This window comes from Phenylobacterium sp., assembly GCF_030693625.1.
In the GTDB taxonomy this organism is placed as follows: domain Bacteria; phylum Pseudomonadota; class Alphaproteobacteria; order Caulobacterales; family Caulobacteraceae; genus Phenylobacterium; species Phenylobacterium ferrooxidans.
Genome location: NZ_JAUYAF010000084.1, coordinates 53,841 through 103,520, shown reverse-complemented (window position 1 = coordinate 103,520; position 49,680 = coordinate 53,841). Strand labels below are relative to the sequence as shown.

Below are 49,680 nucleotides of genomic sequence, written 5' to 3'. Positions count from 1 at the left end.
CGATCCCGGTCATGAAGGCGGCGGGGGCCGAGGTGATCGGGGGCACGATCAACAAGACCGGCAGCTTCACCTATCGCGCCACCAAGGTCGGGGCGGACACGCTGCTCGCCCAGATCATCCGCATGGTTGAGACCGCGCAGGGCTCCAAGCTGCCGATCCAGGCCCTGGTCGACAGGGTCACCGCCTGGTTTGTGCCGGCGGTCATGGTCGCGGCTGTTCTGACCTTCGTCGTCTGGCTGGTCTTCGGGCCGCAGCCGGGCGTCGCCTTCGCACTGGTCAATGCGGTGGCGGTGCTGATCATCGCCTGCCCGTGCGCCATGGGGCTCGCCACGCCGACTTCGATCATGGTCGGCACCGGCCGGGCCGCCGAACTGGGGGTTCTGTTCCGTAACGGCGGAGCGCTGCAGTCGCTGAAGTCTGTCCAGGTGGTTGCGCTGGACAAGACCGGCACGCTCACGGCCGGCAAGCCGGTGATGACCGATCTGGAAGTCGTTGAAGGCTTTGAGCGCGCTGAAGTCCTATCGCTGGTCGCCGCCGTCGAGGGACAGTCCGAACACCCTGTGGCGGGGGCCATCGTCGCCGCGGCCCAGGCCGAAGGGCTCGCCCTCCACGAGGTCAGCGCCTTCGATGCCGTGCCCGGCTATGGCGTCAACGCCATGGTCCGCGGCCATCGCATCGCTGTCGGCGCAGACCGCCACATGGCTCAGCTGGGTATCGACGTGCGGCCGTTCGCAGAGACCGCTGTCCGCATGGGCGAGATGGCCAAGACCCCGCTCTATGCCGCCATAGACGGCCAGCTGGCCGCCGTGATCGCCGTCTCTGACCCGATCAAGCCGACCACGGCTCAGGCCATCCGCGCCCTGCATGATATGGGCCTCAAGGTGGCGATGATCACCGGCGACAACCGCCGCACGGCGGAGGCCATCGCCGCCCAACTCGGCATCGACGAGGTGGTCGCCGAGGTGCTGCCGGACGGCAAGGTCGAGGCCATCAAGCGCCTGCGCGCCGGCGGCCGCGCCGTGACCTTCGTCGGCGACGGCATCAACGATGCTCCGGCCCTGGCGGAGGCCGATGTCGGCGTCGCCATCGGCACCGGCACGGACGTGGCCATCGAGAGTGCTGACGTGGTGCTGATGTCCGGCGACTTGCTGGGGGTGAGCAACGCGATCGCCCTGTCGAAGGCGACCATCGCCAACATCCGCCAAAACCTGTTCTGGGCCTTCGCCTACAACGCCAGCCTGATTCCGGTGGCTGCGGGCGTCCTCTATCCCATCAGCGGCACGCTGCTGTCACCGATGCTGGCGGCCGGCGCCATGGCCCTCTCGAGTGTCTTTGTGCTGGGCAACGCCATGCGGCTGAAGCGCTTCAAGGCGCCGGTGCGCGCCGCCGCCGCGCCCGTCGTGGCCGCCGGCGGCTAATCCCCTCGGCTCGCCCTTGACCTTCCCCTAGCTAGAACCTTTATGCTGACCGAAGTCAGATGGAAATCGCCTCATGAACATTGGAAACGCAGCGGAAAAATCGGGCCTGTCGGCCAAGACGATCCGCTATTACGAGGACATCGGCCTGCTGCAGGCCGACCGTGCGGGCAATGGCTATCGGGACTATTCGATGTCTGACGTGCATCGCCTGCGCTTCCTCCAGCGCTCACGCAGCCTCGGCTTTTCGGTCGAGGAATGCCGCCAGCTCCTGTCGCTCTACAGCGACAAGGATCGCGAGAGCGCGAGCGTGAAGGCGATCGCCAAGGCCAAGCTGACAGAGATCGACCGCAAGCTCGCCGAGCTGACCGAACTCCGCGACACGCTGCGGGTCCTGGTGCGCAGCTGCCACGGCGACAAGCGCCCTGACTGCCCGATTATCGAAGGGCTGGGCGGCAAGGACCGTGTCGCGGCTTAGCGCCCAAGCCCAACCCTCCTGACGCAGCGGCCCAACTCGGATAACAAGGGTCAAGCTTGGAGGAGGTCACGCCGATGCGCCGTTGGATCCTGCTTGGAGTCGCCACTCTTGGGGTGCTGGCGGTCTGGACGGCGCTCGTCGGGGCGGGGACCCTGGAGGGATGGTGGCGGCGGCCCCTGGCGCCGCAGGGTGACACCGCCGCCTTCGCCGCGGCGGCCGACCGGATGATCGCCGCGGAGTCCACCGGCAACCTGGCCTTCACGCTGATCGAGCAGGGCCGGCCCGTGCACGAGCGTTTCGCCTCCAAGGGCGCGCCCGTGGACCGCGACACCCTCTTCCAGGTGGCCTCGCTCAGCAAATGGATCACCGCGCTCGGGGTCATGACCCTGGTGGACGCCGGCCACATCGATCTGGACGCCCCGGTGGACACCTATCTCAAGCGCTGGAAGCTGCCCGCGAGCGAATTCGACAATCGCCAGGTGACGGTGCGCCGCCTGCTCAGCCACACGGCGGGCCTCACCGATGGCCTGGGCTATGGAGGCTTCGCCCCCGGCCAGCCGGTCCAGCCCCTTGTGGAGTCCCTCACGCGGGCCGCCGACGCCTCGCCGCACGCCGAGGGCGCGGTCAAGGTGGGGCTCCAGCCGGGCGCCGGGTGGAAATATTCCGGCGGCGGCTACACCCTGTTGCAGCTGCTGATCGAGGACGTCACCGGCGAGCCCTTCGCCGCCTATATGCGGCGCGCGGTGCTGGACCCTCTCGGCATGACCCGGTCCACCTTCCTGCTGCCCGAGCCCTGGCCCGCCAATGTCGCCGAGATCTATGGCCCGGGCGGGACCAAGGCGATCCACTACCGGTTCACGGCCACCGGCGCGGCCTCGCTCTACACCTCCACCGCCGACCTGACCCGCCTCATCGCCGCCCAGCGACCGGGCCCGGATGGCGCTCCGGCAGGCCGGGGCGTGCTCCGGCCCGCGACGCTTGCCGAGATGCGCCGCCCCCACGCCGCACAGTACGGGGCCGACATCTGGGGCCTGGGCCTGGTGCTCTACGCGCCCAACAACGCCGGCGACTTCATCGTCGGTCATGACGGCAACAACTTCCCGGCTATCAACACCGCCGCGCGCTTTGATCCGGCCAGCGGCGACGGGGTGGTTGTGCTGGAGACCGGCGATGATCTGCTGGCGACCCGGCTGGCCGGTGAATGGGTGTTCTGGCGCACGGGCCATGTCGACGCCCTGACGGTGCTGATGGAGGTCAAGCAGACCCTGATCATCCTGGCCGTCGGCTGGGGCGTGATCCTGCTGGGCGCCGGGGTCCTCGGCTGGCGGCTGCGCAGGCGCGGCGGATGAGGCCGGGCGCCCTGCGGCGGCTCGGCCTGCTGCTTCCCGCCATTATCGGCCTGCTGGGGGCCGCCCCCGCGCCGACCCTGGCCGATCGCCTGATCCAGCTGAACCGGGCCACGGCCTGGACCCAGACCGCCGCCGTCCCTGTCCAGTTCCCCACCTTCCATCCCCAGGGGATGGTGAAGATCGGCGGCGAGTTCTTCGTCTCCTCCGTCGAGGTGAAGCAGTATCCCGCCCGCCTGGCCGGCGCGACCGGGGGGCGCAGCCCCGGCGCCGGCGTCGGCCACCTGTTCCGCATGTCGGCCGACGGCGGCCTGCTGGGCCAGGTCGTGCTGGGGGAGGGGGACGCCTATCATCCGGGCGGCATCGATTTCGATGGCGAGAGCCTGTGGGTCAGCGTGGCGCAGTACCGCCCCGACAGCGCCGCCATCGTCTACCGCGTCGATCCGCAGACCCTGAAGGCCACGGAGGTGCTGCGGGTCGCCGACCATATCGGGGCGGTGAGCTATGACCGCAGGACCCGCCTGCTGCAGGGCGTCTCCTGGGGCGGGCGGCGGTTCTATACCTGGAAGCTGACCCCCGGCGGCAGGGCCGGGACGCCCAAGGTGGCGCGCAACCCTTCCAGCTACATCGACTACCAGGACTGCCATGGCCTGGGCGGCGGGGCGATGCTGTGCTCTGGCCTGGCCGACTATCGCTCGCCCAAGGGGGGCGGCCTGACCCTCGGTGGGCTGGAGATCGTCAAGGATCACCGCCCTGTCTGGCAGGCGCCGGTTCTGCTCTGGTCGCCGTCCGGGCGGCCCATGACCCAGAACCCGACCTATGTGGAGGCCACGGCCACCGGTGTCAGGGCCTGGTTCATGCCCGACGACGACCGCTCCACCCTCTTCGCCTACGAGGCGCTGACCCCGGCCAATTGATCCAGCGCATGGCGCGTGGGCGAGCGCGGGCGCAGGGTGGCGGCATGACCCATAATCTCACCGGCCCCGACCGCGTCCTCCTCGACCGCTATATCGAGAGCGTCCTGCTGCGTTTCAGCGACGGCAAGTACAGCCTGGCCGAGGCCACCCAGGAACTGGGCCAGGCCTTCACCCAGCCCGAACGCGATGAATTCCTCGCCCACCTGCGCGGCGTGGTGGAAGCCGGGGACGACGCCTAGGGACGTCAGAGGCTCTAACTTCTAGCGCGCCATCCAGGGCTTGGACTTCGACGACGACCTGGCGGCGGCCGCGCGCTCGCGCTGGAAGCGGCCCCCGCGGGGATCCTTCGGCTTGGCGTCGAGGGCCTCCTTCTTCAGGCGCAGGGCGCGCTGGATCGGGGTTTCGGCGGGCGGGTCTTGGTCAGCCATGGTCATCGTCCTCCGGAATCTCGACCCTAGCCTGACGCGCGGGGCGGCGGACGAGAAATCGTCCCGAGCCGGCAGGAGATCGCCCGGTCCTAGTCGTTGGCCGCCCGCTCGCGGTCCTCGCTCTCGGTCCTGGCCTGAACATAGGCCTGCAGGCCCGCGATCTCGGCGTCGGCCTTCCCGCCGGGCTCGTACTCGCCCACCCCCTGCCCCTGGGCGATGGGCCGCTGGTAGGCGGCCTGGGTCTGCAACGCCAGCGGACAGACCTCCAGCCCGCCGCGCCTCAGGATGTCCATGGCGCCGCTGACCACGGCGGACTCCACCCCGTTGCGGCGGGGCGGGCGCTGGTTGAACAGCACCACCCCCTGGCGTCCCAGCCGCCGCACCAGCTCGACGGTCCGCAGGGTGGCGGCCACGTCCAGATAGGTCGGGCGCGAGACGGCGATGCAGAGGTCGGCCACCTTCACGGGCTCGATCATGCCGTTGTCGGGGTCGCCGGGGGTGTCGATGATCAGCACGTCGCAGCCGCCCTTGCCCCTGACATAGGCGAGCGCATCGCGCTTGGCCGCGGAGGTCTCCACCACCAGCGAGCTGTGGTCGGATCGTTTTCGCAGGCTGTCGGAGGCGCAGCGGGCCGGATCGGCGTCGGCCAGGTGGTGCGCCCGCCCAACACTCGCCAGGCGATGGTCAGGTTCACCGCACCGTCGTCTTTCCTGACCCACCCTTATGGGACAGCACCGCGATCGTCTTCATGGTCCTGGCCCGCCCCCGCGCCTTACCGGATGCGGGATAACAGGTTCGCGGGCCGCTGAATGTAAACCTTCGTTGTCAGTCCGCCGGCCGTGGCGCGGCGCCCACCGCGTGGGCGCCGGTCAGCGGCGCTGGCCGTGGGGCTGCATGGGGGTCTTGGCCTGCGGCTTGGTCTCGGAGGCACGGCCCGTTGAGCGGGGATCGTTGAGGCCGGCGGGGGCGCCCTGGTCGGCGGGGCGGGTGCTGGGATAGACCTTCATGGTGTGTCCTTTGGGCGCTCAGAGCGCTTGTGTCGTCGGCTCGGGCCGCGGCGCGGCGTCGAGGGGGGTAAGGCCGGAGCAGATGATCGCGATCACCGTGCCGGGATGGGCGTCGGTGATCCGTACCCCGGCGCAGAGCTGGTTGGCCAGGGCCTCGACGATGCTGGTGCCCAGGCCGGGCTTGGAGGCCTCGGCGTTCTTGGGCATGCCTACGCCCTTGTCGCGCACCGACAGCGTCCAGGCCTCGCCCTCCGACTCGTAGTTCACCAGGATCCTGCCGTGCCGGTGGCCCGGGAAGCCGTGCTTCAGAGCGTTGATCACCAGCTCAGTGACGATCAGGCCCAGGCTGACCGAGACATTGGCGTCGATGACGCTGTCGTCGCAGGTCACCGACACCGAGAGCTGGTGCGGGTCGCGGATCATTGAGGCCGCCAGGCTCTGGCAGAGCTGGATGAGGTAGGGTCGCAGGACCACGGCCTCGAGGCTGGCGGTGGCGAGTTGCTGCTGGACCATGGCGATGGACATGACCCGGTTATGGGCGTCCTTCAGATGGGTGCGTGTCTCGTCCGACTGCACTTTTCGGGCGCTCTGCAGCAGCACGCTGGCGATGATCTGCAGGCTGTTGGCGACCTGATGCTGCACCTCGCGCAGCAGGATCGCCTTCTCGCGCAGCTGGTTGTCCTTGTGCTTCAGGCTCTCGGCGTCGTGCTGGGCGGTGAGCCTGGCCTCTGTGACATCGCTCACGCTCAGCAGCAGGCGGGGATTGTCGGCGTCCCCATAGTCCAGGTTCTGGGCGTGCAGCACCAGGGCGCGGGCGCCGCCGGGGCCCCGCAGATCCATCTCGTAGGACTCGATCACCGCGCCCGACAGGGTGGCGGTCAGCAGGGAGATGAGTTGCGGCACGGCCCACTCGCCGTCGCCCAGGGCGGTGACCGGCTGGCCCACCGCACGATCCCGGTCGATTCCGAAGGCCCGCAGGAAGGAGGTGCTGACCGCGATCACCCGCAGGTCGCCGTCCAACAGCAGCAGGGGCGAGTCGGACGACGCGACCACCGCCAGGGCGAGGCTGAGACTGGAGTCGGGGCGATCAGGCAAACAATAGCTCCTTCGCGCGCGGCGGGAGCATGGGCGTGGGCCCGAGTCTCTCTGCCGCCAGAGCCAAACGTATTTCCCGACGGTAAGTAAATTATCTCACATATCTTGTCATGCGTCCGACAAAATGAGTCTCTCGCCAGATGTCGCCGCGCAAATAGACAATATCGGCAGGCCGGCCCCCTCCAGATATTCAAGTGAGCCGGCGAATTTTTAGGCGGCTTGGGATTGGGGCCGGGCGATAATCTCGGCTAGCGTCGACTTTAACGTCTCGGTGGCGGCGTCGCGGGCGCCCGGGACGCCTGCTACGCGCGTCGGATGGCGAAAGAGTAAAGCCAGCGGCGAAACGCAGCGGGGCGGGAGCGACGCGCGAACGGGTCGTTAACTCTGATTTGACAGGCTGGCCCAATGTCAGATTCTGACCTTGCCGCCCCCTCAGCGCTCCATGCGATGCTGGATGGCCTCCCTGTGGCCGCCGCGCTGCTGGATGCCGGCGGACAGATCGCCGCCGCCAATCGCGACTTCGCTCGACTGCTGGGCGCGCCGGCGGACGACTTGATCGGCCGTCACCTGGGCGCCCTGCTGGACGCCGCGGCCCCCGAAACCCGCCCCACCGCCAACGCCTACCGGCTTGAGCCCTATGGCGAGCCCCGCTGGGTGCGCGCCGACCCTAGCGCGGGTGGCCTGGTGTTGCTGATAGACGTCACCGCCGAGCACAGGATGCTGGACGCCGCCAGGGCCGGGTCCGTCGTGCGCGACCCGCTGATGTCCGACGCCGAGGTGGGGACCTGGCTCTATGACCCTGACCGGGACCTCTACTTCTTCTCCAGCGAACTCGCGTTTGGGTGGGAGGAATTCGTGGAGGGCGTGCCCACGGAAGTCCTTCAGCAGATCCAGCACAGGGACGACCAGGCCAAGGACAGTGAGATTCGCGAACGCGTGACCCGCTTGGGCGGCCAGGCCGAGACGGAGATGCGCTATCGCACCCCCGACGGCGGCTGGAAGCATCTGCGGGTGCTCTATCGCGCCGGCAAGCAGACCCCGAGCGGCCGCTACGAGATGTACGGCATCAGCCAGAACATCTCCCCCCAGGCGCAAGCCCGCGACGAGGCCACGGCCAGCACCCAGCGGCTCAAACTGGCCCTGAACGCCGCCAATGCCGGGGTCTTCGAATTCGACTACGCCAAACGGTCCTTCTGGCTTTCCCCGGAACTGCGCGCCCTGGTGGGTCAGGATCTGTTGAGTGGAGCGAAGGCTAATCCCTTCGGTATGTTCCACCCCGACGATCGGGCCAGGGCCCGCGACCTCAACGCCCGCGCCGAGCGCCAGGACCAGATCGCCCCGGTGGACGTGCGCCTGATGCGCAGCGCTGGCCCGATCTGGGTCCGGTTCTACCTGGAGGTCGAGCATGACACCGGTGGCGACCCGATCCGCTGCGTTGGCCTGATGATCGATATCGACGACCAGAAGCGCCAGGAACTCGCCCTGGCCGAGGCGACCCAGGTGGCCGAGGCCGCCACCGCCGCCAAGTCCGACTTCCTGGCCTCGGTCAGCCATGAGATCCGCACCCCGATGAACGGGGTGGTGGGCATCCTGCACCTGCTGGAACGCGAGCCGTTGACGCCGGAAGGCGCCGGCATGCTGCAGGAAGCGGTGGCCTGCAGCCAGATGCTGGCCCAGCTGATCAACGACGTGCTGGACTTCAGCAAGATGGAGGCCGGCAAGCTCGACCTGGCGCCGGTCCCCGTCGACCTGGCCGCCCTGGCCGACAGCGTCGCGGCCCTGATCCGGCCCCAGGCTGAGGACAAGGGCGTGTACCTGCACGTCGCCGCCGAAGGGCTGGGTTACGCCGCCATCGATCCGGTCCGCCTGCGCCAGTGCCTGTTCAACGTCATCGGCAACGCCGTGAAGTTCACCGGGGAGGGCGGGGTCACGGTGCGCCTGACCTATGTGGACGGAGACCCGCGCCGCCTGCGCTGTGAGGTCCAGGACACCGGCATCGGTATTCCCGCCTCGGCCCGCGCCTCGCTGTTCGACCGCTTCCAGCAGGCCGATGTCGGCACCACGCGCCGGTTCGGCGGCACCGGTCTGGGCCTGGCCATCTCCCGCAACCTGGCCCGCATGATGGGCGGCGACATGGACTTCGACAGCGTCGAGGGCGAGGGCTCCACCTTCTGGTTCGAGGTCGCGGCCCCGGTCGCCGAGGCGCCGCCCTCCACCGCCGTGAACGCCTTCGGCGACGCGCCGCTGGAAGGCCTGCGGGTGCTGGTCGTTGACGACAATCGCGTCAACCGCCTGGTGGGGGTGAAATCCCTGGAGGCCCTGGGCGCCGAGGCCCGCGAGGCCGACTGCGGCGAGGCGGCCGTCGAGGCCGTGATCGCCGACGACTATGACCTGATCCTGATGGACGTGAACATGCCGGGCATTGACGGCCTGGAGGCCACCCGCCGCATCCGGGCGCTCGGCGGCTCGGCGGCCCAGACCCCGGTGATCGCCCTGACCGCCGACGTCATGACCCACCACCAGCAGCGCTACCACGAAGCCGGCATGAACGGCTTCGTGCCCAAGCCCTTCTCGCCCCTGCAACTCCTGGCCGAGATCGCCCGCCTGGTGGCCGGCGAGGGCGAGGGGCCCGAGGCGCTCTCGGCTTAAACCCGCTCATTCCGGCGGAGGCCGGGACCCAGGACGTAGGTCATGGCCTCGGATGGGATCCTGAAGTCAGGCGCTGGATCTGGGCCCCGGCCTTCGCCAGGGTGAGCGGATGAATTTCAGTCGTCGTCGAACTCGCCGAGCATCTCGGCCTTGGTGGCTTCCCACATGGCGCGGCCCTCGTTGAGCGAGGCCTTGATGGTGGCCACGTCGACCGGGGAATAGGCCTCCTGGTGCACTCCCAGCGCCACCAGATAGGCGGTGACGAAGTCGCGGTAGTCGACCCAGGTCTTGGCCGCCAGCTCCATGGGCCAGGCCAGCAGGCTCTCGTCGGCGCCCTGCCAGCCTTCGGTCAGGCGGGTGGCGGCCACCTCGTAGGGGAAGGGGTCTCCCAGGGTCTCGAGGCCGAAATTGGTGACGATCCACTGGCGGCCGCGCCAGATGATCTCACTGGCGCGATCGCCGATTTCTTCTTTCAACATGGCAGGGAGATGAGCCCTTTGCGCGGGCGCCGCAAGGCTTAGGGCTTGCGAGGGCCCGCCGTCTCGCCGAAGAGGCTCCTCATGAACCCTTTGCTTATCTGGACCGACGGCGTCTGCACCGACAGCCGGGGCTTCGGCGGCTGGGCCTATGTCCGCCTCTGGAACGGCGAGGCCCGGGGCGTGGCCGGCGGCGAGCGCCAGGCGACGACGCCGCGCATGGAGCTGACCGCCGTGCTCCGCGCCCTGTCGGACCTCGCCGACATCCCCGCGCCGACGCCGCTCACCCTGCACTCCGACAGCGCCGTCCTGATGGTCGGCGCGGGACAGATCGGGGCCTGGCGGACCGGCGGCTGGACCGACGCCAAGGGCGACCCGGTGCCCGAGCAGGACCTCTGGCGGCAGATCGCCGCCATCACCCAGGCGCGCCCGGTCACCTTCGTCCGGGTGAGCCCCACGCCCTCTGACAAGCGACCCGAGGGTTTCGTCGCCGCCTGGTCGGATTTCGCCCGCGAGAAGTGCAAGGCGTCAGGGGCCTTCACCTGGGCGATTCCCAAGCCCAATATGGCGAAATTCCCAACCGCCTGACGCAGCCAAGGCCGAGCTTGGGCGTTCAGGAGCCTTCAGGGGGACTTCCATTGTGGCTGAGCAGGCGCCGCGCGTGAGTTCGCGCGATCTTCCCGGGACGGAGTGGCCAAGGGGCGGCGGCGAGACCGGCGCCCTGATCCGCGCCTTCGACTGGGGCGCCACCAGCCTGGGCCCTATTGCGACCTGGCCGCAGAGCCTGAAGACCGCCACCGACATCCTGCTGCAGTCCCCGGTGCCCATCGTCATGCTGTGGGGCCCTGAAGGGGTGATGATCTACAACGACGGCTATTCGGTCTTCGCCGGTGGCCGCCATCCGGCCCTGCTGGGCTCCAGGGTGCTGGAGGGCTGGCCCGAGGTCGCCGACTTCAACGCCAATGTCATGAAGGTCGGCCTGGCCGGGGGCACGCTCGCCTATCGCAAGACCAGCCTGATCCTCCACCGCCACGGGGCGCCGGAGGAGGTCTTCCTCGACCTCGACTACAGCCCGGTGCTGGATGAGAGCGGTGAGCCGGCGGGCGTCCTGGCCATTGTCTTCGACATCACCGAGCGGGTGCGCGCCGACGAGCGCCTGCAGATCGCCCAGCGGGCCGGCCGGGTGGGCGCCTTCGAGTGGTATCCCGAGACCGGCCGCCTCGACGTCTCCGATGAATACCGCCGGATCTGGGGTTTTGGCCCCGAGGTCGAGGTCACCCAGGACCTGCTGGTCAGCCTCGTGGACGCCAGCGACCGGGGGGTCACCGGCCCCGCGCGCCTGGTGGGCGGCGGCAATCCCCTGGAATATTCCGAGTATCGCATCACCCGTCCTGACACCGGCGAGGTCCGTTGGCTGGGCCGGCGTGGGGAGGTGCTGCCGGCCGAGGCCGACCGTCCGCCCCGCTATATCGGCGTCAGCTTCGACATAACCGACATGAAGCTCGCCGAGGCCGCCCTGCGCGAGAGCGAGGAGCAGTTCCGCACCCTGACCGAGACCATGCCGGGGTTCGCCTGGAGCGCCCTTCCCACCGGCGCCCTCAACTATGCGACCCAGCAGTGGCTGGCCTATTCGGGTCTCAGCCTCGAGCAGACCGTGGCCGATGGCTGGCTGAACGCCATCCATCCCGATGATCTGCAGCGGGTGGCCGGTGTCTGGACCACCTGCGTCGCCACCGGCGATCCCTACAATATCGAGTTCCGCCTGCGCCGCCATGACGCGACCTACCGCTGGTTCCTGGTGCGCGGGCTGCCGGTGCGCGACGAAGCCGGCGCCATCACCCGCTGGGTCGGGGCCGCCGCCGAGGTGGAGGAGATCGTCGAGGCCCGCGAGGTCCAGGCCAGCCACCAGCAGGCCCTGGAGGAGGAGGTCGAGACCCGCACCCGCGAGCGCGACCGCATCTGGAACGTCAGCCGCGACCTGCTGCTGGTCACCGACAGTGCGGGCCTGGTGCTCAGCGCCAACCCCGCCTGGATCACGATCCTTGGATGGTCGGAGGTCGACCTCGCCGGCCGCACCACCGAGTGGCTGCAGCATCCCGAGGACCGCGAGCGGACCCGGGTCGAGCGGGCCAACATCGCCGACGGCCAGCCGACCCAGCGCTTTGAGAACCGCTTCCTGCACAGGGACGGCGGCTATCGCTGGCTGTCCTGGACCGCGGTCGCCGACGAGGGGCTGATCTATTGCCTGGCCCGCGACATCACCGCCGACAAGGAGGCCCAGGCCCGCCTGCGCGAGACCGAGGAGGCGCTGCGCCAGGCCCAGAAGATGGAGGCCGTCGGCCAGCTCACCGGTGGCATCGCCCATGACTTCAACAATCTGCTCACCGGCATCATCGGCTCCCTGGACCTGATCCAGAGGCGTATCGACGACGGCCGCCTGTCCGACCTCGGCCGGTTCATGGAGGCCGCCACCACCTCGGCCGGCCGCGCCGCGGCCCTCACCCACCGCCTGCTTGCCTTCGCGCGGCGCCAGTCGCTGGATCCCAAGGCCGTCGACGTCAACGGCCTGGTGGACTCCATGGGCGACCTGCTGCGGCGGACCCTGGGCGAACAGGTGGAGCTGGCCATCGCGCTGGCCCCCGACGCCTGGCCGGCCTTCGGGGATTCAGGGCAGCTGGAGAACGCGGTTCTCAACCTGGCCATCAACGCCCGCGACGCCATGCCCGGCGGCGGCAAGCTCACCATCGAGACCGCCAACACCCACCTCGACCTCAGCTACACCTCGCGCCACGAGGACCTGAAGCCCGGCGACTATACGGTGCTGTCGGTCACCGACACCGGTGTCGGCATGACGCCCGAGGTGATCGCCAAGGCCTTCGATCCCTTCTTCACCACCAAGCCCATCGGCCAGGGCACCGGGCTGGGCCTGTCGATGATCTACGGCTTCGCCCGGCAGTCTGGCGGCCACGCCCGCATCTACAGCGAGGTGGGCCAGGGCTCGACGGTGCGACTCTACCTCCCGCGCTTCACCGGCGAGACCGTGCTGGTGGTGGAGGATGACCCCGCCGTGCGCCTGCTGGTGGTGGAGGTGCTGTCGGAGCTCGGCTACGCCGCCATCGAGGCCCACGATGGGCCGGCTGCCCTGCCTATCCTGGAGTCCGACCAGCGGATCGACCTGATGGTCTCCGATGTCGGCCTGCCCGGCCTGAACGGACGCCAGGTGGCCGAGATCGGCCGCCAGCATCGTCCCGGCCTGAAGGTGCTGTTCGTCACGGGCTACGCCGAGAACGCCGCCGTCCGCTCGGGCTTCCTCGACCCCGAGATGGAGATGATCACCAAGCCCTTCGCCCTCGACCAGCTCGCCGCCAAGATCCGCGAGATGATTGAGCGCTAGCGGGATGAGGAAGAGTGGGAACCTGCCCGCATCCCGCTCCACCTTGGTCAGCGCGACTGCGTGCCGGGATCGTTGAAGAAGAACAGGGCCAGCGCCATGGCGGCCGCCGCGTCGCGATCGGGCGAGCCCTGGACCGGCAGATAGACCGTCCCCTTGAGCGTGGTGCGGGACACCGCGCCCACCTCCTGGTCACCCTTCAGGATCACGTAGGAAAGCGAGCTGGTGGAGGCCAGCGGCATGGAGCCGGCCAGCTTCTTGGTCTTGGCGCGCAGGGTGACGCCGCCATAGCGGATCTCCGCGGCCCGCTGCGGCTGGTGCAGCTTCTCCATGAACTTGCCGTCGCTCAACACCAGGGCGAAGGAGGCGTCCGGCGGCCCGCCCGCGAAGTTGCAGACATAGGCCAGGTCGTTGCGCTTGAAGTCGATCCAGCTGAAGCCGAACCGGTTCTGCCCGCCCTCGCAGCTCACGGTCATCGGAGTCGTCAGGCGCGGCGAGGCGACGGTGAAGCTGGTCTTGGCGTAGTCGCTGGAGAACATGCCCAGCGCCCGGGTCTGCTTGCTCACGGCCTTCACCTGGCCGGAGTATTCCCCCATTTCATAGCCGAAGCCCAGCAGCAGGCCCTTAACCCGCTTGGGTTGGACGTTCAGCTTCTCGGTGTTGGGGATCGAGACCTGGGCCAGGGCCGGCGCCCCACCCGCCAGGATCGCTGCCGCGAGAACACTCAAAACCACCGTCTTCATGGTCGCCACTCCGCGTTGTGGACCACCACCCTAGGCCAACAAGCGTGGCCTTGGAAGGCTCAGGGCCGGGCGACCAGGACCTGGTCGCTATAGGTCTCCACCACCAGGCTGAAGGGCGCGCCGTCTGGCGTGGAGAGCACCGCGCGATGCTGCAGGACTTCGGGCGGAATGGCCGGCTTCGCGCCGGACGCGGGGTTCGACTGAATCAACAGGGCCGAGGACAGGGTGCGCCGGCGGAAGCCCAGGGGTCTCACCACCACGCCAAAGGGGGTCTGGGTCGTGTTCAGCACGGTGTTCATCTCAGGCGTCAGCCTGCCCGGCAGGTACCAGTTGTCGGCCCGCGACAGCACCTTGTCGCCGCAGGCCAGGTCCACCCGGCGATAGGCGACAGGTTCATCCGGCCCCACCCCCAGGTCGCGGCGCTCCGCCTCGCCCGCGGGCTTGGGATCCACGGCGGGCCGCCGCGCGACGATCCTGGCGCCCCCGCCGGAGCCATGGGTGTCGCACCAGAGCTGCAGCGTGGCCGTGGCGCTGTCGCGGCTCAACAGCTCGGCGTCCAGCCGCTTCACCTGAGCCACCGCGTTCTCGAAGTCGCCGGGGGCGGCCGCCCAGGGTCGCGCGGCGACCGGCGTGGCGAGCAGCAACAGGGCGGGCAGGAGGATGCGCATGCTCCTCGTCTCGCATTCTCAAGCCCGCCCCGTCCAGCTAGCTTGCGCGCCATGGCCAAGACCACTCCCGCGACCCTGGCGCTCGGCAAGGCCGGCGTCGCCTTCACCCTGCACACCTATGACTACGATCCGGACGCGGGCCGCGTGGGGCTGCAGGCCGCCGAGAGCCTGGGCGCCGATCCGGCCCGGGTGCTGAAGACCCTGATGGCCCAGGTGGACGGCAAGCCGGTCTGCGCGGTGCTGGCCTCCGACCAGGAGGTTTCGATGAAGAAACTGGCCGCGGTGTTCGGCGGCAAGACCGCCGCCATGATGAAACCCGCCGACGCCGAGCGGCTCACCGGCTACCGGGTCGGCGGGGTCAGCCCCTTCGGCCAGAAGCGCGCCGTTCCCACGGTCGTGGACGAAGCCGCGCTCGGCCACGACCGGGTTTTCGTCAACGGCGGCCAGCGCGGCCTGCAGGCGCAGCTGGCGCCCTCCGACCTCATCGCGGCGACAGGCGCGAAGGTGGCCTCGATCACCTTACTTTTCCTCGCCTGCGCGGCCGGGAGGAAAGGCGCTCGACATCGACCCGCGCCGTGTAAGCTGATCTTCCCGGTCCCATCCCCCCAAAGGTCCGAATGTCCGCCGCCCAGTCCAAGGCCAACATCTCCCTCGTGATCGAGACGATGTACGCCGTCGCCGCTGACCCCGAGCGCTGGGAAGAGGTGATCGAGGCCCTGGACGTACCAGCCCAGGACGGCGCAGCGCCCCCGGTCACGGAGGGCATGACCAGCCTGGCCCGCGCCGCGGCGGGCGGCGGGGAGCGGGCCGATGTCGGCGTCATCGTGGTCTCCGGCGCCGGCGGGGCCGTGGCCTGCAACCCTGCCGGCGAGAGCCTGTTCCAGCACCGGCTGGGGCGGATCGAGGCCCGCGGCCTCTCCTTCCTCAATCCCTCCAACCACGAGGCCCTGACCCAGGCCCGCAAGCGCCTGCGCGAAACCCGAGGCCGCCAGGTGATCGTCAAGTTTCTCGACGAGGAGGATGAGGGGCCGCACTTCGCCTATGTCACTCCGGCCGCGGCCCTGCCCCTGAGTTTGGCCGCCACACTGCCCCAACCCTCGCCACGCGGGGAGGGCGACATCGCCATCGTCTTTCCGGCGCTGGAGACCACCGATCGCCTCTGGGCCAGCGTCCGCGAGAGCTTCGGCCTGACCCCGGCCGAGACGCGCCTGGCCGCCCGGCTGAAGGACGGCCTCAGTCTCAAGGAGGCCGCTGACGACATGGCGGTCAGCCTCAACACCGTTCGCAACCAGCTGCGCGCGGTGTTCGAGAAGATGGGCCTGAACCGGCAGAGCGAACTGGTGCGCGCCCTGACCCAGCTGGGCGCCCTGGCCCAGGCCTTCGAGGATCCGGGGGCCGGGGCCCGCCGGGTCGGCGGGGCCATCATCGCCACCGAGCGGGCGGCGGCCGACACCGCGCCGCCGGTCCAGCTCTTCAAGCTCACCGACGGCCGCCGCCTGGGCTGGCGCGACTATGGCGACCCAGCCGGACGTCCGGTGCTGGTGATCACTCAAGACCTGTCCTCCAGCCTGCTGCCGCGTGGGACCAACGCCCTGGCCCGCGACATGGGCCTGCGGCTCATCGCCACCGAACGGGCGGGATCAGGACGCTCGGACCCGCATCCCGATTTCAGCTTCGCCAATGTCGCGGCCGACTCCGTGGCCCTCATCCGGCATCTGGGGATCGACGGCCTGCAAATCACCACCAATACCGACGGGGCGGCCTACGCCATGGAGGCGGCGGTGCAGCTGGGGGATTCGGTCTCCCGCATCCTGCTGGCCTCGGGGCGTCCGCCCGGACTGCAGGCGGAGCGGGAGCGCGACCGCGGCCATACGCTGACCCTGTTCTGGCGGCGCATCTACCGCAACCCTTGGCTGTCGGACATGATCTTCGAGATGATGCGCCTCAGCCTCAGTCGGGCGCAGTTCGAGCGCTACGCCCGCGCCGCGGCCTCAGCCCCTGGGGACGCCGCCTACCTGAAGGCTCACCCCGAGCTGCTGGACTTCATCATCGACTACACGCGCGAGTCGGTGGCGGTCAGCGCCCGGGGCGCCGCCGACTCCATCCGCTGTGCGGCCAGGCCCGGAGGGCCCGACCTCTCCGACCTCGCCTCCCCCGTCACGCTCTGGCACGGCGACCAGGATCCCATGAACGGGGTGGAGGAGGTCCAGGCCTGGCTCAGAGACCATGTGGAGACGGTGCGGGTCTTCCCAGGCATCGGCCGGTTCCTGGCCCACAAGCATTGGGCCGAGGCCCTGGCCTGGCTGGCGCGGACCTGACCTGGTCCTGAGACCCCGAGAAGACAGTCCCAAGACAAACCGAGCCGCATAGTCCGGATGGATCATGCGGCCCCCTGCTACCCGTGGTCGAGGGGACGTGACGGTAAGTCACACCAGTTTGGGGATACTCCACATGCGCTTTCTCGCGGCCGCCTTCGCGGCCTTCCTGCTAGCCCTCGGCTTCGGGGCCGGCTCGGCCTCCGCCCAGGCCGGCAGCACCATCACCCTGCCTGACGGCACCACCATCGTCACCACGATCGCGGGCCTGAACAACATCACCATCAGCATCTCGGGCGGCCCCTATGCGGCCAACCCGGCCACGGTGAAGTTCACCAGGGTGGTGCCCAGCGCGACCAGCATCTCCTACACCGGCACCATCGCCACCGGCGGGACCACCGAGTCCTTCAACTGCGTGGTCAACACCGTGACCCAGGCGGTCACCGGGTCGGGCGCCTGCGCGGTCGCCTTCGGTCAGGCCCCGACCACCACCCCGACGACGCCGACCACCCCCACCCCGCCCGCGCCGACGCCGACTCCCACGCCCACGACGACTCCGACCACCCCCACCACGCCGACGACCCCCATCACGTCGACGACTCCGGGGACAACCACCGTCGTGACTCCCAACGGCACGATCATCACCGTGACCCTGCCGGAAAAGGCTCTGATCACCCAGGCCGAGGCCGACCAGCTGTTCCTGGCGCTGGTGGGCACGCGGGTGAACGCCACCAGCATGCAGAACTTCGTCGCCCAGCGCCTGCAGGGCCTGTCCCTGGCCGGCCTGACTTCCAGCCTCGGTCCTCAGACCCGCAACGGGCGCGTCTACAAGGGCCTGAACGCCGGCGCCTTCGAGCCGCAGACCGGCCTGTGGGTTAACGCCTCGGGGTCCTATGTCGACGACAGTCGCCCGGGCTCGGCCCAGGACGGTTGGGGCGGTTCGGCCGCCATCGGGGGCGACGTGATCTTCGACAGCACCGTGCTCGGCGCCTATGTGGGCTACGGCTCCATGCAGCTGGACGGCACGGCCGTCGACTACCAGACCAAGGGTTGGACGGTCGGCGGCTACGCCTCCTGGTCGGCAGGCCCCGCCTTCCAGATCACCGGCACGGTGGGCTACTCCAACGACGAGGTCGAATACGGCCGCACGGCCGGCGCCCTGCGCACCTTCGGTGAGACCGACCGCAACCAGCTGTTCGGTTCGGTCAGCATCGGCACGACGGTCGACCTCGGCGCCGACTGGGTCCTGACCCCCAGCCTGGGGGTCATCGCCTCGACCTCCGACACCGACGCCTATCTCGACAACGCCGGCCGCCCGATCGCCGGAAACTCCACCGACCTGACCATCGCCCAGGCCGGCACGGCGCTGATCTACACCGGCTCCAACTGGCTTCCCTATGTCAGCGCCAGCTTCAACAGCCAGACCGATGGTCCGGCCGGCGTGGACAAGGAATACGGCTACATCGGCGCGGGCTTCGCGGCCCCGCTCTCCGACGACCTGGCCCTGGCCTTCAACATCCAGACCCTGGTCGGCAAGAAGAACGAGGGGGAGACCAGCTTCGGCTTCACCCTGCGCCGGGCCTTCTAAAGGACTCTGAGGAGAGAGCCTGATGCGGTGGAGACTGGCGTCTGTTCCGGCCCTCGGCCTGGCGCTGGTCTCCCTGCTGACGGCCCCTGCCGGCGCCAGCCCCGCCGGCAGGGGTTGGACGTCCTTCGAGGTGGTTGCGGGGACCCGCATCCTCGCCGCCGCCTCGAAGGATGCTTCACCCACGGGCGACCTGCTCACCGTGGTGATCGAGGGCGACGGAAACGCCCATGACCGCAAGGGCCAGCCGTCCGTCGACCCGACGCCCAGGGACCCCCTGGGGTTTCGCATCGCCCAGGCCTGGCCGCAGGGGCCGGTGGCCTGGCTGGGACGTCCCTGTCAGTATGTGAAGGACCCGGCCTGCACGCCGTCCGACTGGACGACCGGGCGCTATTCGCAGAGCGCGATCGCCGCCTCCAGCCTCGCCATCGATGACCTGAAGCGCCGCTCCGGCGCCACGCGCCTGCGGCTGGTGGGCTGGTCCGGCGGTGGGACCATGGCCGCCCTGGTGGCCGCCCGGCGCACCGATGTCGCCGTCCTCGTCACCCTGGCCGCCCCGCTGGACCTCGCGGCCTGGGCCGACTGGCACGGGGCGAGCCCGCTGAGCGGCTCCCTTGATCCCGCCGCCGCCGTCATCGCCCCCGGGGTCGTGCAGGTCCACGTGCTCGGCCGTTTCGATCAGGTCGTGCCGCCGGCCCTGGGCGAGGCCGCCGCGCGCCGGCTTGGCGGAACCGTCCTTGTCTGGCGTGAGAAGCACACCTGCTGCTGGGCCAGGCGTACCGAGCGCCTGCTGGCGCTGGCCCAGCCCGCTCAGTAGTCTCTCCCGAAATTAGGGAGTTCGCCGATGTCCAGGTCGTTCACACGCCGCGCGCTCATGGCGCTCGCCTTGCTGTCGCTCACCGCCGCCGCCCCCGCGCCGGAAACGCGGTTCTCGCCCGAGATCGCCCGCTTCGCCGAACTGGACAAGGCGACCCCGCCCAAGCCCTGCGGCTTCCTGTTCACGGGCTCCTCCAGCGTCCGCTTCTGGAAGAGCCTGGACCAGGACATGGCCCCCCATCCGGTCACCAACCGCGGCTTTGGGGGCTCGCAAATCGCCGACGTCACCCTCTATTTCGACCAGGTCGTCACCCCCTACCGGCCCCGCGCCATCTTCTTCTACGCCGGGGAGAACGACCTCAACGCCGGCCGCACCCCCGAACAGGTGGTGGACGACTTCCAGGCCTTCCTGGACCGCAAGGACAAGACCCTGGGCGCCACCAAGGTCTACTTCATCGGGCTGAAGCCCTCGAAGGCGCGCTGGGACCAGTTCGCCAGCCAGAGCCAGGCCAACGCCGCCATCAAGGCGCTCGCCGACCAGCGCCCTGACCTCGACTATGTCGACGTGGTCCCCGCCATGCTGGAGGCCGGCGCGCCGAAGGACATCTTCGTCGCCGACGGCCTGCACATGACGCCCGCCGGCTACGTCCTCTGGACCCAGGTCATTCGCCCAGTGGTGGAGCACGAGGCGGCCACCGGCCGCCCCTGCCCGGCCTAGTCTTCCAGGGAGGCGCGCAGCATCCAGGCGTGCTTCTCGTGGGCCGTCAGCCGGTCAGTGAGCAGGCCGGCCGACACCTCGTCGCCCGCCGCCTGGGCGGCCTCCAGGGCGCCGTAGGCCGTGGCGATTAGGGTCTCGTGGCTGGCGATCAGGTCGGTGAGCATGGCGTTGGCCGCCAGGCTGGGGTCACCGTCCTTGATGGCGCTGAGATTGCCGAAGGCGCCATAGCCCTGAGGCGCCAGCTCGCCCAGGGCGCGGATGCGCTCGGCGACCTCGTCGATGGCGGTCCACATCTCGGTGTACTGGGCCATGAACAGGCTGTGCAGGGCCTGGAAATTCGCGCCCCGCACGTTCCAGTGATAGCCGTGGGTCTTCAGATAAACCGCATAGCTGTCGGCCAGCAGCTTGGACAGGGCTTCGGCGGCGGCCTTGCGGGCCTTGGGATCGGGGCCGGAGGTCTTGGGCATCGGGGTGTTCCTCGTTCAGGGTCAGCCAGCGAGCGGGGCGGGGTCGCGGGCGATGGCCCGCGCCCACAGCCGTTCGTGGATCACGAAGGCGGCGGTCTGGAAGATGGGCTCAACCAGGCCGATGGCCAAGGCCGCGCGCCAGTCGCGCGTCAGGGCGAAGGCGACGGTCACCGCCACCACCAGGTGGGTCAGGCTGTAGGTCAGGGTCTTCTTGGCCAGCATCCGGATCAAGCGCTATTGCGAATGAGTTGCAATATAGGTTTGCGCGGGGCCATGGGAAGGGGGTGGGCGATTTTTCGGTCTCAGAGAGGACTAGGCGCCGGGCGTCATGGGGTTATCGTCGTTCACATGACCGCCCGACAGAGGCGGCGGGAGGAGACCCTGATGAAGTTCACCTGGTTCAACCTGATGCCGTGGCCCTATCTGCCGGACGATTTCCGGGAGAAGAACCGGTCGGTCTGGGTCGATATCGACCAGAAGCTGTTCGATCCGGCCAAGAGCCACGAGGTCTACAACACCTATATGGACCTGCTGGAATACGCCGACACCCTCGGGTTCGACGGCGTCGGGGTGAACGAGCACCACCAGAACGGCTACGGCATCATGCCCAGCCCCAACATCATCGCCGCCGGTCTGGCGCGCCGCACCAAGGACGCGGCCATCGTCGTCCTGGGCAACTCCATCGCCCTCTACAATCCGCCGATCCGCGTGGCCGAGGAGTTCGCCATGCTGGACTGCATCTCGGGTGGGCGGCTGGTGGCGGGGTTCCCGGTGGGGACCTCGATGGACACCAACTACTGCTACGGCCAGATCCCGTCGCTGACGCGCGAGAAGTACCAGGAGGCCCATGACCTGATCATCAAGGCCTGGACCACCCGCGAGCCCTTCGCCTGGAACGGCCGCTACAACAAGCTGCGGCACGTCAACATCTGGCCGCGCCCGATCCAGGACGCCCCCCACCCGCCGGTCCACATCCCCGGCGGCGGCTCGGTGGAGACCTACGACTTCTGCATCGACAACACCTATTCCTACTCCTACCTCAGCTTCTCAGGCTATCTGCGGGCCCAGGCCCTGATGGACGGCTACTGGCGCCGGGTGGACGAGCGCGGCGTGGACAAGAGCCCCTACCGGGCCGGTTTCGCCCAGACCATCCTGGTGGCGGATACCGACGAAGAGGCCGAGCGGCTCTATGCCGAGCATGTCAGCTACTTCTACAATCGCTGCCTCCACGTCTATCCGGGCTTCGCCGACGCGCCGGGCTACCGGACCATCAAGACCATCCAGACCGGCGCGCTCAGTCAGTACGCCCCGCCGCGCGGCGGCTACACCCAGCTGACCTGGAAGGAACTGACCGAGCAGGGCCACGTGATCGCCGGTTCGCCGGAAACCGTCCGTCAACGGATGGAGGAGCTGATCAAGGGGCTGAACGTCGGCAACATCTTCTGCCTGATGCACGTGGGGAACATGCCCGCCGACAAGTGCATGTACTCCACCAAGCTGTTCGCCGAGAAGGTGATGCCCAAGCTGCGGAACATGTTCCCCGACTGGGACCACGACAACCGCTTCTGGACCAGCCCGCTGGCCCAGCGCGTCACCTCCGGCAGCTTGCGCAAGGAGGCGCCCACCAGCGCCGAACTCGCCAAGACCTACGCGTGAAGGGAGAGGTGATCATGGAACTGAAAACCGTCTCCACCCAGCACGTGCCGGTCCGCTATCTCGAAGGCGGCTCCGGGCCTGACCTTGTCTTCCTGCACGGCGCGGGCGGGATCACGGCCGACGACCCGTTCCTGAAGGCGCTGGCTGAGAAGCACCATGTCTACGCCCCGCTGATCCCCGGCTACGGCGACAGCGAGGAATGCGGCGAGATCCGCGACATGCTGGATTTCACCCAGCACAGCTGGGACGTGGTCGAGGCGCTCGGCCTGAAGGACCCGATCCTGGTGGGCCACTCCATGGGCGGCATGATCGCCGCGGAGATGGCGGCCACCCAGCCCAATGACGTCAGCCGCCTGGCGCTCATCTGTCCGGCGGGTCTCTGGAACGACGACCATCCGGTGGCCGACATGTTCTCCCTGATGCCCTACGAGATGCCGCAGTACCTGTTCCACGATGCGGCGGCCGGCGCGGCGATCCTCACGGCGGGGCGCAATGTCGAGGACCCCAACTTCCTGCAGACCTATCTGGTGACCAACGCTCGCCAGCTGGGCATGGCCGGCCGCATCCTGTTCCCGATCCCGGAGCGCGGCCTGTCGCAGCGCATGTACCGGATCAAGGCCAGGACCGTCGTGGTCTGGGGCGACTCCGACCGCATGATCCCGCCCTTCTACGCCCACGGCTTCAAGAAGGGCATCGCGGGCGCCGAGCTGGTCTCCATCCCCGAGGCCGGCCACATGGTCATCCTCGAGAAGACCGCCCAGGTGGTCGAGGCTATCGGTCGGCTCGGCTGACCGCCGAAATGTTCAGCTCACGAACGACACGGCCGACGTGTCGTTCGTGAGGTTCGCGGTTCCAATCTTCCCTGAACCCCGGCTAGACCCTTTCCGGATCAGGTTGAAACAACCTGATCGGATAAAAAGGGTCTATCTTCTTGAATCTAGAGCATGTCCGGGCGGCGAACCGGTGTCCACTTGCGCCTGACATGCTCTAGGCTCACCCTCGACAAGAGGGCCGCTGCGCCCCGGGGGAGGACGCTTGAGACACCTGTTGCCGCTCGCCGCGCTGCTGAGCCTCGCCGCCTGCGCCAAGCCCGCCGGGCCGCCCGCTGACTATGCCAGCCTGGCCCCCGCCGACCCCCGCCTGGCCCAGCTCTATGAGAGCTCCTGCAAGGCCTGCCATGTGAACCCGGCCGCCGGGGCGCCCCTGACCCACGACGCCCGCGCCTGGGTCCCGCGCTGGCATCAGGGGGAGGCCGTGCTGCTGGATCACGTGGTCCAGGGCTACCGGGCCATGCCGGCCGGCGGCCAGTGCGCCGCCTGCACGCCGCAGGACTTCAAGGCCCTCATCCGCTTCATCGCCGACCGTGAGGAAGAGCCGTCATGATCAGTCGTCGCAAGGCCCTGCTGGCCGGCGCCGCCGGCATTGTGGTGGTGGGCGGCGGCGGCGTCGCCCTGGCCGTCCGTGAGAAGCCCGAACCCGTCGCCCCGCCCAGCGTCGATCCGCAAGGCAAGATGCTCTGGCGCAACTGGTCGGGAACCCAGAGCGCCTATCCCAGCCTGCGCAGCGCACCGAAAACCGAGGCAGAGCTGGCGCAGGCGCTCAAGACCGCCTCCGCCCCCATCCGCCCGGTGGGCGCCGGCCACTCCTTCACCGCCCTGGTCCCCACCTCCGGGACGCTGATGACCCTGGACCAGATGGCGGGCATCGAGCGCTGGGAGGGCGAAGAGGCGGTGGTCTGGACCGGCATTCGGCTCGGCGCCCTGGGCCCGGCTTTGGCCGCCAAGGGCCGGGCCATGCCCAACCTGCCTGACATCAACAAGCAGTCCCTGGGCGGCGCCATCGGCACCGGCACCCACGGGACGGGAACCACCCTCAAGGCCCTGCACGGCGACATCACCGCCCTGCGGTTGGCCACGGTCTCGGGCGAGATCCTGGACTGCGATGCGACCCGCAACGCCGAGGTCTTCAATGCCGCGCGGGTCTCGATGGGCGGCCTTGGCGTCATCACCCAGGTGCGGCTGAAAACCTCGGCCAATCGGCGCCTGCACCGCCACGTCTGGATCGAGCCGCTCGCCGACACCATCGCAAGGTGTGAGGACCGCTGGGCCCGGCACCGGAACTACGAGTTCTACGCCGTCCCCTTCACCGACCTGGCGGCCAACATCACCCACGACGAGACCGACCTGCCGGCCACCCCGCCGGCCCCCTCCAGCGACGACGCCTTCCTCGAGGCCCTCAAGCAGCTGCGCAACCTGCTGGGCTTCTCCACCCCCCTGCGCAAGGCCGCGGCCAAGGCCCTGCTGGGGTCCACCAAGCCGGAGGAAGCCGTGGGCGAGGGCTGGAAGCTGCTCTCCACCGAGCGCCCGGTGCGCTTCAACGAGATGGAGTTCCATCTGCCGCCGGAGAGCCAGATGGCGGCGCTGAAGGCGGTAATGGCGGCCATCGAGACGCACCGCAAGGACGTCTTCTTCCCCATCGAGCTGCGCCGCATCGCCGCCGACGACGCCTGGCTCTCGCCCTTCAATGGCGGGCCGCGCGGCTCGGTGGCCGTCCACTGCTACTACAAGGACGACTACCGGTTCCTGTTCGACCTGATTCAGCCGATCTTCCTGGCGCACGGCGGCCGCCCCCACTGGGGCAAGCTCCACAGCCTCACGGCGCCGCAGCTTTCGAAACTCTATCCGGACTGGGAGGCCTTCCAGGCGGTCCGCCGCCGTCTGGACCCAGAGGGCAGGATGCTGAACCCCTACCTGCGGGAGCTGTTCGGGGCGTGATAACCCGCTCTTCCCGGCCAAGGCCGGGATGAGCGGAGTTGGGAGCGCTAGGCCCTCACCAGCCCATTCTCTCCGCTCAGCACCAGCCGGTGGAAGCGCTCGCCCATCAGCCGGTAGCCCTCGGTGTTCGGGTGCAGGTCGTCGGGCAGCAGGGCCGCGTCGGCGGGGCCGAACAGCTCCAGGCCGTCGAGATAGCCGATAGCCCCATCCCCGGTCTTGATCCGCGCGTCGACCACCATCTGCAGCAACTGGCGCATCCGCTGCAGGCTCGGCCCGTCACCGGCTGTCTCCCGCGGCGGCGACCAGATCGGCGAGACGATCAGCATCGGCGTCGTCGAGTGTTTCTCGCGGATGATGGAGATCATCGAATGCGCCGCGTCGAGGAAGTTGCGCTCCTTCAGCTGGCCGTCGGTGTGGACGTTGATCCCCAGCTTCAGGACGATGGCGTCGGCCCGCTGGTCACGGATGATCCGCGCCGCCAGGCCGCTGAGCAGGCAGGACCCAGCCCAGCCCAGGTTGAGATGATCGAGGTTCGCCAGTCGGCTGGCCACGGCGGGCCAGTTGGCGGTGGCGCCCTCGGCCTCCATGCCGTGGCTGATGGAGCTGCCGTGAAACAGCACGCGCGGCCGCCCGTCCGGGACCGCCTTCAGGCTCGCGCCAGCCTCCAGCTCCAGGCCGGTGATGGCCACCGTCGCCGCCTGGGGCAGCCACAGCTCCACGGTCTTGTCTCCCGCCGGCATGCCCTCGAAGGCCAGCGTCAGGGCCGCGTCCCCGGTCAGCCCGCCCTGCGGGTCCATCTCCGCCCCGCCCACGCCCCAGGTCCGCGCGAAGAACTCACCCTCGACATAGAGGTCGTAGGCGCCCCGCCGCTCGCCATCGTTGGGCAGAGCCAGGAGGTGCTGGGTGGCGGTCAGTTTTACTGTCGTGCTGTCGGTGCGGAACCTTAGCCGGCACCCGGTCGCGCAGGACGCCACCCACTGGGTGAAGGCGTCATAGAAGGGCAGTTCCGCCACCGGCAGCCGCATCGGCTGGATCGACCCCGGACGCCTGCGGATATCGATCTGGCCGTCCAGCAAGGTTTCGATGGTGGACAGGGGGATGGCTTGCATGGATCGCTCCTGATTGTTGGACGGACTCTAGGACATCCGTCGATCTTTGGGAGGGACGAGCCGCCCCAGGAATGAACCACGAACCTCACGAACGACACGAACAAGACGGCGGCTCATCCCTCCCATGTCATCCCGGTTTCCGCGTAGCGGAAGACCGGGACCCATACGAACCGGTCTATCCTGCACGCCCGGCGCGTCTGGGTCCCGGACGAGCGCTGCGCGCTGTCCGGGATGACACTCTTGTTCGTGTCGTTCGTGAGGTTCGTGGTCGATCTTCTTCAACCTCGCCCGCGCACCGCGCGGAGGAAGCGCCCACGAAAAAGGGCCGCCCTCGCGGACGGCCCTTCGTCAGTTCAAAGCGGGTCGAGGTCTTAGAAGATCTCGAACAGCCCCGCCGCGCCCATGCCGCCGCCGACGCACATGGTCACCACGCCATACTTGTAACCGCGGCGCTTGCCCTCGTGCAGGATGTGGCCGGTCGCGCGCGCGCCGGTCATGCCGTAGGGGTGGCCGATGGAGATGGCGCCGCCGCTGATGTTGTACTTGGCGGGGTCGATGCCGAGCTTGTCACGGCAATAGACGACCTGGCTGCCGAACGCCTCGTTCAGCTCCCACATGTCGATGTCGTCGATGGTCAGGCCGTTACGTTCCAGCAGCTTGGGGATCGCGAAGACCGGGCCGATGCCCATTTCTTCCGGGCCGCAGCCGGCGACGGCCATGCCGCGATAGGCGCCCAGCGGGGTCAGGCCCAGACGCTCGGCTTCCTTCCGCTCCATCAGCACCACGGCGGCGGCGCCGTCCGACAGCTGGCTGGCGTTGCCGGCGGTGACGTACTTGCCTTCCTTGATGATCTGGCCGCCCTTGAACACCGGGGCCAGCTTCTGCAGGTCGGCCAGCGTGGTCTGCGGGCGGTTGCCTTCGTCCTGGGTCAGGCGGACTTCCTTTTCGGAGAACTCGCCGGTCTCCTTGTTCTGCACCATCATGATCGAGGTCAGCGGCGCGATCTCGGCGTCGAACCGGCCGTCGGCCTGGGCCTGGGCGGTGCGCTGCTGGGACTGGTAGGCGTACTCATCCTGCGCTTCGCGCGAGACGTTGTAGCGCTCGGCCACGATCTCGGCGGTCTCGATCATCGAGGTGTGGATTTCCGGAACGTGCTCGTTCAGCCACTTATCGCTGGTGCGGTAGCGGTTCATCTTATCGTTCTGAACCAGGCTGATGCTCTCCAGCCCGCCGCCGACCGCGACATTGGCGCCGTCGTTGATGATGTACTTGGCGGCCGTGGCGATGCCCATCAGGCCCGAGGAGCACTGGCGATCCAGGGTCATGCCCGAGACGGTGTTGGGCAGGCCCGCGCGGAGCGCAGCTTGCCTGGCGATGTTGTTGCCGGTGGAGCCCTGCTGCAGGGCCGCGCCCATCACCACGTCGTCGACGGTGGCCGGATCGATGCCGGCGCGCTTGACCGCCTCGGCGATCACGTGGCCGCCCAGTTCGGCGCCGGAGGTGTTGTTGAACGCGCCGCGATAGGCCTTGCCGATCGGCGTGCGGGCGGTGGAGACGATGACAGCTTCACGCATGAAGAGAGGTCCTTGGTTTGGGAGAAGGGTTTGAAAGGGCTGGCTCAAGGTCTCCTTCTCCCCTTGCGGGAGAAGGTGTCGGGCGAGCAGCCCGACGGATGAGGGGTCGCGCGGCGGTCTCAGGTCTGGTCGCCGCGACCGAGGCGGATGAGGCGGTGCGACCCCTCATCCGACCCTGCTCCGCAGGGCCACCTTCTCCCGCAAGGGGAGAAGGGACGCCGCTGGCCAGACCGCCCGCATTTACAGGTCGGAGAATTTCTTGCCGTCGGCCACCAGCTTTTCCAGCAGCGGGGAAGGCTTGAAGGCGTCGCCCATCTTGGCCTGGAACTCCTGCATCTTGGCCAGCACCTTGTCAGGGCCGACCTGGTCGCCGTACCACATCGGGCCGCCGCGATAGACCGGCCAGCCGTAGCCGTTCTGCCAGACCACATCGATGTCCGAAGACCGGATGGCCTTCTTCTCCTCGAGGATTTTCACGCCCTCATTGATCATCGGGAAGATGCAGCGTTCCAGGATCTCCTCGTCGCTGATCTTGCGGGGATTGGCGCCCGACTTAACGATGAAGTCGTTGATCACCTTCTCGGTAAAGGGGCTGGGCTTGGCGTTGCGGTTCTCGTCATAGTCGTAATAGCCGGCGCCGGTCTTCTGGCCGCGGCGGTCGGCTTCGCAGAGCACGTCGCGGATGCTCTCGCCGTTGGACTTCTCCTTCACCCAGCCGATGTCCAGGCCCGCCAGGTCACTCATGGCGAAGGGACCCATGGGGAAGCCGAAGTCGTAGAGCACGCGGTCGATGTCCCAGGGCATGGCCCCTTCCATCACCAGCTTCTGGGCTTCGCGCTGGCGCTGGCCCAGGATGCGGTTGCCGACGAACCCGGGGCAGACCCCCACCAGGACGGCGGTCTTGCCGATCTGCTTGGCCAGCTTCATCGAGGTGGCGATGACGCTGTCGGACGTATGGTCGGCGCGGACGATCTCCAGCAGCTTCATGACATTGGCCGGCGAGAAGAAGTGCAGGCCGATGACGCTCTCGGGACGCTTGGTCACCGAGGCGATCTCGTCGATGTTCAGGCCCGAGGTGTTGGTGGCTAGGATCGCGCCGGGTTTGCAGATGGCGTCCAGCTTGGCGAAGATGTCCTTCTTGATGTCCATCCGCTCGAAGACCGCCTCGATCACCAGGTCGAGGTCGGCGAAGCTCTCCTCCATCGACAGCGAGCCGGTGATCAGGGCGCAGCGCTCCTCGACCTGGGCGGCCGTGATGCCGCCGCGCGAGGCGGTGCGCTCATAGTTCTTGCGGATGATGGCCAGGCCCTTGTCCAGGGGCTCCTGCTTCTGCTCGACGATCACCACCGGGATGCCGGCGTTGGCGAAGTTCATCGCGATGCCGCCGCCCATGGTGCCGGCGCCGATCACCCCCACCTTCTTGATGGGGATCAGCGGGGTGTCGTCGGCGATGCCGGGGATCTTCTGGGCCTGGCGCTCGGCGAAGAAGGTGTAGCGCTGGGCGGCCGACTGGCTGCCGGCCATCAGCTCGTTGAACAGCTTGCGCTCGACCTTCATGCCCTCGTCGAAGGGCAGGTTCACCGCCGCCTCGATGCACTTGATGTTGTATTCCGGGGCCAGGAAGCCGCGGAACTTGCGCGCATTGGCCTTGCGGAAATCGGCGAAGATCTCGGGCTTGCCGCGGGCGGCCTCGACCTTGGCGTTCTGGTCGCGGATCTTGGTGAGGGGACGGTTCTCGGCGGCGACCTTGCGGGCGAAGGCGATGGCGCCCTCCTTCAGCTTGCCTTCCTCCACCAGTTCGTCGGTCAGGCCGCCGGAGAGGGCTTCCTTGGCCGGCACATGGCGGCCGCTGGTCATCATTTCCAGGGCGCGTTCGGGACCGACCACGCGGGGCAGGCGCTGGGTGCCGCCGGCGCCCGGCAGCAGGCCGAGGTTCACCTCGGGCAGGCCGAACTTCGCCGACGGGACGGCGACGCGGTAGTGGGCGCAGAGGGCGACCTCGAGCCCGCCGCCCAGGACGGTGCCGTGGATGGCGGCCACCACCGGCTTGGTGGAGCTCTCCATCATGTCCTGCACGTCGGCCAGCTGCGGGTCGGCCATGGCCGAGCCGAACTCGGTGATGTCGGCGCCGGCGATGAAGGTGCGGCCTTCGCAGATCAGCACGATGGCCTTGGCGGCCGGATCGGCGATGGCGGCCTTGAAGCCCTCGAACAGGCCCTGGCGCACCGCGGCCGACAGCGCGTTCACCGGCGGGGAATTGAGGGTGATGACGGCGACTTCGCCGTCCAGCGTGAGGTCGGTCACGGCGTTGATGGCGGTCATGGGCGCATCCTCGGTCTGGCGTTTCAGGGCCGCCTCTAGGCTGGGCGGCTGGAGAGATTCAAACGTTTGTTACAGGCCCGTCGCGCGGCGCGCGAGTCAAATGTGCGTAGGGTTTTCGTGACGGAAACCCGGGTCTAAGACCAAGCTTCAACGATCAAAAAGGGAAGCGCCTGATGGCTCTGGATCTGTTCTCATTGAAGGGCCGCGTGGCCCTCGTCACCGGCGGCTCGCGCGGGATCGGCAAGATGATCGCCGCCGGCTTCATCGAGCAGGGCGCCAAGGTCTACATCTCCTCGCGCAAGCCCGGCGCCTGCGACGAGACCGCCGCCGAGCTGGGCGAGAACTGCATCTCCCTGCCGCAGGACGTCTCCACGGTGGAGGGCTGCCAGGCGCTGGCCAAGCGCTTCGCCGAGCATGAACCCAAGCTGGACATCCTGGTGAACAACGCCGGCGCCGCCTGGGGCGCGCCCTTCGACGAGTTCCCGGAGAGCGGCTGGGACAAGGTGATGAACCTGAACCTGAAGTCGCCCTTCTTCCTGACCCAGGCGCTGCACGGCGCGCTCAAGGCCGCCGCCAGCCACGAGCAGCCGGCCAAGGTGATCAACATCTGCTCGATCGACGGCATCCGCCTCAATCCGCAGGAAACCTATTCCTACCACGCCTCCAAGTCGGGCCTGATCTACCTGACGCGCCGGATGGCCGCGACCCTGATCGAGGACTCGATCAACGTCACCGGCATCGCGCCCGGCGCCTTCGCCTCGGAGATGAACCGCGTGGCCCGCGATCAGGGCGACCAGATCGCCAAGCGCATCCCCTCGCGCCGCATTGGCCGCGACGAGGACATGGCCGCCGCCGCCATCTACCTGGCGAGCCGCGCTGGCGACTACGTGGTGGGCGAAACGATCGCCGTTGACGGCGGCGTCGCCCTGGCCAGCCTCGGCGGCCTCTAGGCGACAATAGTTTATATAGATCAATATGTTAAAGTGAAATCACTCCCGGCGGGCCGCCAACCTGCCGGGAGTGCGTCGTCAAATGCCGGTTTGGTCCCTCCACGGCGGCCAACATGTGCGTGGAACGGCTCCGCTCGCGCCGCTTTTGCGCTAGAAGGTGAACCTCCCGCGGCAGCAACGGCGCCCCTTGTCCGAGCCTGAATCCCCCTCCCGGCGCACCTGGCGCACCGTCCTGATCCTCGCCACCATCGCGGTGCTGCTGGTCGTGGCCGCCGCCTATGCCGGCCGCCGCGCCATCGCCCGCGAGGCGCTCACCGGCTGGCTGCGCTCGCACGGGGTGGAAAGCCAGGTCAGCTTCTCCACCTTCGGCCCCGGCGGCTTTACCGGCACCCTGCGTATCGGCCCCGCTGCCAACCCCGACCTGACGGCCCAGGTGGCCGAGGTCCGCTACGGTCTCACCGGCTGGTGGGCGGGCAAGCCCTTCGGCGCCACGGTGACCTCGGTTCGCCTGGTCCGCCCGGTCATCAAGGGCCGCTGGAAGGACGGGCGGCTGACCCTGGGGGCCCTGGACCCCCTCATCGACACCCTGCGCAAACGCCCGCCGCGCCCCGACGCCCGCCAGCCGAGGATCGTGGTGGAGGACGCCTGCCTGCGTCTGGACACCGACCATGGCCCCCTTCTGGCCCGGGCCAGCGCCCGGCTGGACCACGGCCGCCTGCTGCGCCTGGACGCCGCCTTCGCCCCCGCCGAGCTGGAGGGCCCCGACCGCTCGGTGCGGCTGGGCCCCGGCGAACTGCACCTGGTGACCGTGGGCGACCAGGTGGCCTCGGTCCTGGAGACCACGGTCCGCGACCTGAAGCTCGGCCAGATCACCGCCCAGGAGGCCAGGGTCCGCCTGACCGCCCGCACCGCCTATCCCGACCTCAAGCGCAAGCGCGGCGACGGCGCCCTGACCCAGAGCCTGACGATCAACGCCCGGTCCCTGACCTATGGCGAGACCCGGCTGCGGGACGCCAGTCTGGAGGCGACTTTCAACGGCCAGTCCACTGGCTGGATCGACACCCTGGCGGTCACCGGGGACGGGACCGCCGTCCTGGGGGCGGCCCGCGCCGACCTCGCCGGCGCCCAGGTGCGCGGCCTGCGGATGACCGCCAATGTCGGAGGCCTCAACTGGACCCGGCATGGCGGCGACCGGGTGGCCGCCAGCCTGGCCACCCGGGTCAACGCCGAGGGCCTGACCCACGACAAGCTCACCCTGACCCGGCTATCGGGCGCCCTGCGGGGCTCGGCGGCGCTGGCCGCCCAGGGGGGCGACCTGGCCCTGGCCGGCACGGTGGCGACGCACGGCGACTGGTCGGGTCTGGGCGGGGCGAGCGCCAATGACGCGCCCGAGATCGCCGCGCTGAAGCGCGCCGCCCGCAGCTTCGACGCCGAGACCCGTGGTCTCTCCGTCACGGCCGGCGATGGCGGCCTGAGGCTGGCCCTCACCTCGCCCCTGACCGTGCGCCCCACGGCGGGCGGCCTCGCCACGATCCGGGCGCAGGGCTCTGGTCCCATCTATGCGGGCGGCGGCGGCGCCCTGCACCTGGCCGTGGTCGGCGGCGGTCTGCCCCAGGCTGACCTGGCCGTGGATCGCTATCGCCTCACGCCCGGCGGCCTGACCGCCCAGACCCGGATCAAGGCGAAGACCGGCATCGGGCCGGTTCGTGACGGTATGATCCAGGCTGAGGGCGAGCTGCGGGTCGCCCATGGCGCCATCGCCTTCGCCGCCGACCGTTGCGCCGCGGTCTCCGGCCGCCTGGACCTGGGCGCCAACGACGTGGAGGCGATCGCGGCCCAACTCTGCCCGACCGGCGCGCGCCTGTTCACCCTGACCAAGGGCGACTGGCGGATCCGCGCCGGGGCCCAGGCCCTGTCGGCGACGGTTCCCTTCCTTCAGGCGGCGGTCAGCCAGGGCGCGGGCGGCCTCGACCTGGGCGCCGTCAACGGCCGCCTCACCGGCGCCCTGGCGCTCAGCGCGGGGACGGTGGCCGACACCAGTTCAGATCGCCGCTTCAACCCGGTCCGCGCCACCGCCCAGGCCCGCGTCAACGGCGAGGTCTGGACCGCTGACATCGGTGTCACCGACCCAGCCGGGCGCCCGCTCGGCCGGGGCGTCCTGCGCCACGACGGGGCGGTCGGTGGCGGCGCCCTGACCTTCGACACCGGAACCCTCACCTTCGCCGAGGATGGACTGCAGCCCGCCGCCCTCTCGCCCCGCGCCGCCCTGGTGGCCTCGCCGGCCATGGGTCAGGTCCGCTTCCAGGGCCAGGTCGCCTGGACCAAGGCCGGCGCCACCAGCGGCGGGGTGCTCGACATCCCGGGCCTCGATTTCCGCAGTCCGGCGGGCCAGGTCAGCGGCCTGGCGGGCCAGATCACCTTCACCAGTCTCGCGCCGCTCACCGCCGCGCCGGGCCAGACCCTGAAGGCGCAGCGGATCGAAGCCCTGTCCGGGCTCACCGACGCCGAGGTCACTTTCGGCATCGCCGGCGAGGCCGTGAATGTGGCCGGTCTCGACCTGGCCGTGGGCGGCGGCACGGTGCGTCTGCAGCCCTTCAGCCTGCCCTTCGCCGGCGGCCAGTCGTGGAAGGGCGTCGTGGATTTCACCAACGTCCAATTGTCGGACTTCGTGGAGGCCTCGCCCTTCGCCGATCGGGTGGATCTCACCGCCAGGGCCAGCGGGACCATCCCCTTCACGGTCACCCCCGAGGGGGTCCGCGTCGCGGGCGGGCAGCTGCGCGCCATCAGTCCCGGCCGCCTGTCCATCCGCCGCGAGGCGCTTACCGGGGTCGCGGCCGAGGGCGCGGTGGTCGCCGGGCCGCTGGGGGAAAAGACCCCGCCGCCCACCACCGACACCTTCACCGACTTCGCCTATCAGGCCATGGAGAACCTGGCCTTCCAGAGCCTGGACGCCTCCATCAACAGCCTGCCCCAGGGGCGGCTCGGCATCCTGTTCCACATCAAGGGCGAGAACGCCCCGCCGACCCACCAGGAGATCAGGCTGACCCCGCAGGAGATCATCACCCGCAGCTTCCTCACCCGGAAGCTGCCCCTGCCGTCGGGGACCAAGGTCGACCTGACCCTGGACTCCTCCCTCAACCTTGATCAACTGCTGGGCGACTTCGCCGAGTATCAGAAGCTTCGCGGTTCAGACGCCGTTCAGCCCAGCCCTGCGAAACCCATCCCATGAGGTGCGCCCAATGATCCCCGCCCGATCCCTCGCCGCTCTCGCGGTCGCCGCCGTCGGCTTCGGCGCCTGCGCCACCGTCCATGTGGATGTGAAGCCGATCACCATCTACGCCAAGCTCGACGCCGACGTCCGCCTGCGGCTGGACGACGACGTCAAGGCGCTGATCAAGCAGAATCCGGACCTGTTCTAAGGGGCCATGACCATGACCTTCCAAACCTATCTCATCCCCGTCGCCGCCGTGGTCGGGACCCTCGTGGCCGGACCGGCCCTCGCCGCCACCGCCAAGGCCACGGTGGACGCCGCCAAGGCCGCCGGGATCGTGGGCGAGCAGAACGACGGCTATCTGGGCTTCGTGAAGGGCGGCGGTGGCGAACCCGCCGTCGAGGCCGCGGTGGGCGAGATCAACGCCGGCCGCGCCCAGCTCTATCGCGGCGCCGCCGCCAAGAACGGTGTCACGCCTGAAGCCGCCGGCGCCGCCGCCTACCAGGGCGTTGTCCAGCTCAAGCTGCGCCCGGGAGACTACTACCAGACGCCAGCTGGCGAGTGGGTTCAGAAGTAAGGTCCCGCCGCCCTTCCACGCCTGCGTTTCGCCGGGTGACGTGCAGGGAAACTTGCCGCTTGGCGCAGCGATCGCCCGTCCGATACAGAGGGATGGTCGCGGACCGGCCAGGATTTGCCGCGCGGGGGTGGAGGGGAGATGGCGGAACGCAACGTCGCCCGGTCGACGGACCGCTTCGAGAAGAAGCGCGACGCCATCCTCGACGCCTCCACGGTCATCCTCAACACCCAAGGGGTGAAGGGCCTGACCCTGGGCGTGGCCGCCGCCGCCGTCGGCCTGTCCACCACCAGCGTCACCTACTACTTCAAGCGCAAGGACGACCTCGCCGCCGCCTGCCTGATGCGCGGCATCGACTGGCTGACCCAGGCCGCCGACACCGCCCTGGCGGAGAAGACCCCCACCGAGCGCCTGCGGAGGCTGCTGGAGCTCTATCTGGAGCGGGTGCGCCAGGGCGCCATCGGCGCCGCCCCGCCGCTGCCGGAGCTGTCGGATATCCGGGCCCTCAACAATCCGCGCCGCACCGAGGTGTTCGACGCCTTCATGAAGCTGTTCCGCAAGGTGCGGAGCCTGTTCGACACCCCAGACCTGGCCTGGCTGGGCCGGGGCCGCCGGACGGCGCGGACCCACATGTTGCTGGAGCAGCTGTTCTGGGCCGGCGCCTGGCTGCCGAAGTACGACCCCGAGGACTACGACCGTATCTGCGACCGGATGTTCGACATCCTCACCGGCGGCCTGGCCGTGGAGGGCGCGGAATGGGCCCCGGCCCCGGCGCCCCTCGCCGAGCTGGCGGCTTCCGACGGCGCAGAGCTGGGCCGCGAGATCTTCCTGCTGGCCGCGACCCGGCTGATCAACAGCCGGGGCTACAAGGGCGCCTCGGTGGACAAGATCTCCGCGGAGCTGAACGTCACCAAGGGCAGTTTCTACCATCACCACGAGGCCAAGGACGACCTGGTGGTGGCCTGTTTCGACCGCACCTTCGAGGTGATGCGCCGGGTGCAGCGCCTGGCCATGAGCCTGCCCGGCGATCAGTGGAGCAAGCTCTCCAGCGCGGCGGCGGCGCTGGCCGAGTACCAGCTCTCCGAATACGGACCGCTGCTGCGCACCTCGGCGCTCTCGGCCCTGCCCGAGGCCATGCGCGATGAGCAGGTGGCCCACTCCAACCGGGTCTCCGACCGCTTCGCCTCGATGATCTCCGACGGCATCGCCGAGGGCTCGATCCGGCCGGTGGATCCCTTCATCGCCGCCCAGATGCTGAACGCCACCCTGAACGCCGGCGCCGAGCTCGGCTTCTGGGTGCCGGGCGTGACCCAGAAGGCCGCCCCCTCGGTCTTCGCGAGGCCCATGCTGATGGGAATCTTCGCCCGGTAGCTGAGCGTGACAGCCGGAAGGGGCCGCCGGTTCCGGCGCCCGTCACGCGACCAGCAAAGGCCCCTAGCTGAGCTTGTCGGTCCCGCCAGCCGGTTCGCCCTCATTCACCAGGTCCGCCGCCGCCGCCAGCTTGCGCAGCGACTCCGCATGGCTCTCGCGGGTGATGCGGTAACCGGCCATGAAGATCACGCACAGGCCGTAGAGCACCACCAGCACCGGCACATAGATCATCCCCAGGCGGGCGATGACGGCGGGGTCCACCTCGCCCGGCCTGGCGCCCTGCGGGAAAGCCGCGGCCTTCAGCAGCATGGCCGAGGTGAAGATGCCGATCCCGGTGACGGCCTTGGCCACGAAGGCCGAAGCCGCGAAGAATAGTCCCTCCGACCGGCGGCCGGTCTGCAGTTCTGAGTCCTCCACCACGTCGGCGATCATTGAGGAGGTGAGGATGTTGGAGGTGATGGTGGCCCCGGTGGAGATCACGTTCTGCAGGAAGATCAGCGGGAAGAGCAGGGCGCTGCCGTTCTCGGGGAACAGGCCCATCAGGCGCAGGATGATGGGGCTCACCCCCACCGCGACACCGATCAGCAGCAGGGTCATGGCCGAGCGCTTCTTGCCGAACCTCTGCGAGAACATCGGGGCGGTGGCGAAGGCGAACACAGCGGCCGTCAGGCTGGCGAAGGTGAAGAGCGCGATCTGCGCCGAGCTGAACTCCCAGAAGAAGGTCGTGAAATAGAGGCTGATGGACAGGGTCAGCCCGCTCGCCATGGCCCCGAACAGGTTGGCGGTCAGAATGCGCAGGAACGAACGATGGGAAAGCGTGCCCACCATCTCGCGGGCCAGGGTCGGCAGGCTGAGCTTGCGGTGCGGCGCGTCGCGCAGAAACGGGATCTGGCTGTGGGTGCCCAGCGCCGACACCAGGATGGCCAACAGCATCAGCAGGGCCGCGGCCAGGCCGTAGTGGGCGTATCCCTCGACATTGAGCTGGCCGACCTTGTGGGTGGCGTCGGGGGTCAGGAAGATCTTCAGGGCCGCGAAATACATCGCCAGCCCGCCGATCCAGCCGAACAGGAAGCGGTAGCTGAGCAGCTTGGTGCGCTCGTCGTAGCCCGTGGTCAGCTCGGCGGCGAGGGCCGAGGAAGGGATCTCGTAGCAGGTGATGAAGCTGCGGATCAGGATGGCCGTGCCGATCAGGTAGAAGAACAGCCCCTGGTGATCGAGCGCCTTGGGCGGGTTCCACAGCAGCAGGTAGGAGACCGCCACCGGCAGGGCGGCGGCGTACATGAACGGGTGCCGGCGGCCCCACTTGGAGCGGTAGTTGTCCGAGGCCTGGCCGACGATCGGATCGAGGAAGGCGTCGACGATGAGGGCGATCATGATCGCCAGGCCCACCGTCTCAGCCGGCAGGCCCATGACCTGATTGTAGAAGATCAGCAGAAAGTACGAGAAGCCGTTGTCCTTGACCCCGAAGGCCACGGATCCGAAGCCGTAGAACAGCTTGGTGGGCATACTCAACCGGCGACCGGTTTGAGCGTCTGATGCGGCCTGGCTCACGTCGTCCCCCCGAACTTGTATTGTTCTTGAGACCTTAGCTCGCCGCCTCCCCGCCGTCTTGCGTCAGGCGCCGCCGGCGCCGTCGACCACGGGGCGAGCCTCGGCGACGCGGACCCGCTCGGCCACGGCGGCGGCCTCCTCCAGGGTGGCGACATTGCTGGCGTGCAGATCCTCATCGATCTTGTAGGGCAGCAGGACGAGGATCGAGAGCAGGCTCATGCCGGTGTTGATGGGCAGGAAGATCAGCGCCAGTCGGCGCATGATCTCCGGGTCCACCGTGCCCGCCGCCGCATGGGTGGGGAAGGCCACCAGGGTCAGCAGGACGCCTGACAGGAACACGCCGATGCCGCCGGTGAACTTGGGCAGCAAGCCGTTGGCGGCCAGCAGCAGGCCCTCCGACCGCACCCCGGTCTTCACCGCGGCGTCCTCCACCACGTCGGCGATCATCGAGGAGATGATGATGAAGCCGGCGATCGCCAGGGTCGTGGCGATGAAATAGTCCACCAGCAACAGGGTCAGGACCATGGCGCTGTCGGTGGGCGCGAGGTTCAGGAGTTTCAGCGACAGAGGTATGGCCGAGGTCAGGACTGAGCAGGTGAAGAGGATCAGCATCGCCCGTTTCTTGCCCAGCCTCTTCGAGGTGGGACCGGCCACGATGACGCCGGACACCGAGGCCAGGACGCCGGCCATGGAGATGTAGGAGATCGAGGCGGCGCTGACGCCCCAGAGCTCGATGTAGAAATACTGGCTGAGCGCCCCCGACAGGCCGGTGGAGACCCCCGAGCAGAGCCCGGAGATCATCACCACGATCAGCGAGCGGTTGCCGATGGTGCCGACGATTTCCTTGGCCACCTGGCGGAGCGGAACCTTGCGGACCGGGGGCTGGTACAGGTCCTTGATGTGCCGGTGCGTCCCCATGGCCGAGACCAGGATGGAGACCGCCATCACGCCGGCCGCCAGGATGCCGAAATTGGCGTACCCGGCCTTGTTCAGGATGCCCCCCGCCGCCGGCGACAGGAAGACCTGGTAAAGCACCACGTTCATCCCCAGGCCGCCTACGACCCCGAAGAAGAACCGGTAGCTGAACAGGCTGGTGCGCTGGTGGTAGTCGCTGGTGAGTTCGGGCGCCAAGGCCGAGGACGGGATCTCATAGAGGCTGACGCAGAGCCGCAGCAACACCAGCATCCCGATCACGAAGATGCCCGTGGTGGTCACAGGCCAGTCGGACGGCGAGTTCCAGAAGGCGATGCAGGCCACCGCGATCAGGGGCGCCGAGGCATACATCAACGGGTGCCGACGGCCCCAGCGGGTGCGCAGCTTGTCCGACCACTGGCCGATGGCCGGGTCGATGACCGCGTCCAGCATCAGGGTCAGCATGATCGCCGTCCCGACCCAGAGGGCGGGCAGGCCGATGACCCGGTTCAGATAGGGCTGCAGCAGGGTGGCCGACAGGCCCAGCACGGAGACCCCGACGGCGATGGAGCCGACCCCGTAGGAGAGCTTGGTCGAGAGGTTGAGCCTCGGCGCGCTCGGCGCCTGCGGTTGGTCTTGAGACAAGGGCGACTCTTGGGCTGAGGGCGCGGGTCCTGCCGCAAGGTGATTTGCCCGGCTTGGATGTCCGGCTCTGGATTCAGCTTCCTGGGGCTATCCGACCCTCGGCTCCGGACTGGGCGGCAAGGACAGCGGCGTCCTTCAGTTTCTCCAGATTGGACTCATGGGCGGCCTTGTCGATCTTGAAGGCGAACAGGCAAAGGATCGCGACGGCGAACATCAGGACCGCCGTCGGCAGGTAGATCATGGCAAGCTCCCGGAGGATCGCCGGATCGACTTCCCCGCGCTTGGCGTTTGTCGGGAAGTTGACGTAGGCCAGCAGGCTGCCCGAGATCAGCACCCCCATGCCCGAGACGATCTTCTTGAACAGGTTGTCGGCGGAGAACAGCAGGCCCTCTGAGCGGCGACCCGTCTTGACCTCCGAATCCTCCACCACGTCGGCGATCATCGAGGACAACAGCACCCCGGTGATTGTCGCCATGGTGGTGCTGAAGAACATCTCGACCGTCAGAAAGCGGAACATGTTCTCAGATCCTGGCGCGGGCGCCAGGTGCATCAGGGACAGGGTCAGCGGCATCACGCTTGTGGTCAGGGCGCCGATGAACATCAGGATGGCGGCGTGCTTCTTGCCCAGCCAGGCGCCGGCGCGCGGCGCGAGCGCCACGCCCATGAGACTGGCGATCACCCCGACCGCGGTCAGGATCGAAAGCTGGGTCTGGGTAAGAAGGAAGAAGTAGAGGGCGAAATAGATATCCAGGGCGTTCTTCAGCCCAAAGGCGATGGCGATGAACATCCCGGCCGCCGTCGCCACCAGGAAGGAGCGATTGTTGAGGGTGCTGGCGATCTCCCGAGCCATCTGCCCAGCCCCAATCTTGCGGACCGGCGGCTGCCGCAGATAGGGGATCTGTCTGAAGGTGCCCGTGGTGGAGATCAGAATGACGCAGAAGATGACGATGGAGGCGAACAGCGAATAGCCGAAATAGCCGGCGCGTTCAGTGATGCCGCCGGTGCCATCCGGGTTCTCCTTCATGAACACCTGGTAGACCAGCAGGGTCATGCCCAGGCCGCCGAAGACCCCGAACATGCCGCGCAGGGCGATCAGGGTCGTGCGCCCGTTGTAGTCCTCCGACAGTTCCGGTGCGAGAGCTGAGGACGGCAGTTCGAAGAAGGTGTCGAACAGCCGGATCACCAGCAAGCAGACCAGCATGTAGGCGAACAGCTCGCCCTGACTCCAGCCTGAGGGCGGGTTCCAGATCAGGAAGAAGGCCACACTCACCGGTAGGGCGGCCGCATACATGAAGGGGTGGCGGCGGCCCCAGGGCGACCGGAAATTGTCGGATATCTGGCCCACCAGAGGGTCGCAGAAGGCGTCGAAGATCAGGGCGATGAAGATCGCCGTGGAGACCATCTGTGGCGGTAGGCCCACCACCTGATTGTAGAAGATCAACAGGAAGGTTGAGAGACCCCGCGCCTTGATGGCGTTGGCCACAGAGCCAAGGCCGTACAGCAACTTTGTGCTCAATCCGACCGGGGGGCGCGCCCCCACGGCGAAGGTTGCGCTCATATAGGGCTCCGGAGAGGGGCGAGGGGGAGGGGAGGGGCCGAAGACGTCGTCGAAGATCCGCGCATCATCGGCGCGGCGGGGCCGCGATCCACCGTCTTCCTCCCGCCGCGTCGTAGATGCGCGGCATTCTGATTATGTCTTTGAGGTCAACCGTGCGGGAGGCCCGCCATGGCGTCAACGGCTTTGATCTTACAGTTCTGACACAATGCAAGTCCTTGCCAGCCAGGGGTTTGGAGCAGGCGCGCGCCCTCCTGGCGGCGTTCGCGACCTGTTCCCTCCGGCCGCCGTTCGAATATCGAGAATGGCGGCGGCGCCGCGAGAGAAACGCCGGCGCGTCCTGCCAGCGGTCCTCCAACTCCAGCCCGTGCGTCCCTGGCGGGACCAGGGCGTTGGTACCGGACGTTGGTGATGTTCTGGGCTGCGCCCGCCCCAATTCAGGTCGCGCCTCCCCAAGGGGAAAGCCGAAACGGTCACCGGCGCCGCCCCGAGGCACTGCTCCCTCTTCCCGGGGTGACCACCTGAATCTTGATGGTGTTGGCGGCCCTATGGTTTCTAGATGAGCCGGTTTGGAAGAGCAGGTTTGCGCCGAGGTTGGGCGAGGCCCATTCTCCGCCGCGAGGATCACCCTGTGGGGCCGGTGAGGAAACGCATATGGACCGCCTGAAGAACAAGATCGCCGTCATCACCGGCGGCTGCTCCGGCATCGGCCTCGGCACGGTGGAGCTCTTCGTGCGCGAGGGCGCCAGGGTCATGGTGGGCGACATCGACGACACCGCCGGCGCGGCTCTGGAGGCCCGGTTTGAGGGCCAGGTCGCCTATCGGCATTGCGACGTCATGCAGGAAAGCCAGATCGAAGGCCTGATGGCCGCCTGCGCCGAAACCTTCGGCGGGCTGGACATCCTGTTCAACAACGCCGGGGCCGGGGGCTCCCCCGCCCGGCTGGAGGATATGACCGGCGAGGCCTGGGACCTCAGCCAGAACCTGCTGCTGCGCTCGGTGGCGCTGGGCATGCGCTACGCCCTGCCGCACATGAAGGCCCGCGGCGGTGGTGCGATCGTCAATACCGCCTCGATCGCGGGAACCCAGGCCGGCGCCGGACCGATCGCCTATTCCGTGGCCAAGGCGGGCGTCATCCACCTCACCAAGGTGGCGGCCGCCGAGCTGGCCCGTGACGGGGTGCGGGTGAACGCCATCTGCCCGGGCCTGATCCTCACCAACATCTTCACCCCCAGCGCCATGATGCCGGTCGGCATGGCCACCATGATCAAGCAGGGCATGGCCCAGACCGCCCCCGACGCTCAGCCCATCGCCAAGCCGGGCCTGCCGGAAGACATCGCCAACGCCTGCCTGTTCTTCGCCAGCCAGGAGAGCGCCTTCGTCACCGGAGTCTCCATGCTGGTGGACGGTGGCATGCATGTGGGGCCCCGCAACGCCTGGGACCCGGCCATGCGCGCCGAGCGGATGGCCCAGATGGAGGCGCGCCGCGCGGCCTTCGAGACGGCGGAAGCCGAGGACGCCCAGCAGGGCTGATCCTTCGCGAGTGCAGCGAAAAATGCGGCGAACCACCCTCTTCGCGATCCCCCGTGGTCGGTGCGGGAGGGTCGCTCTCCTCACGTCAGGCGGCATGACGCGGCCCTGAAGTCCCGTCAGGACGGGGTTTTCCGTCGCGACCAAGTGTTAAAACGCGCGAATTCCGAGCAGCGGGGCGCCTGTGGCTGCTTTGCTGCTGTGCAATATGGCGTCGCTTGGCGTCTATCGTCTCAGATAGCGCCGGTTTCCCATTGCCGCGCCGCGCGGCCGGCCTCTCCCTAGGGGCGACACGCGGGGCAACGAGGTTCCGCGCAGGCCCGACAGGGCCGCCGGCGACGATCGTCGGATGGAAGGGACAACGACGTCCGGAGAGGCCGCGCCGCGGCTTCGCCGGGCGTTTTTTTTTGGCCGCGGGGGATGCAGGCATGAAAAGAACCAAGACACGGCTCGCCCTGGGATCAGGTGTCGCAGCCCTTCTCTGGGCGGGGCTGGCCCAGGCTCAGGAAGTCGATCCGGCTGCGGCCCTCGAGCCTGAGGCCGAGGTCCCCCTGGAGCCCGCGCCGCCGCCCGCGCCCGAACCGACCCTGAGCGACCAGATCGCCGCCGGCCGACTGCTGCTGGAGGTCCGCGCCCGCTACGAGGGGGTCGATCAGACCCGGACCGCGATGCTGCGTGAGGACGGCCAGGCCTTCACGGTCCGCACCCGCCTCGGCTGGGAGACCGCCGACTTCAAGGGCTTCAAGGGCCTGATCGAGTTCGAGGACGTCCGGCAGATCGGCCCCGAACACTTCGCGGTCAATGTGCCGGGCGCCGCGACCCCGCCGCTCAACGGCGCGGACAAGGCCCGCTATCCGATCATCAACGATCCCGACGTCACTGAGCTGAACCGCGCCCACCTCACCTGGACCCCGAACGGGGCCCTGCAGATCACGGCCGGCCGTCAGCGCATCCTGCTGGACGACCAGCGCTTCGTCGGCAATGTCGGCTGGCGGCAGGACGAGCAGACCTTCGACAGCGTGCGGGCCGACTTCGCCCTGGGGCGGGTGAAGGGGACCTACGCCTACGTCACCCACATCAACCGCATCCTCGGCGAGCTGCGCGACTGGGATAGCGACAGCCACCTGTTGAACGTCACCTGGTCGCCGTCCGAGGCCCTGCGCCTGCAGGGCTTCGTCTACGCGCTGGATTTCGGAAACTCGGCGATCAATTCGTCCGTCACCAAGGGGGGGAAGGCCTCGGGCAAGGCTTGGCTCGGGCTCTACCAGGTGGCCTACAACGCCACCTATGCCGTGCAGAGCGAGTATCGCGGCAATACCGCGGCCTTCGACCTCGACTATGTGGCCGCCGATGTCGCCGGGACCTTCGACATCTACACCCTCAAGCTGGCCTATGAGTCCCTCGAGGGCGACGGGGTGCGGGGCTTCACCACGCCGCTGGCCACCGTGCACGCCTTCCAGGGCTGGTCGGACGCCTTCGTCTCGCCCGGCGGCAACAAGAGCTTCGCCGACGGGATCGACGACAAGAACATCAGCTTCAACGTCAAGCCGCGCTTCCGGCGGACCTGGCTGTTCAACACCGACCTGCTGGTCCGCTACCACGACTTCGACGGTCAGCGGACCGGGGCGGACCTGGGGTCGGAGTGGGATGTGCAGCTCACAGCGGCCATCACCGCCAAGCTGTCGATCGCGCTGAAATATGCCGACTTCCGGCGCGAGGCCACCGTGCCCGTCGGAACCCTCGCGCCCCCGGCCTCGCGCTCCAAGGCCTGGCTCACCCTCGAATACAAGCTCTAGGCGGACCCTGATCATGACCGACAAGACCGACGCTGGCCTGACCCGCCGCAACGCCATCTTCGCCACGGCCGCCACCCTGGCGGCCGCTAAGGCCGCCTTGCCCTCCGGCGCCTTCGCCGCGGGCGCGGGCCCCGAGGTGGCCAAGGCGCGGATGGGCTTCATCGCGCTGACCGACGCCTCGCCCCTGATCATCGCCAAGGAGCGCGGCCTGTTCGCCAAGCACGGCCTGCCGGATGTGGAGGTGGTGAAACAGGCCTCCTGGGCCGCCACTCGCGACAACCTGGTGCTGGGATCGGGCGGCGGCGGCATCGACGGGGCGCACATCCTGTCGCCCATGCCCCTGCAGTTCACCCTGGGGGTCCAGACCGGGGGCAAGCCGCTGCCGATGTACATCCTGGCCCGGTTGAACACCAACGGTCAGGCCATCTCCGTGGGCAACGACCTCAAGGCTGTGAAGGTCGGCCTCGACGCCAGCGGCGCCAAGGCCAAGTTCGCCCAGCTCAAGGCGGCCAAGAACCCGGCCAAGATCGCCATGACCTTCCGGGGCGGGACCCACGACCTGTGGATCCGTTACTGGCTGGCGGCGGCCGGCATCAATCCCGAGACCGACGTCTCCACCATCGTCATCCCGCCCCCGCAGATGGTGGCCAACCTGAAGGCCGGCACCCAGGACGCCTTCTGCGTCGGTGAACCCTGGAACGCCCAGACCGTGAACCAGAGGATCGGCTACACCGCCACCACCACCAGCGAGATCTGGATGAACCACCCCGAGAAGGCGCTCGGCATGCGCGCCGACTGGGTGGACCGCTATCCGCGCGCCGCCAAGGCGCTCACCGCCGCGGTGCTGGAGGCCCAGCTCTGGTGCGACAAGATGAGCAACCGCCCGGCCATGTGCTCCATCGTCTCGGGGCGGCAGTATATCAACGTGCCCATGGGCGACATCCTGCCGCGCCTGCAAGGGACCATCGACTATGGCGACGGACGCAAGGTCGCCAAGTCGCCCCACACCATGAAGTTCTGGGCCGACAACGCCAGCTTCCCCTTCAAGTCCCACGATCTGTGGTTCGCCACCGAGAACGTGCGCTGGGGCGTCCTGCCCAGGGCCACCAACACCAAGGCCCTGGTGAACAAGGTCAACCGCTCCGACATCTGGCGAGCGGCGGCTGCCGCAATCGGCCAACCGGCCCCGGCCGGCGACAGCCGCGGCGTGGAGCGCTTCTTCGACGGCAAGGTCTTCGACCCCGCCAACCCGGCCGCCTACCTCGCCAGCCAGCCCATCAAGAAACTGGTCTAGGGCGCGCGCCGATGAGTTTCCCCAAGCCTGAATTCACCGCCAGCCAACCGGTCGCCGTGGACCTTCCCGACCCGCCACCCCAGCCCTTCGCCGGGCTGACGCGGCGGGCCTCGGCGACGGCGGCGGCCGTCCTGCCGCCGGCCTTCACCCTGCTGATCATCATGACCGTCTGGCAGCTGGCGTGCGGCGACTCCTATGACGGCCTGCCCTCGCCCTCGCGCATCTGGCTGGAATCCCGCGAGCTGATTGTCGACCCGTTCTATGACCGCGGCGGGGTGGACAAGGGCCTCTTCTGGCATATCGCCACCAGCCTGCAGCGGGTGGCCCTGGGCTTCTCCATCTCGGCCGTCTGCGGGGTGCTGCTGGGGGTGCTGATCGGCGCCAACCGCTGGGCGCACCGGGGTCTGGATCCAATCTTCCAGGTGTTGCGGACAGTGCCGCCCCTGGCCTGGCTGCCGATCTCGCTGGCCGCCTTCCACGAGGCCAACCCCTCGGCCCTGTTCGTGATCTTCGTGACCTCGATCTGGCCGATCATCATCAACACGGCCGTCGGCGTGCGGAACATTCCCGACGATTACGTCAACGTCGCCCGGGTGCTGCGATTGTCTCCGGTGGAGTACTTCTTCAAGATCCTGCTGCCGGCCACCACCCCTTACATCTTCACCGGCCTGCGCATCGGCGTGGGCATGAGCTGGCTGGCCATCGTCGCCTCGGAGATGCTGCTGGGCGGCGTCGGCGTCGGCTTCTTCATCTGGGACCAGTACAATGCGTCGCGGATCTCCGACATCGTCGTGGCCCTGGCCTGGGTCGGTCTCACCGGCTTCTTCCTGGACCGCATCGTGGCCTTCGCCGGCCGCATCGTCTCGCGCGGCGACGCGCTGAGCTAAGGAGCCTGACCATGGCCAAGGCCTATCTCTCCATCGAAGCCGTCGGCGTCACCTTCCAGAAGGGCGCGAGCCGTTCGGAGGTGCTGCGCGACATCAACCTGCAGGTCGACCAGGGGGAGTTCGTCTCCATCATCGGCCACTCCGGCTGCGGGAAATCCACGCTGCTCAATGTGGTGGCGGGCCTGATCCCGGTGACCACGGGCGCGGTGATCCTCGACCGCGAGGCTGTGGAGGCGCCGGGGCCGGAGCGGGCGGTGGTGTTTCAGAACCACTCCCTGCTGCCCTGGCTGTCGGTGCAGGAAAATGTCCGCCTGGCGGTGGACAAGGTGTTCGCCGGCAAGAAGTCCGCCGCCGAGCGCCGCGACTGGACCCTGCACAACCTGGACCTGGTCAAGATGACCGCCGCCCGCGACAAGCGCCCCTCGGAAATCTCCGGCGGCATGAAGCAGCGGGTCGGCATCGCCCGGGCCCTGGCCATGCAGCCCAAGGTGCTGCTGCTGGACGAACCCTTCGGCGCCCTGGACGCCCTGACCCGCGCCCATCTGCAGGACAGTGTCATGGAGATTCAGACGGCGCTGAAGAACACCGTCCTGATGATCACCCACGATGTCGACGAGGCGGTGCTGCTCTCGGACCGCATCGTGATGATGACCAACGGCCCCCGCGCCGGGGTCGGCCAGATCCTCAGCGTGGACCTGGCCCGGCCGCGGGACCGGCTCGCGGTCGCCGGGAACCCGACCTATGTCGGCGCCCGGGCCTCGGTGATCGAGTTCCTCTACGCCCGCCGCGCAGCTTAGGCCGTCAACATCACCTTGCCCACGTGCGCCCCGCCCTCGAGGTGCGCGTGGGCCTTTCCCGCCTCCGCCAGGGGGAAGCTGGCGTCGATCCGGGGACGCAGCTTCCCGGCTTCGATCCAGGGCCAGACTGTGGCCTCCACCGCCGCCGCCAATCGCGCCTTCTCGTCCAGGCTGCGGGGCCGCAGGGTCGAGCCGGTCACCGTGGCCCTTTTCATCATCAACTTGCCGATCGGCAGGGCCACCTCGCCGCCGCCCAGGCTGGCGATGAACACGATCCGGCCGCCGGTCTTCAGGGCGTCCAGGCCCTTGGCGAAATAGTCGCCGCCGACCATGTCGAGGATCACGTCGACGCCGCCCTCACGCTTGGCGACCTCGGCGAAGTCCTCGGCCGTGGTGTCCACCACCACGTCGGCGCCGAGCGCCTTGGCCTCGGCGGCCTTGCCCGCGCCGCGCGCCGTGGCGATCACCTTGGCGCCGGCCGCCTTGGCCATCTGGATCGCCGTGGTGCCGATGCCCGAGGTGGCGCCGTGCACCAGGAAGGTCTCGCCGGCCTTCAGGCTCCCATGCTCGAAGACGTTGGCGAAGACGGTGAAGACCGTTTCCGGCAGGGCCGCGGCCTCCAGCAGGGACAGCCCCTTGGGGATCGGCAGGGCATGGCGGGCGTCCACCACGGCGTATTCCGCATAGCCGCCGCCGCCCAGCAGGGCGGTGACCTGATCACCCGCCTTCCAGCGGCCCGCGCCGGTGACCACCTCGCCGGAGACCTCAAGGCCCATGGTGTCGGGGGAACCGGGGGGCGGGGGGTAGAAGCCCATGCGCTGGATCAGGTCAGGGCGGTTGACGCCGGCATGGGCCACCTTGATCAGGATCTGCCCAGGGCCGGCCTCCGGACGCGGCAGCTGCACGGCCTTCATGTCGGCGGCGGAGCCCTTGCCACCCTCGACGGCGATGGCGGTCATGTCCGTCTGGCTCATCTGTGGCCTCCCTGGTCTTGCGTATGGGTGTCGTTGGGGGTTCAGATAGGCGCAGAAACGGAACCGGCAAAGGGAGGTCTTCCATGGAGGAGCCCGCAGAGGTTCGGATCGGCCGTGGCCAACGGCTGACGGAAGCGGTCCGCGAGGACCTGGAGCTCTACGGCGTCGCCGAGCTCGAGGAGCGTATTGAGATGCTGCAGGCGGAGATCGCCCGCTGCCAGGCGCAGATCGAGAAGAAGAAGGCGACCCGGCAGGCGGCGGACGCTCTATTCGGTTCTCCCCCGGATTAGGGGGCGGTTAGGGCCTGGTTAGGCATAAGGGGGCGTATCTGTCGCAGACGGAGCGGGTTTGGCACGGCGGTTGCACCAGCTAGGACCAGACAGCGCATCTGGGCGCGGACGAATTTTCAGTCGGGGACTTTGTGGTCATGAGCGATGGAAACCAGCCGGCGGGGGCCTGGCGCGCGGACGTGATCCAGGACTTCGCGCGGTCCGAGCTTTTTGACCGGACCTTCCAGGAGGGCATGGACCTCGTGGAGGAGACCGCCGGCTATCTGGACGGCTCCGGGCGCCAGGAATCCAAGCTGCTGTCGCGCAACGCGGCGCTCGCCTATGCCGGCGAGAGCATGCGCCTCACTACGCGGCTGATGCAGGTGGCCTCCTGGCTGCTGGTGCAGCGCGCCGTGCGCGAGGGCGACATGCCGCCGGAAGGCGCCTGCGACGAGCGCTATCGGCTTGGAGCCGAGGACGTCTGCCGTCCGGGCCACGACACCGCCGAAGACCTGCCCAGCGGCCTGCTGCTGCTGCTGGATCGCTCCGAGCGCCTCTATGAGCGCGTCCGCCATCTGGACCGCCGCATGTATATCGAAGACACCGACGTCGAGACCCCGAACCCGGTGCAGTCCCAGTTCGACCGCCTGCGGACCGCCTTCGGGGGTTGACCCCCCGGAGGCAAAGCCTCGACATCCAGACAGCAAAAAACGCCGCGTGATCCACGCGGCGTTTTTCTTGTGCTCGAAAGTCGCGTGCGGCCACGGGGGCCGCAGCGCTTACTTGCGGGTGAAGGCGCCGAACTTGGCGTTGAAGCGCGAGACGCGGCCGCCACGGTCCAGCAGCTGCTGGTTGCCGCCGGTCCAGGCCGGGTGCGTCTTCGGATCGATATCCAGATTCAGGGTCGCGCCCTCTTTCCCGTAGGTGGAGCGCGTCTGGTAGGTGGTGCCGTCGACCATCACCACATTGATGAAGTGGTAGTCGGGGTGGGTGTCTTGTTTCATCGCGCGGGCATCCGACGTAAAGGAGCGGCCATAGAATAATCGCTCCGCCAGCTAGGCGGATCGAACGGAGCCGCGCCTATACAGGAAAAGGCGGGGCAAGAGCAAGGGCGCGGGTTTTCATGAGTGATTTTGGGTCTGGGCCGGCCGTCGAGGGCCGACCGACCGCGGGTGCGTCTCTCGCCCAGGATATCTCCGAAGCCGCCGAACGGCGCCCCAAGAGCCGCAATATCAAGCCGCTGGCCGCGCTCAACCCCTTCCTGCGGGCCCATATGGGCGATGTCGGCCTGGCCGGGCTCTTCCTGGTCACCGCCGCGCTCTCCACCCTGGCCCTGTCTGGCGCCGTGCGGCTGCTGGTGGACCACCTGACCGAGGCCCGCACCACCGGGGCCTCGGTGGACCAGTGGTTCTGGC

The 49,680-nt window shown here is 68.6% G+C and carries 46 protein-coding genes and 1 pseudogene (1 of these 47 cut by a window edge); 30 read left to right on the top strand and 17 right to left on the bottom strand.

Translation table 11 applies throughout. The features are described from left to right. From Q8N10_RS19610 to Q8N10_RS19590, 5 genes are all read left to right on the top strand, one after another. The coding region (locus tag Q8N10_RS19610; RefSeq protein ID WP_305663979.1) for a copper-translocating P-type ATPase at positions 1-1,418 on the top strand (1,418 nt) is incomplete at its 5' end. A 73-nt stretch (positions 1,419-1,491) separates the two neighbouring features. Beyond that, positions 1,492-1,893 carry a Cu(I)-responsive transcriptional regulator gene (cueR, locus tag Q8N10_RS19605; RefSeq protein ID WP_304782664.1) on the top strand — a complete coding sequence of 134 codons (402 nt, stop codon included), beginning with the start codon at positions 1,492-1,494 and terminating at the stop codon, positions 1,891-1,893. A 74-nt stretch (positions 1,894-1,967) separates the two neighbouring features. After that, positions 1,968-3,242 carry a serine hydrolase gene (locus tag Q8N10_RS19600; RefSeq protein WP_304782667.1) on the top strand — a complete coding sequence of 425 codons (1,275 nt, stop codon included), beginning with the start codon at positions 1,968-1,970 and terminating at the stop codon, positions 3,240-3,242. Then, positions 3,239-4,156 (top strand): DUF6454 family protein, encoded by a 918-nt coding sequence (locus tag Q8N10_RS19595; protein ID WP_304782670.1) that lies wholly within the window; start codon positions 3,239-3,241, stop codon positions 4,154-4,156. Before Q8N10_RS19600 ends, Q8N10_RS19595 begins: the two co-directional genes overlap by 4 nt. Positions 4,157-4,200: 44 nt before the next feature. After that, positions 4,201-4,395: a hypothetical protein gene (locus Q8N10_RS19590; RefSeq protein ID WP_304782673.1), complete on the top strand. Its 195-nt coding sequence runs from the start codon at positions 4,201-4,203 to the stop codon at positions 4,393-4,395. A 21-nt stretch (positions 4,396-4,416) separates the two neighbouring features. Here the strand turns inward: Q8N10_RS19590 and Q8N10_RS19585 are convergent, their stop codons facing one another. The 4 genes from Q8N10_RS19585 to Q8N10_RS19570 form a co-directional block, all read right to left on the bottom strand. Further along, positions 4,417-4,584: a hypothetical protein gene (locus Q8N10_RS19585; protein ID WP_370690259.1), complete on the bottom strand. Its 168-nt coding sequence runs from the start codon at positions 4,582-4,584 to the stop codon at positions 4,417-4,419. Between the two features lie 89 nt (positions 4,585-4,673). Then, complete coding sequence (locus tag Q8N10_RS19580) at positions 4,674-5,303, bottom strand: ParA family protein (RefSeq protein ID WP_304782679.1); 630 nt, start codon at positions 5,301-5,303, stop codon at positions 4,674-4,676. 150 nt (positions 5,304-5,453) lie between these two features. Then, a complete protein-coding gene (locus tag Q8N10_RS19575; protein WP_304782683.1) occupies positions 5,454-5,591 on the bottom strand; it encodes a hypothetical protein in 138 nt (45 codons plus the stop codon). Between the two features lie 18 nt (positions 5,592-5,609). Beyond that, a complete protein-coding gene (locus Q8N10_RS19570) occupies positions 5,610-6,686 on the bottom strand; it encodes a sensor histidine kinase (RefSeq protein WP_304782686.1) in 1,077 nt (358 codons plus the stop codon). Positions 6,687-7,091: 405 nt separating this feature from the next. Here Q8N10_RS19570 and Q8N10_RS19565 point away from each other — a divergent pair, with 405 nt between their 5' ends. After that, a complete protein-coding gene (locus tag Q8N10_RS19565; protein WP_304782689.1) occupies positions 7,092-9,335 on the top strand; it encodes an ATP-binding protein in 2,244 nt (747 codons plus the stop codon). A 116-nt stretch (positions 9,336-9,451) separates the two neighbouring features. Here Q8N10_RS19565 and Q8N10_RS19560 read toward each other — a convergent pair whose 3' ends face one another. After that, on the bottom strand, positions 9,452-9,814 hold the full coding sequence (locus Q8N10_RS19560) for a hypothetical protein (protein WP_304782692.1): 363 nt from the start codon (positions 9,812-9,814) through the stop codon (positions 9,452-9,454). Positions 9,815-9,895: 81 nt separating this feature from the next. Between Q8N10_RS19560 and Q8N10_RS19555 the strand changes: the two genes are divergently transcribed. Together Q8N10_RS19555 and Q8N10_RS19550 are read left to right on the top strand one after the other, a co-directional pair. Then, positions 9,896-10,399, top strand: coding sequence for an RNase H family protein (locus Q8N10_RS19555; RefSeq protein WP_304782693.1), 504 nt, complete (start codon positions 9,896-9,898; stop codon positions 10,397-10,399). 73 nt (positions 10,400-10,472) lie between these two features. Then, entirely contained in the window at positions 10,473-13,205 is a 2,733-nt protein-coding gene (locus Q8N10_RS19550) for a PAS domain-containing sensor histidine kinase (protein ID WP_304782696.1), read from the top strand. 47 nt (positions 13,206-13,252) lie between these two features. On the opposite strand, the gene Q8N10_RS19545 is transcribed toward Q8N10_RS19550, so the two are convergent. Continuing rightward, on the bottom strand, positions 13,253-13,945 hold the full coding sequence (locus Q8N10_RS19545; RefSeq protein ID WP_304782699.1) for a hypothetical protein: 693 nt from the start codon (positions 13,943-13,945) through the stop codon (positions 13,253-13,255). 59 nt (positions 13,946-14,004) lie between these two features. Further along, positions 14,005-14,613, bottom strand: a complete 609-nt coding sequence (locus Q8N10_RS19540; protein WP_304782702.1) for a hypothetical protein — start codon at positions 14,611-14,613, stop codon at positions 14,005-14,007. 51 nt (positions 14,614-14,664) lie between these two features. Between Q8N10_RS19540 and ybaK the strand changes: the two are divergent. The 5 genes and pseudogenes from ybaK to Q8N10_RS19515 all read left to right on the top strand — a co-directional run. Further along, positions 14,665-15,129, top strand: a pseudogene (ybaK, locus tag Q8N10_RS19535) (Cys-tRNA(Pro) deacylase); the annotation flags it as partial. A 101-nt stretch (positions 15,130-15,230) separates the two neighbouring features. Continuing rightward, positions 15,231-16,931: a LuxR C-terminal-related transcriptional regulator gene (locus Q8N10_RS19530; protein WP_304782705.1), complete on the top strand. Its 1,701-nt coding sequence runs from the start codon at positions 15,231-15,233 to the stop codon at positions 16,929-16,931. A gap of 133 nt (positions 16,932-17,064) precedes the next feature. After that, positions 17,065-18,516 carry an autotransporter outer membrane beta-barrel domain-containing protein gene (locus Q8N10_RS19525; RefSeq protein ID WP_304782708.1) on the top strand — a complete coding sequence of 484 codons (1,452 nt, stop codon included), beginning with the start codon at positions 17,065-17,067 and terminating at the stop codon, positions 18,514-18,516. A 22-nt stretch (positions 18,517-18,538) separates the two neighbouring features. Then, positions 18,539-19,330: an alpha/beta fold hydrolase gene (locus Q8N10_RS19520; protein ID WP_304782711.1), complete on the top strand. Its 792-nt coding sequence runs from the start codon at positions 18,539-18,541 to the stop codon at positions 19,328-19,330. Positions 19,331-19,357: 27 nt separating this feature from the next. Beyond that, complete coding sequence (locus Q8N10_RS19515; protein WP_304782714.1) at positions 19,358-20,047, top strand: GDSL-type esterase/lipase family protein; 690 nt, start codon at positions 19,358-19,360, stop codon at positions 20,045-20,047. On the opposite strand, the gene Q8N10_RS19510 is transcribed toward Q8N10_RS19515, so the two are convergent. Both Q8N10_RS19510 and Q8N10_RS19505 read right to left on the bottom strand, forming a co-directional pair. Continuing rightward, positions 20,044-20,514, bottom strand: coding sequence for a Dps family protein (locus Q8N10_RS19510; protein WP_304782717.1), 471 nt, complete (start codon positions 20,512-20,514; stop codon positions 20,044-20,046). The genes Q8N10_RS19515 and Q8N10_RS19510 overlap by 4 nt on opposite strands. 21 nt (positions 20,515-20,535) lie before the next feature. Beyond that, entirely contained in the window at positions 20,536-20,736 is a 201-nt protein-coding gene (locus Q8N10_RS19505) for a DUF2061 domain-containing protein (protein WP_304782947.1), read from the bottom strand. Between the two features lie 162 nt (positions 20,737-20,898). On the opposite strand from Q8N10_RS19505, the gene Q8N10_RS19500 reads away from it, so the two are divergent. The 4 genes from Q8N10_RS19500 to Q8N10_RS19485 all read left to right on the top strand — a co-directional run bounded on the left by Q8N10_RS19500 (position 20,899) and on the right by Q8N10_RS19485 (position 24,944). Continuing rightward, the gene (locus tag Q8N10_RS19500) at positions 20,899-22,170 is read left to right on the top strand and encodes an LLM class flavin-dependent oxidoreductase (RefSeq protein ID WP_304782720.1); all 1,272 of its coding nucleotides are present in this window, start codon (positions 20,899-20,901) and stop codon (positions 22,168-22,170) included. A gap of 14 nt (positions 22,171-22,184) precedes the next feature. Then, entirely contained in the window at positions 22,185-22,961 is a 777-nt protein-coding gene (locus Q8N10_RS19495) for an alpha/beta fold hydrolase (protein ID WP_304782723.1), read from the top strand. Between the two features lie 256 nt (positions 22,962-23,217). After that, positions 23,218-23,553, top strand: a complete 336-nt coding sequence (locus tag Q8N10_RS19490) for a cytochrome c5 family protein (RefSeq protein WP_304782725.1) — start codon at positions 23,218-23,220, stop codon at positions 23,551-23,553. Beyond that, positions 23,550-24,944: a D-arabinono-1,4-lactone oxidase gene (locus Q8N10_RS19485; RefSeq protein ID WP_304782728.1), complete on the top strand. Its 1,395-nt coding sequence runs from the start codon at positions 23,550-23,552 to the stop codon at positions 24,942-24,944. Before Q8N10_RS19490 ends, Q8N10_RS19485 begins: the two co-directional genes overlap by 4 nt. Before the next feature lie 47 nt (positions 24,945-24,991). Here Q8N10_RS19485 and Q8N10_RS19480 read toward each other — a convergent pair whose 3' ends face one another. The 3 genes from Q8N10_RS19480 to Q8N10_RS19470 all read right to left on the bottom strand — a co-directional run bounded on the left by Q8N10_RS19480 (position 24,992) and on the right by Q8N10_RS19470 (position 29,949). Beyond that, a complete protein-coding gene (locus Q8N10_RS19480) occupies positions 24,992-26,053 on the bottom strand; it encodes a GDSL-type esterase/lipase family protein (RefSeq protein WP_304782731.1) in 1,062 nt (353 codons plus the stop codon). Positions 26,054-26,424: 371 nt separating this feature from the next. Then, positions 26,425-27,627 (bottom strand): acetyl-CoA C-acyltransferase, encoded by a 1,203-nt coding sequence (locus Q8N10_RS19475; RefSeq protein WP_304782734.1) that lies wholly within the window; start codon positions 27,625-27,627, stop codon positions 26,425-26,427. 240 nt (positions 27,628-27,867) lie between these two features. Then, positions 27,868-29,949, bottom strand: coding sequence for a 3-hydroxyacyl-CoA dehydrogenase NAD-binding domain-containing protein (locus Q8N10_RS19470; protein ID WP_304782737.1), 2,082 nt, complete (start codon positions 29,947-29,949; stop codon positions 27,868-27,870). A 173-nt stretch (positions 29,950-30,122) separates the two neighbouring features. On the opposite strand from Q8N10_RS19470, the gene Q8N10_RS19465 reads away from it, so the two are divergent. From Q8N10_RS19465 to Q8N10_RS19445, 5 genes are all read left to right on the top strand, one after another. After that, on the top strand, positions 30,123-30,899 hold the full coding sequence (locus Q8N10_RS19465) for an SDR family oxidoreductase (RefSeq protein ID WP_304782740.1): 777 nt from the start codon (positions 30,123-30,125) through the stop codon (positions 30,897-30,899). 187 nt (positions 30,900-31,086) lie between these two features. Then, entirely contained in the window at positions 31,087-34,128 is a 3,042-nt protein-coding gene (locus Q8N10_RS19460; RefSeq protein WP_304782743.1) for a YdbH domain-containing protein, read from the top strand. A gap of 10 nt (positions 34,129-34,138) precedes the next feature. Next, complete coding sequence (locus Q8N10_RS19455; protein ID WP_304782746.1) at positions 34,139-34,318, top strand: YnbE family lipoprotein; 180 nt, start codon at positions 34,139-34,141, stop codon at positions 34,316-34,318. A gap of 12 nt (positions 34,319-34,330) precedes the next feature. Further along, a complete protein-coding gene (locus Q8N10_RS19450) occupies positions 34,331-34,687 on the top strand; it encodes a YdbL family protein (protein WP_304782749.1) in 357 nt (118 codons plus the stop codon). Between the two features lie 138 nt (positions 34,688-34,825). Next, complete coding sequence (locus Q8N10_RS19445; RefSeq protein WP_304782752.1) at positions 34,826-36,055, top strand: TetR/AcrR family transcriptional regulator; 1,230 nt, start codon at positions 34,826-34,828, stop codon at positions 36,053-36,055. Between the two features lie 63 nt (positions 36,056-36,118). On the opposite strand, the gene Q8N10_RS19440 is transcribed toward Q8N10_RS19445, so the two are convergent. From Q8N10_RS19440 to Q8N10_RS19430, 3 genes are all read right to left on the bottom strand, one after another. Continuing rightward, positions 36,119-37,561, bottom strand: a complete 1,443-nt coding sequence (locus Q8N10_RS19440; RefSeq protein WP_304782950.1) for an MFS transporter — start codon at positions 37,559-37,561, stop codon at positions 36,119-36,121. 108 nt (positions 37,562-37,669) lie between these two features. Next, the gene (locus tag Q8N10_RS19435; protein WP_304782755.1) at positions 37,670-39,163 is read right to left on the bottom strand and encodes an MFS transporter; all 1,494 of its coding nucleotides are present in this window, start codon (positions 39,161-39,163) and stop codon (positions 37,670-37,672) included. 73 nt (positions 39,164-39,236) lie between these two features. Then, complete coding sequence (locus Q8N10_RS19430; protein WP_304782757.1) at positions 39,237-40,721, bottom strand: MFS transporter; 1,485 nt, start codon at positions 40,719-40,721, stop codon at positions 39,237-39,239. A 651-nt stretch (positions 40,722-41,372) separates the two neighbouring features. Here Q8N10_RS19430 and Q8N10_RS19425 point away from each other — a divergent pair. The 5 genes from Q8N10_RS19425 to Q8N10_RS19405 all read left to right on the top strand — a co-directional run bounded on the left by Q8N10_RS19425 (position 41,373) and on the right by Q8N10_RS19405 (position 47,022). After that, positions 41,373-42,251, top strand: a complete 879-nt coding sequence (locus Q8N10_RS19425; RefSeq protein ID WP_304782760.1) for an SDR family NAD(P)-dependent oxidoreductase — start codon at positions 41,373-41,375, stop codon at positions 42,249-42,251. 425 nt (positions 42,252-42,676) lie between these two features. Then, the gene (locus Q8N10_RS19420; RefSeq protein WP_304782763.1) at positions 42,677-44,044 is read left to right on the top strand and encodes an alginate export family protein; all 1,368 of its coding nucleotides are present in this window, start codon (positions 42,677-42,679) and stop codon (positions 44,042-44,044) included. 7 nt (positions 44,045-44,051) lie between these two features. After that, on the top strand, positions 44,052-45,338 hold the full coding sequence (locus Q8N10_RS19415) for a CmpA/NrtA family ABC transporter substrate-binding protein (RefSeq protein WP_304782953.1): 1,287 nt from the start codon (positions 44,052-44,054) through the stop codon (positions 45,336-45,338). Positions 45,339-45,349: 11 nt separating this feature from the next. Beyond that, entirely contained in the window at positions 45,350-46,225 is an 876-nt protein-coding gene (gene ntrB / locus Q8N10_RS19410) for a nitrate ABC transporter permease (RefSeq protein WP_304782766.1), read from the top strand. 11 nt (positions 46,226-46,236) lie between these two features. Then, on the top strand, positions 46,237-47,022 hold the full coding sequence (locus Q8N10_RS19405; RefSeq protein ID WP_304782769.1) for an ABC transporter ATP-binding protein: 786 nt from the start codon (positions 46,237-46,239) through the stop codon (positions 47,020-47,022). Here the strand turns inward: Q8N10_RS19405 and Q8N10_RS19400 are convergent. Then, on the bottom strand, positions 47,019-47,996 hold the full coding sequence (locus Q8N10_RS19400; RefSeq protein WP_304782772.1) for an NAD(P)H-quinone oxidoreductase: 978 nt from the start codon (positions 47,994-47,996) through the stop codon (positions 47,019-47,021). The two genes, Q8N10_RS19405 and Q8N10_RS19400, sit on opposite strands and share 4 nt — an antisense overlap. 83 nt (positions 47,997-48,079) lie before the next feature. Between Q8N10_RS19400 and Q8N10_RS19395 the strand changes: the two genes are divergently transcribed. Continuing rightward, entirely contained in the window at positions 48,080-48,286 is a 207-nt protein-coding gene (locus tag Q8N10_RS19395; RefSeq protein ID WP_304782774.1) for a DUF1192 domain-containing protein, read from the top strand. A gap of 137 nt (positions 48,287-48,423) precedes the next feature. After that, positions 48,424-48,936, top strand: coding sequence for a DUF1465 family protein (locus Q8N10_RS19390; RefSeq protein ID WP_304782777.1), 513 nt, complete (start codon positions 48,424-48,426; stop codon positions 48,934-48,936). Between the two features lie 108 nt (positions 48,937-49,044). On the opposite strand, the gene rpmE is transcribed toward Q8N10_RS19390, so the two are convergent. Further along, positions 49,045-49,269, bottom strand: coding sequence for a 50S ribosomal protein L31 (rpmE, locus tag Q8N10_RS19385; protein WP_215343053.1), 225 nt, complete (start codon positions 49,267-49,269; stop codon positions 49,045-49,047). 119 nt (positions 49,270-49,388) lie between these two features. On the opposite strand from rpmE, the gene Q8N10_RS19380 reads away from it, so the two are divergent. Next, positions 49,389-49,680: the 5' portion of an ABC transporter transmembrane domain-containing protein gene (locus Q8N10_RS19380; RefSeq protein WP_304782783.1), read on the top strand. 1,559 nt of this gene lie beyond the right edge of the window; the window shows 292 of its 1,851 coding nt (coding positions 1-292); its start codon is at positions 49,389-49,391; the stop codon falls past the right edge of the window.

Bases quoted from the DNA above. Each gene is read 5' to 3' on its own strand.
- Q8N10_RS19500 (WP_304782720.1), top strand. From the start codon at position 20,899: ATGAAGTTCACCTGGTTCAACCTGATGCCGTGGCCCTATCTGCCGGAC.
- Q8N10_RS19445 (WP_304782752.1), top strand. From the start codon at position 34,826: ATGGCGGAACGCAACGTCGCCCGGTCGACGGACCGCTTCGAGAAGAAG.
- Q8N10_RS19520 (WP_304782711.1), top strand. From the start codon at position 18,539: ATGCGGTGGAGACTGGCGTCTGTTCCGGCCCTCGGCCTGGCGCTGGTC.
- Q8N10_RS19420 (WP_304782763.1), top strand. From the start codon at position 42,677: ATGAAAAGAACCAAGACACGGCTCGCCCTGGGATCAGGTGTCGCAGCC.
- Q8N10_RS19515 (WP_304782714.1), top strand. From the start codon at position 19,358: ATGTCCAGGTCGTTCACACGCCGCGCGCTCATGGCGCTCGCCTTGCTG.
- ntrB (WP_304782766.1), top strand. From the start codon at position 45,350: ATGAGTTTCCCCAAGCCTGAATTCACCGCCAGCCAACCGGTCGCCGTG.
- Q8N10_RS19450 (WP_304782749.1), top strand. From the start codon at position 34,331: ATGACCTTCCAAACCTATCTCATCCCCGTCGCCGCCGTGGTCGGGACC.
- Q8N10_RS19390 (WP_304782777.1), top strand. From the start codon at position 48,424: ATGAGCGATGGAAACCAGCCGGCGGGGGCCTGGCGCGCGGACGTGATC.
- Q8N10_RS19425 (WP_304782760.1), top strand. From the start codon at position 41,373: ATGGACCGCCTGAAGAACAAGATCGCCGTCATCACCGGCGGCTGCTCC.
- Q8N10_RS19455 (WP_304782746.1), top strand. From the start codon at position 34,139: ATGATCCCCGCCCGATCCCTCGCCGCTCTCGCGGTCGCCGCCGTCGGC.
- Q8N10_RS19585 (WP_370690259.1), bottom strand. From the start codon at position 4,584: ATGGCTGACCAAGACCCGCCCGCCGAAACCCCGATCCAGCGCGCCCTG.
- Q8N10_RS19485 (WP_304782728.1), top strand. From the start codon at position 23,550: ATGATCAGTCGTCGCAAGGCCCTGCTGGCCGGCGCCGCCGGCATTGTG.
- Q8N10_RS19600 (WP_304782667.1), top strand. From the start codon at position 1,968: ATGCGCCGTTGGATCCTGCTTGGAGTCGCCACTCTTGGGGTGCTGGCG.
- Q8N10_RS19555 (WP_304782693.1), top strand. From the start codon at position 9,896: ATGAACCCTTTGCTTATCTGGACCGACGGCGTCTGCACCGACAGCCGG.
- Q8N10_RS19475 (WP_304782734.1), bottom strand. From the start codon at position 27,627: ATGCGTGAAGCTGTCATCGTCTCCACCGCCCGCACGCCGATCGGCAAG.
- Q8N10_RS19405 (WP_304782769.1), top strand. From the start codon at position 46,237: ATGGCCAAGGCCTATCTCTCCATCGAAGCCGTCGGCGTCACCTTCCAG.
- Q8N10_RS19430 (WP_304782757.1), bottom strand. From the start codon at position 40,721: ATGAGCGCAACCTTCGCCGTGGGGGCGCGCCCCCCGGTCGGATTGAGC.
- Q8N10_RS19575 (WP_304782683.1), bottom strand. From the start codon at position 5,591: ATGAAGGTCTATCCCAGCACCCGCCCCGCCGACCAGGGCGCCCCCGCC.
- Q8N10_RS19530 (WP_304782705.1), top strand. From the start codon at position 15,231: ATGTCCGCCGCCCAGTCCAAGGCCAACATCTCCCTCGTGATCGAGACG.
- Q8N10_RS19545 (WP_304782699.1), bottom strand. From the start codon at position 13,945: ATGAAGACGGTGGTTTTGAGTGTTCTCGCGGCAGCGATCCTGGCGGGT.
- Q8N10_RS19495 (WP_304782723.1), top strand. From the start codon at position 22,185: ATGGAACTGAAAACCGTCTCCACCCAGCACGTGCCGGTCCGCTATCTC.
- rpmE (WP_215343053.1), bottom strand. From the start codon at position 49,269: ATGAAACAAGACACCCACCCCGACTACCACTTCATCAATGTGGTGATG.
- Q8N10_RS19480 (WP_304782731.1), bottom strand. From the start codon at position 26,053: ATGCAAGCCATCCCCCTGTCCACCATCGAAACCTTGCTGGACGGCCAG.
- cueR (WP_304782664.1), top strand. From the start codon at position 1,492: ATGAACATTGGAAACGCAGCGGAAAAATCGGGCCTGTCGGCCAAGACG.
- Q8N10_RS19510 (WP_304782717.1), bottom strand. From the start codon at position 20,514: ATGCCCAAGACCTCCGGCCCCGATCCCAAGGCCCGCAAGGCCGCCGCC.
- Q8N10_RS19540 (WP_304782702.1), bottom strand. From the start codon at position 14,613: ATGCGCATCCTCCTGCCCGCCCTGTTGCTGCTCGCCACGCCGGTCGCC.
- Q8N10_RS19440 (WP_304782950.1), bottom strand. From the start codon at position 37,561: ATGCCCACCAAGCTGTTCTACGGCTTCGGATCCGTGGCCTTCGGGGTC.
- Q8N10_RS19505 (WP_304782947.1), bottom strand. From the start codon at position 20,736: ATGCTGGCCAAGAAGACCCTGACCTACAGCCTGACCCACCTGGTGGTG.
- Q8N10_RS19565 (WP_304782689.1), top strand. From the start codon at position 7,092: ATGTCAGATTCTGACCTTGCCGCCCCCTCAGCGCTCCATGCGATGCTG.
- Q8N10_RS19400 (WP_304782772.1), bottom strand. From the start codon at position 47,996: ATGAGCCAGACGGACATGACCGCCATCGCCGTCGAGGGTGGCAAGGGC.
- Q8N10_RS19465 (WP_304782740.1), top strand. From the start codon at position 30,123: ATGGCTCTGGATCTGTTCTCATTGAAGGGCCGCGTGGCCCTCGTCACC.
- Q8N10_RS19595 (WP_304782670.1), top strand. From the start codon at position 3,239: ATGAGGCCGGGCGCCCTGCGGCGGCTCGGCCTGCTGCTTCCCGCCATT.
- Q8N10_RS19395 (WP_304782774.1), top strand. From the start codon at position 48,080: ATGGAGGAGCCCGCAGAGGTTCGGATCGGCCGTGGCCAACGGCTGACG.
- Q8N10_RS19560 (WP_304782692.1), bottom strand. From the start codon at position 9,814: ATGTTGAAAGAAGAAATCGGCGATCGCGCCAGTGAGATCATCTGGCGC.
- Q8N10_RS19525 (WP_304782708.1), top strand. From the start codon at position 17,065: ATGCGCTTTCTCGCGGCCGCCTTCGCGGCCTTCCTGCTAGCCCTCGGC.
- Q8N10_RS19470 (WP_304782737.1), bottom strand. From the start codon at position 29,949: ATGACCGCCATCAACGCCGTGACCGACCTCACGCTGGACGGCGAAGTC.
- Q8N10_RS19590 (WP_304782673.1), top strand. From the start codon at position 4,201: ATGACCCATAATCTCACCGGCCCCGACCGCGTCCTCCTCGACCGCTAT.